This window comes from Ruminococcus sp., assembly GCF_016287535.1.
In the GTDB taxonomy this organism is placed as follows: domain Bacteria; phylum Bacillota; class Clostridia; order Oscillospirales; family Ruminococcaceae; genus Ruminococcus.
Window position 1 is genome coordinate 1 of record NZ_JAEFAJ010000011.1, and the last position, 57469, is coordinate 57469.

Consider the following 57469-nt stretch of genomic DNA (forward strand, 5'->3'; position numbering starts at 1 on the left):
GTAATGATGTTGCCGACAGCAATTGCAAGCATTGCGCCTAATATGCCGCTTGTTGCATTAAATCCGTCATTAGCTCTTCCGAATGCTGCAAGCAGAATTATTCCTGCAACCATGATAACCGCAAGAAGAATGAAAAAATAAATTCTCTTCTTTATTGTAATTCTGAAATTCTCCATAATTTTCCTCCTTATAAATTCTCCTCGCCCTCGAATATGAACAGATCCTCGATAGCAACACCGAAGAACTGCGCCGCCTTGTGGGCAAGTGTGAGGGATGCATTGTATTTTCCGTTTTCCAGTGATATTATAGTCTGCCGCGTGACGCTTAGAGCGTCCGCAAGCTCCTGCTGCGTGACCTTTCGGGCTTTTCGCAGCTCCTGTATCTTATTCTTCAAATAATCACCTTCCTTTGCAAAAGTAAAGCTAACTTTACAATATTAGTATAGCACGCTTTACATTTTTTGTCAAGTCGGCTTTACATATTTTTATATTTTAACATAAAAAAGCTCCCCGGCATATATCGGGGAGTTTTTTCTATTAGTCGGCAGTTGTTTTCTTCCTGACAAATCTGATAGTTCTGCAAAGTACAAACACTGCAAGATCAAAGACGAAAACGAATGCTGCTCCATAAATTGAACCTGCAAATATATAAAGGCCTTTCCATGTTCTGCTAAGTGCAAAAGGAAGCAATACAGCCAGTGCGATCGTACTCATCTTCAAACGGATACCCGAATGGGTATGTTCTTTTTCCGAAAGGATATCGAGCAGTACGCCTGTCGCCTTTATACCGCAGAAGATACCGATGTTGTGCAATAAAAGGACAGAATCTATATCATCTCTGAACATACATTTAAAAACAAAGCAGATTAAAGCCATTGCCGTAAAGGCAAAAACTTCGGTGACCATTAGTTTTTTCATACACTCACATCCTTGATATAATTTCACTGAGCCGTAAATCAGTTGCTTTCCTTCATAAGCTTTCTGTATCTTCTCCTCTTGATGAGATAAAGTATCTGCCAGAATATACACAGCGGGAATATGGGGATAATTACTCCGAAAGCATACACTCCCATAATAACTATATTGCTCCAGAACGCATCAAAGCCGTAGCTGGTGGAACCTAAAAACGTAAAACCGCCCACAGCAGATATCAGCGAGCTGATAAAAAGTAACAGAAACGGTATGAATGACGCAAAGAAGCTTGCTCTGTAAAGCTTTGACACAGGCTTTAATCCCGTATCAGTACGCTTTCTCAGTCTGCAGGATATCAGTATCGCAATCGTACCTAATACCGAAACTATAAATATCCATGCCAGAACAGAAGTTACCGTGTCAAACATATAATAATCGAAAGGGATTTCAAGAAAGAAGTGCCTGTAAAGAATTTCAACAGCGAAAATACCTGTGCCGATCGCGAATATACACATTAAAACCTTTTCCCATTTTTTCATAATAACATCTCCTTTTTGATCCGTGCAGGGGATTATGTTGTATCCCTGCCACCTTTACTGTACTTATGATACAGCATATGCGGACTTTTTCAAAGATGTCAGATGTCACTTCCTCAGTTACATTTGTCATAAAAAACGTCCGCACCTGTGAGATAATCACAAATGCGGACGTATTGTCTGTATAAAGCGCTATTTCCTGAAAGCCGAGGCTAATGGCTATATCCTCCATATATTCTCAGCATAGTCTGCGATAGTCCTGTCGGAGCTGAACTTGCCGGCATTGCACATATTCAGCCACTGCTTCCGTGCAAAGGCGAGCCTGTCATTGCTGTAGTCGTAAATGCAGCGCAGCTTTGTCTCAACGTAGTCCCTCATATCTCCGAGGAGATAATAATGATCGGGAGCGTGCCAGCTCGCGCCGTCAAGGAGAGCCATATAAAGCTCGCGGAAATCACCGCTGCCGCCGTCGGAAACAGTTCCGTCGATAAGCGATGACACTACTTTTCGTATCATATCGTCGCCTGCGAATATGCTTCTGCTGTCGTATTCGGGAACTATCTTTTCAAGCTCTTCAACACGGGCTCCGAAGATGTAATTGTTCTCCTCTCCTGCCTCCTGCACTATCTCAATATTAGCGCCGTCGTAGGTGCCGAGAGTTACCGCTCCGTTGAGCATGAGCTTCATATTTCCCGTACCGCTTGCCTCAGTGCCTGCGGTGGATATCTGTTCCGAGATATCCGCAGCTGCCACAAGCTTTTCCGCATAGGATACGTTGTAGTTCTGCACGAACACAACCTTAATAAGATCACGGGTATCGGGGTCCTCAGAGACTATCCTACCGACTTCATTGATATACTTGATTATAGCCTTTGCGCGGCGGTATCCGGGAGCTGATTTAGCTCCGAAGATATAGGTGGTCGGCGGGAAGTTCTGTATACTGCCGTCCTTTATGCCGTAGTATATCCACAGGATAGAAAAGGCGTTGAGGAGCTGCCTCTTGTACTCGTGAAGGCGCTTTATCTGTATGTCGAATACAGAATCCGGAGAGATATCCACGCCGTCGCGCAGCCTTATAAACTCCGCAAGCTGACGCTTTTTCCCCTGCTTGATATCAATGAAGCTGCGGAGTATATTCTCATAGTCCGCATATTTTGCAAGCTCCTTCAGCTTATCAAGGTCATTTATCCAGTCATCGCTTCCGAGGAGCTTAGTGATAAGAGCCGACAACTCCCTGTTGCAGAGGGCTATCCAGCGCCTCTGGGTTATTCCGTTTGTCTCGTTGCGGAAGCGCTCCGGATAAAGACTGAACCAGTCCGAAAGGACGGTATCCTTGAGTATCTGTGTGTGTATCTCCGCAACGCCGTTGATATGGCTTGAAGCATAGCATGCCATGTCCGCCATGTGGATAAGGTCACCCTTTATTATCTTTATGCGGTCTGTCTTTTTCCTTTCAACTCCCCCATTGTACATATCCGCGATAAGAGCCTCGTTTATCTGTATGATTATAGCATAGATACGTGGCAGCAGCTCTTCCACAAGGTCTGTGCGCCACTTTTCAAGAGCCTCCTGCATTACGGTATGGTTGGTGTAGTTGAATATTTTCTTAGCCATTTCAAGAGCTCTCTCAAAGGTGAAGCCCTCATTGTCCACAAGCTGCCTTATGAGCTCCGGGATAGATATAACAGGGTGGGTATCATTGAGCTGAACGGAGATATAATCCGCCAAGTTATCGAGAGTACCGAAACGAGCCTTGTGCTTCCTTATTATATCAGTAAGGGAAGCGCAGCTGAAGAAATACTGCTGTTTGAGCCTGAGCTTCTTTCCCTCGTCGGTGTCGTCGTTGGGATACAGCACACGGGATATGTCCTCGGCGTATATCTTCTCCTTTGACGCTTCAAGGTAGTCCTGCTTGTTGAATATATCGAAGTCGAACTCCTTCACAGGCTCAGCCTGCCAAAGTCTCAGAGTACCCACATTCTCCGTGCGGAAGCCGAATACCGGCATATCGTATGGCACAGCCCTTACAGTCTGACCGCTGTACTCGATAAGGACAGTATCCTCCTCGCAGCGCACCGACCACGGGTCGCCGTACCTTGTCCAGTCGTCTATCTCCTCACGCTGAAAGCCGTCAACTATTGACTGCCTGAACAGTCCGTACTTATAACGTATACCGTAGCCGTCAAGAGGAAGTCCGAGGCTTGCGGCACTGTCAAGGAAGCAGGCAGCAAGTCTGCCGAGACCGCCGTTTCCGAGAGCTGCGTCCTCTATTTCCTCAAGGTCTGCAAGGTCGAGCCCCAGCTCTTTGAATACCTCGCCCACCTCATCGTAGATACCGAGCACCAGCAGATTATTGTATACCGCTCTTCCCACAAGGAACTCCATGGAAAGGTAAGCCGCACGGCGCTTTGAGAGGTGCTTTTGACGGGCACTGCTCCACCGGTCTGCAAACATCTCCATGACCGTCTTACCGAGAGCGTCGTGAAGCTGCTGCGGAGTTGCGGCCTTTATATCCTTGGGAAGTCTTCCGGTGAATTTTTCCATAAATTGATTCTTGTCCATATTCCCTTACTCCTTTTCAAGAACTAAGATCTCAGATCTAAGAACTTAGATATGTCCTTACAGCTTTTATTCTTAGCTCTAAGCTCTGTTGTACATCTTGTTCAGCTTTTTGATCTTCTTCGCAAGCTCCGGCGTAAAATCCGAGGCGTGAGTACGGAACTCCCAGTTGCCGCCGAGAGTTGAGGGCGTATTCATCCTTCCCTCCTTAGGGCTGTCAAGGAAGTCCTGTATCTGCGCCGCAGCCACCTCCGCAACACTTCCCCATGCGGCACGTACAACAGCCGCAGGGATATCCTTTTTACGCTTTACGCTGAGGTATTTCAGAGCGAATTTAAGTGACTTCTTATCAAGGGTCTCCACCCAGCCTATAAGAGTCTCATTATCGTGAGTGCCTGTGTATGCGTAGTAATTTGTACTGCTGTAATTGTGGGGCAGGTACTCGTTCCTGCCGTCGCTGAATCCAAACTGCAGCACCTTCATTCCCGGATAGCCGCATTTGTCCAGCATTTTTCTCACCTCTGGAGTAATGAAGCCCAGGTCCTCCGCAATGATATCAAGCTTTCCAAGCTTCTTCTCAGCAAGCTTGAACAGCTCATAGTTCGGCCCCTTCTTCCACTCTCCCACGGTTGCGTCCTCGTTGCCGTAGGGTATGGTATAATAGCTCTCAAAGCCGCGGAAATGGTCTATACGCACTATGTCGTAGAGCTTTGACGCGGCGCCGATACGGTCTATCCACCACTCATAGCCGGTCTTTTTATGGTAGTCCCAGTCGTACAGTGGATTTCCCCAGAGCTGTCCCAGTGGCGAGAAGTCATCAGGCGGACAGCCTGCCACCGCAACAGGCTTGCGCTCCTTGTCAAACCAGAACAGCTTGGGCGAAGCCCATGCCTCAACGCTGTCAAGGGCGCAGTATATGGGTATATCTCCTATTATCTCAATGCCGCTGTCGTTGGCATACTTTTTAAGCACCTTCCACTGGCGGCTGAACTCGAACTGTATGAACTTATGGAAGCCTATATCCTTTTTAAGTTCCTTCTTCGCCTGAGCAACGGCTTTAGCCCTGTGCATGGAGATATCCTCCTCCCAGGAGTACCATGGCTTTCCATCATAGCGGAATTTCAGCGCCATGAAAAGCGCATACTCATCCAGCCATTTTTTATTCTCGGTGCAGAACTTCCTGTAATCCGGGAACTTAGCAGGCTTGAAGCGCTCGTAGGCAATGTGGAGCACGTCGTAGCAGTTGTCGTAAAGGAGACTGTAATCCACCTTGTCAGGCTCATTTTCCCAGTCGAACATATCGTACTCGTGGCGTTCAAGAAGACCGTCTCCTTCAAGGACCTCAAAGTCTATGAAGTAAGGATTTCCCGCGTGTACAGAGAATGACTGATAAGGCGAATCACCATAGCTCGTAGGAGAAAGGGGCAGTATCTGCCAGCATTTTACTCCTGCCGACTTCAGGAAGTCAACAAAGTCAAATGCAGCCTTTCCCATTTTTCCTATGCCGTAGTTTGACGGCAGGCTCGATATGTGCATAAGTATGCAGCTCTTTCTCATATATTCCAACTCCCCTTCTGTATATTCATTGTAAAAAATGGTGATAATGATTTCTGAGGTGATACTATGAAGCTCTCACAGCTGTTATATTCTTTTCTTATGGGATTTTTCTGTTACAGTCTTATCGAGATAGCCATGCGCGGTTACACTCACTGGACCATGTCTCTCACCGGAGGCGCGGTGCTTGCGGCGCTTTACGCACTGAACAGCCGCAGCAAGATGACTCTTATACGCAGCTGTGTTGCGGGTACTCTTATCATAACCGCCACAGAGTTTGCCGTCGGCATTTTTGACAATATTATTATGCACTGGAACGTATGGGATTACTCTGATATGCCCTTTAATTTTCTCGGACAGATATGTATCCCCTTTTCCTGCTTCTGGTTCGTACTGTGTATCCCCGCAAGGATACTGTGCAGACGTATAAGCAGGCGCTTCCGCAATGCCCCTGAGTATAAAAAGGCTGTTCCGATAGTCTCAGAACAGCCCTTATGATCAATAGTTCTTGTTTGGATCAGCATTGAAGAAGTTATTGCTGCTTTCCGTGTAATAATCATTAGGCTCAAGCGACATAAAGTCCTCGTCCTCGATATCAGGAAGTCTCGCGCCGCAGCGTCCGCAGAACTGGAAGCGTTCATTGACCTCAGCGTCGCACTTGGGACAAACCTTGTAGCCTCTTATGCCGTTGAGCTCATATCTCATCTTCTTTATTCTTCTGCGTCTTGTATCTATATCGTCACAGAGAGCCTTGAGACCTTCAATGTCCTCACCGTGATCCTTATAGTACTTCTTTCCGATATCTGTAAAGATCTCTACGATCCTTTCCTCCTCATAGAGTATCTTTCTTTTAAGATTATTAGCCTCCGAAATGCTTTTAGCCTTCTCCGAAACGCCTCTGCTTGCATCATTGAACTTATCGAGAATACTCATAACACATCACTCCCGTCGGGGTTTCCCGCTGATTCTTACATAAATATTATACATCATTCCTGGGAATCATGTCAAGTGTTTTCAAAATAATTTTACAAGCAGTTATTCTTTTTGTGCAATCCTTACATTTCAGCGATATCATTTTCGGTAAGCTGAATAATACCCCCGTCAGTAAGAGCTTCGGAAGCGTTTTCGTTATCGTCCACTCTTATCACAAATGATACTGATTTGTCCGACTTACCGAGAAAAGTATAGAGATACTCGATATTTACGTTCCTGCTTCCGAGGATATCAAGTACGCGGCTGAGCTGTCCGGGCGAATCAGGAATGGATATGGCAACTATCTCTGTTACTGCAACAGCAAAGGAAGCTGCCTTGAGCTTCTCCACCGCCTTATCGGTATCGTTGACTATCATACGAAGAATACCGAAATCCTTTGTGTCGGCAACAGTGAGAGCGCGGGCATTTATCCTGCTCTCCTTCATCATTCTCATGACGCCTGCCAGCTGATTGGGTTTATTGTCTATAAAAACTGAGATCTGTCTTACATTTGACATATGATCTTCCTCCTTCAAGTCAGGATATTTTCAACGCCGTGAAGGATCACTTTTTCTTTGCAGCTGTCTTAGGAAGGTCCTCATACATTACGAGAACAGAATGCTCGTCAACGTACTCGTTTACGTGTGTCTGCGCGTCGTGGCAGAGACCTGCCGATGTACTGTACTTGATGTCGATAACCTTTACCCCCTGGATGAACTGATTAAGTTCATTCTCAAATGCAGCGAACCTCTGATATTTCTCCTGCTCCGGCATATAATTTGTGGAAAACAATCTGATTTTCATAAATGAAACCTCCTTATAATAAGTAGAAAATATTTGAACAGCCGCGCGTTGAGCGCTTCTGTTTAAACCTTAATCATGAAGCTTTCGTCTGTCGACAACTCGTACAGCCTTACCCTCGCTTCGTGTGATCGATTTAGGCGATACAAGATGAACCTTAGGATTTATACCCAGCATTGTCTTGATAGCAACGGCAAGATCACGCTCCTGCTTCTGCATATCCTTAACCTTGTCCGAGAACTGCTCTGGGTTCATCTCTACGCTGATATCGAGAGTATCCGTATTGTTCACACGGTCGACCTCAATAAGATAATTCGGAGAATATCCCTGTTCTATGAGAACTGTTTCTATCTGTGACGGGAATACGTTTACTCCGCGGATTATCAGCATATCGTCGCTTCTGCCCATAGGCTTCGCCATTTTTATGAGTGTACGTCCGCATGAGCACTTTTTTCTGCTCAGTACGCAGAGATCGCGTGTGCGGTATCTGAGAAGCGGGAAGGCTTCCTTGGTGATGCTTGTGAACACAAGCTCTCCAACCTCGCCCTCAGGGAGAACCTCTCCCGTATCGGGATCTATTATCTCAGGGATAAAGTTGTCCTCGTTGATGTGCATACCCGACTGCTCCGAGCACTCGAAGGCGACGCCGGGACCGCTGGACTCTGTAAGTCCGTAGATATCGAAAGCCTTTATACCAAGGGATTTCTCAATAGAACGGCGCATCTCCTCAGTCCACGGCTCTGCTCCGAAGATACCGGCTTTAAGCTTGATATCGTCGGGAGAAAGTCCCATATCGTGAAGAGTCTCTCCTATGTAAGCTGCGTAGGAAGGAGTGCAGCAGAGTATCGTCGCGCCGAGATCCTGCATGAACTGTATCTGCCTTTCGGTATTTCCCGAACTCATAGGCAGTGTAAGAGAGCCTACCTTGTGGGAGCCGCCGTGCAGTCCCATACCGCCGGTAAACAGTCCGTAGCCGTAGGCTACCTGAACAACGTCCTCCTTTGTGCCGCCTGCCGCGGTTATAGCTCTCGCGCAGCAGTCGTCCCACATATCAACGTCGTTCTGCGTATAGAAAGCGACTACTCTCTTGCCTGTGGTGCCGCTTGTGGAATGTATCCTTACACATTCGCTGAGAGGCTTTGCAAGCAAGCCGTATGGATATGCGTCACGAAGATCAGCCTTGCTGAGAAACGGCAGCTTGTGAAGATCCTCTGTTCCCTTGATGTCTTCGGGCTTGACGCCCTTTTTGTCCATGAGATCACGGTAGTACTTCACATTTTCGTATACGTGCTTTACCTGTGCCACGAGACGCTCGTCCTGGAGCTTTTTCATTTTCTCCCGCGACATACATTCGATCTCTTTGTTCCAATATTTTTCCATTGGACTTCGACTCCTTATTTGTGGATTTATTATGTAAATTTAATTATGCTTTTACTGTAGAATAGGATATTATTCGCCCGAATGCGGGACGCCGAGGGCGGTGTCCCCTGCAAATGGTAATTTATTATCATTCATCATCTGCGGGCGGATAATATCAGCTCCTACTAATTACTACTTTCTACTTTCTAATTTCTTAGCTCTTAGTTCTATTTACTTAGCTGCTTTGCCAAGCTCGAAAGCCTTCTTGTTGAGTTCGAGGAACTTAGCCGGTACGCACTGCTCCAGTGCCTTCTGCCAGAGCTCGTCGGGATAGTCCATACGTGAGGCGAGAACGCCCATGAGAACTACGTTTGAAGCCTTTGCCGTACCTGCCTGCTCAGCCAGTGAGAGAGCGTCCACAGCTACTATCTCAGCACCTGCCGCCCTGAGCTTTTCCACGAGATTATCGGGATACTTTGCAGCTCCTGTGATGACCGGCATGGGGTCTATCTGCTGTGTGGAGGTTATGAGCTTTCCGCCCTTCTTCAGATAAGGAAGGCATCTTGCGGCTTCGAGGAGCTCGAAGGATATAACAGCGTCTGCCTCACCCTTTTCGATAACAGGTGAATATACCTTATCGCCGTATTTTACATAAGTGACAACGGAGCCGCCTCTCTGTGACATTCCATGTACCTCGCTGACCTTTACGTCATAGCCCTGTGCGAGAAGCACATTTCCGAGAAGTCTTGAAGCAAGCAGCGAACCCTGTCCGCCGACTCCGACTATCATTATAGATTTAGTTTCCATTATATATTACTCCTTAATATCAATGATCTTTATCAGTCTTTCTTTCCGAACTTGGAGAACAGCCATAATCCTCCCATAGCGCAGAAGAGGTAATTTTCCAGAACAGAGATCACAAATTTTCCCTTTATGTCATAGTGATCAAGTATCCTGCTGAAATGCGCCGAACAATTTGAATACGTAGGATCCGAAAAACCGAACATATAGTATAAAGCATCGTCTACAGTCGATTCTGTAATACCCTCATACTTATCGTTATTGGCTATCTCAGAATTAGCATAGCTTTTCGCGGCGATAAGAGTGTCTCTCAGCTTGTAAGTCCATGACATACGGACTGCCAGGAATACCGTTATTACCATTACGGATATGCATACGATAAACATTACCTTTGACGCAGTCTTGTCGTTTCTTGTAGCGATATAGTATCCGAAGAATACTCCGCCGGCAAGTACGGCACCGCACAATGAGGCAATAAAGCCCATTCTTGCGAGACCTGCGATCAGGAAGAAACCGGGTATCGCACCGATAATTGCGCCAAGAGCGCCCTTTAAAACCGACGTGAACTGAACAGGCTCATCGAAACCGGCATATGAAGCTCCGAAATCCGGGGTCGAACTGTAAGAAGTATCACTGTAGCCCGTGGAACGCTGTCCATAACCGTACTGCGAATCACCGTAGCCTGATGACTGCTGTCCGTAGCCGTACTGCGAATTACCGTAGCCCGTTGACTGCTGTCCATAACCGTACTGCGAATTACCGTAGCCTGATGACTGCTGTCCATAACCGTACTGCGAATTACCGTAGCCTGATGACTGCTGTCCGTAACCGCTCTGAGAATTACTGTAGCCCGTTGACTGCTGTCCGTAGCTGCTTTGCGCATTGCTGTAGCCCGTTGACTGCTGTCCGTAGCCACTCTGAGAATTACTGTAGCCCGTTGACTGCTGTCCGTAGCCGCTCTGCGCATTGCTGTAGCCTGTTGACTGCTGTCCGTAGCCACTCTGTGCGTTACTGTAGCCTGTTGACTGCATAGCTGCATTTTCAGCTTCCTCAGCTGCCTGCTGCGCAAGCTCTTTCATGCTGTTAAGATCGCCGATACCGTTGGGTCCTCCTACGCTTTGCATTAAATCGTCCATTTTTCCATACTCTCCCTATATTATTTCAAGATCGCCGTCTACAAATCCTATAGCGGCGCCTCTGCCCCCGCTTAAAATGTCCTTATATCTTCCGTTGCTGATATATTCCTCAGCCATTTCCTTTATAAGCTCCTGTGCGTGTTCACGACCTGTATCGTCCTCGTCGGAAGTATCGACAGTAAAGATATTCTCTTCACAGCTCCATACCTCCTCACACGCCCATTCGCCCTCCTTGTCATCGGGATCAAATTCGCAGGCAGCTACAAGCTGTACCGCGTAGATGTGATCTTCTTCAGACTCCTCATAGAGATTGAAACAGAACGCCTTTGTCTCCTCAGGCATATCGTTGTTTTCGAGGATATCGTCCAGCCAGTGGGCAAATTCCTCATATATGTTCATCTGTAACATGATAATTTCCTTATTTTCACGGGCGGCGGAACTCCCAACAGGAGCCGCGACCCTCTGTCCTTCGGACATCTCCCTGTACTACAGGAAGTTACCGCCCCTACTTAGTTCTTAGATCTTAGTTCTAAGTTCTACTCACTACTTACTATTCACTCGATTGCGCCGACCTTGCACTGCTCCTGGCAGATTCCGCAGCCTACGCAGAGAGTGTGGTCAACAACTGCCTTGCCGTCGCGCATCGATATAGCGGGACATCCCAGCTTCATGCACATCTTGCAGCCTACACACTTGTCTGTATTCACCTTTACAGGCGGATTGTGCTTAACGTACTTCAGAAGTGCGCATGGACGGCGTGAGATAATAACAGAAGCCTCGTCAGCTGCGAGCTCCTCCTTGATAGCTGCCTCTGTCTCGGCAAGCTTGTAGGGGTCTGTAACTCTTACGCGCTTGATGCCGATAGCCTTGCAGAGCTCTTCAAGGTTTACTGCCGCAGCAGGATCGCCCTTGAGGTTCTTGCCTGTGGTGGGGTTCTGCTGATGACCTGTCATGCCTGTGATAGAGTTATCGAGTATGATAACTGTTGAATTTGAATTATTGTAAGCGATATTCACAAGACCTGTCATGCCGCTGTGCATGAAGGTGGAATCGCCGATGACCGCAACCGTCTTGTGCTCTGACTCCGCTCCCCTTGCCTTGTTGAAGCCGTGAAGTCCGGATATGGAAGCTCCCATGCAGATAGTTGTATCTATAGCGTTGAGAGGTGCGGCAGCTCCGAGAGTGTAGCAGCCGATATCTCCGGATACCGTAACACCCAGCTTTTTCAGGCAGTAGAACAGTCCTCTGTGGGGACATCCCGCACACATAACAGGAGGACGTACAGGTATTTCATCATCAAGAGCAACAAAGTCCTTCTTCTCACCGAGAAGCTTCTCTGCGATGACAGACTGGGGAAGCTCTCCGATATAGCCGAATATCTCCTTGCCCTTCACGTTGTTCACGCCGATGTTGCGGCAGTGCTCCTCGATTATGCCGTCAAGCTCCTCGATAACGTATACCTGCTCATACTTCTTTGCAAAGTCCTGAATGAGCTTTACCGGGAGAGGATTTACCATACCCAGTTTAAGTACGGAAGCCTTGTCGCCGAGAGCTTCCTTTACGTACTGGTAAGCGGCTCCGTTGGTGATAACGCCGAACTCAGCCTTGTCTGATATCTCAACTCTGTTGAGGGGGGTAGTCTCGGAATACTCGATGAGCTTCTTTGTACGCTCCTCAACGAATACGTGTCTGCCCTTTGCGTATGCAGGCATCATAACGAACTTGCTGGGAGTCTTTTCGTAGTCTTTAAGAGGGAGGTCATTGCGCTCCTCCATTTCAACTATGCTCTGTGAGTGAGCAACTCTCGTGGACATTCTTACTATGAACGGTGCGTCAAACTTCTCCGAAAGCTCGAAGGCAAGCTTGACGAACTCCTTACATTCTGTAGAGTCTGATGGTTCAAGCATGGGCACCTTTGAAGCTATAGCGTGGTGGCGGCTGTCCTGCTCGTTCTGGGAGGAATGCATACCCTGATCGTCGGCAACTGCGATGACCATACCTGCGTTTACTCCTGTATATCCTGCTGTATACAGCGGGTCTGCGGCTACGTTGAGACCAACGTGCTTCATTCCGCAGAAGCTCCTTGCGCCTGCGATAGAAGCTCCGAGAGCTGTCTCCATAGCGACCTTCTCATTGGGAGCCCATTCTGCGTACACCTCGTCGTACTTTGCGACCTCTTCGGTTATCTCCGTGGACGGTGTACCGGGGTAGCTCGATACTACGCGGCAGCCCGCTTCATACAAGCCTCTTGCGAAGGCTTCGTTTCCCAGCATTAATTTCTTCATTTTATGTATTTTCCTTTCATGTTAAAGATTATCATATCTATGTCAGTTGAGAGTGGAGAGTGGAGAGTTGACAGTTATTGCGTTCACTGTGCTCATATCATTTAAAATTCGCCGCAGGCGACACCGCAGCTCTAAACTCTCAACTCTCAATTCTCAACTTTTAATTCATCAGCCAGCCACTTTGCAACTCCGTCCTCGGAGTTGGTACCGATGACATAGTCGGCAGCAGCCTTTACCTCGTCTCTTGCGTTGCCTACCGCAACTTTTATATCCGCCTCCGCGAACAGGGGCAGGTCATTGAGGTTGTCACCAAATGCGATTATCTCATCAAAGCCGTATTTCTCCCGGAGGAAACGCAGTCCGTTGGACTTTGAGGCTTTATGTGAAAAGAACTCCAGATACCACGAATCATCGTATACGTCAAGGTAAAAAGCATGGTCTATGCCTGATATCTTCTCGGCTTCCAGCTTCACCGGCAGAAGCTCCTCATAGCGTCCTCTTGTGGTGAAATATACCGTATATCCGTCGGCATAGTCCTCAAGGCGGCACTGCACAAAAGGCTTTTTGTACTCATGCTTCCTGACCTCGGCAAAGCTCCTCATTACCCTGCTGGTGAGCTTCTCATAATAGCAGGTGAGCGCACCGTCGTCTATGCGGTACATAAAGCATTCCACACCGTGGCGCTTATATATGCGAAGCAACTCCGCGGAGACCGCCGGATCAATGAATTCGCTCTTTATGTAGCTCTTGTTTTTTATGTCGTAAATACTCACGCCGTTCATAAGTATGCACGGAACATTTATATCCAGCGCCGAGGTTATTGGTATGGCAGAATATATCGATCTTGCAGTAGCAAAGGTAAAGTACATTCCCCCTGCCGTCAGAGCATTGACGACCTCCGCTGTATGCGCTGTTATTTCAGGCTTAGGGTCCAGCAGTGTACCGTCAAGATCACTTATACAGAGCCTTTTCAATTTTTCGGTCACCTCCGTGAGCTTGCGTGTATATTTATACATAATAATATTATATCATATCCGGTCAGAAAAGTGAAGAAATATTTTTTAACAGGAAAGCGATTTGTACATTCCGACGGATTTTGCCCGCTCAGAATGTTAATCCTGCATAAACGAGCCGAGCAGCCGCTCCCTTGCCTCGCACGGCGTTTAGTGAGTAGAGCTAAGCACTAAAAAAGAGCCACGAAGAGATATTGTCTCTTCATGGCTCAATACAGGGTGTGTTATTTTTAATGGCAGGCAGCCATTACTTTATTTCAAGGCGCTTGGCAACCGGCGCTTCCGGAGCCTTTTTCGGCAGCTCAATGGTGAGGATACCGTTCTTGTACTCCGCGCTGATAGCGTCCGTATTTATATCCCCGATATCGAAGCTCCGCTTATACGAACCGAAGGTCCTCTCACGGCGGATATAATTGCCCTTGTCGTCCTTTTCGTCATTGTTAGTGCTGTGCTCAGCCGCGATAGTCAGCTGTGAGCCGTTGATGTCGAGCTTGATGTCCTCCTTCTCGAAGCCCGGAAGCTCGGATTCCATCACGTACTTGTCTCCGTCGTCGCGGATATCGGTACGGCAGTTGTTCAGCGGCATATTACCGCCGAAGAAGTTTTTGTCAAAGTCATTGAATGCGTTCCACAGATCAAAACCTGTGCCGCCGAAAGGTGTAAGTCCATACATAATTCATACCTCCAATAAATTTTTCATATTTATCCTATGCAGTTTTCCTCATAATATGCACTTTCCATCGGTATCGCTCCCTTTCCTTTCATTGTCTATATATTACTGCCCTTTTTTGAAAGGAATATCAAGGTTTTGTGACAGTATAATGAAAATTAGCACTCTCAGTGTAAGAGTGCTAATCATAAAAATATCTTATTGTAAAGCTGGCTTACTGTTCAGCCTGCGGAAGTATTATATCCTCGAATTTTCCGCGTATCGCCTTTACAAGAGCCTGCGGCGACAGATGTATCTGCACGCCTATGCGTCCGCCGCTTATGTAGAAATGCTGCATGGTCTCGGCACTGTTGTGTACCACTGTCATGAACTGCTTTTTCATGCCTATAGGCGTACAGCCCCCGCGTACATAGCCTGTTACCGCCGTTATGTCCTTTACGTGGAGAAGCTCCACTGACTTCTCGTCAACGCTCTTTGCAGCTTTTTTCAAGTCAAGCTCCAGAGCAACAGGAAGCAGGAAGCAGTAATAGCTGCCGCTCTTTCCCTTTGCCACAAGGGTCTTGAAGGTCTCTTCAAGGGGCTGCCCCAGCTTTTCGGCTGTGTGGATACCGTCGATGAACTCCTCGCATTCGTAGGTCTGCACGGTATAATCTATCTTGCTTTTATCAAGAAAACGCATAGCGTTTGTTTTCAGTTCTTTGCCCATTAGCACCACTCCTAAAACTATATTAATCCGGTCCGCCCCATTTTACCAGTTCAATACCCAGCCACACAAACAAAGAATGTATTATAAGCCATGAAACGATAAAACTAATCCTCAAGCCTTTCAGATCGGGAACTTCATTATTCTTCTCCGCTTTTCTGATATGTGATTTAGCACAAAGGAAGTATATCCCAAACCATATTATTACATCACCAATCCCGCACAGAATAAGCTGAAAAGTAAATTTATCAATCATTTTATTCACCTCTTATACGGGCGGATAATATCCGCCTCTACAGATCAGCGTTTTATCTCCTCTTTGCTTTTTATAACAAATCCGTTCTGTGTATAGAGCTTCACTGCACGCTGATTCCATTCAGCCACACGGAGCGTTATCGGCTCACCGGTATATTCCCTGATATGTTCTGTCGCCCAAAGCAACAGCTGCTTTCCGAACCCTCTGCCCCGATACTTCTTAGCAACTATCAGGTCGTCTATTTCCGTACCGTAACAACCCACGCTGCCTATGACAGTTTCACCGTCCATGAGCAGGAAGATATTTTCCTTTTTATCCTTTATCTGCCGAATATCCGAAAGGAAGCTGTAGGGCTCAATATCCAGAGCTTTCCGCATATCAAAGAAGCACTCGTTGTATATTCGCTCATACTGGCTGTAATACCTGTCATGAAAAGGTATCATTTCAATTCTGGTTTTTTCAGGCACTGCGCCTGTGTATTCCATTTCGTATACGATAAAGCTTTTCATAATTACATTTGATATTCGGGCGCACACTGTGCGCCCCTACATAGCTAATGGCTAACGGCTGACGGCTTTTTTGCTGTAGACGCAGCCGCAGTAGTTCTGTCTGTACAGATTGTACTGCCTTGACAGCTCTATGGAATGCTTGTAGCCGTCGTGCTTCTTGAAATCGGAGAAAAGATAGGCAACTCCGCATTCATCCTGCACCTGTTCTCCGCACTCATTTATGAATGTACAGTCCTTATGGGGACTTATTGTGAGCGTAGTCGTGAAATAGTCACAGCCCAGCTCCCTCGCCTTGTTTCCTGCCATTCGCAAACGATATGCTATGCATTTCCGGCAGCGCTCTCCCCTTTCGGGCAGGTCTTCAAGTCCCTTTGCCAGCTCATAAAAGGGCGCAGGGTCGTAGGGTTCCTCTATAACGGGAATGTCAAGTCCCATTTCTTCCACAAGACGTTTAAGCTCCTGAAAGCGGAAATCGAATTCCTCTTCCGGAGCTATATTGGGATTGCAGAAATACAGCGTTATGCGAAAGTATTTATCAAGCACGGTAAGTGTATGGCTGCTGCACGGCGCACAGCAGGCATGAAGCAGCAGCACCGGTCTTTCGCCGCTCTTTTCAAGTTCAACGAGCTTGCTGTCAAGCAGCAGACCGTAATTCACCTTTGGTCTGTTTTCCATTACTGATCCTCAAGGCTCTTGAGCGCCTTGAGTTCCTCTTTGTTCACTCTTATCTCAGCGTCTTTAAGAAGCTTTACCTCGCTCCTGTCAAGAGTTACGGGGACTTCTGATTTATCTGTCTTTACACGGAGCTTGCCGGTGATGAGGTTTACGTCCTCAACCTTGCCCCTGTCGCCGTCCGGAGTAACTACTATAGCTCCAACCTTGGGAGTGATCTTCAGAAGGGCTTCGTATGCGTTCTGTTCGTTTTTAAGGCAGCACATCAGTCTGCCGCAGGTACCTGATATCTTGGTGGGATTCAGTGAAAGCCCCTGCTCCTTTGCCATTTTTATGGACACGGGCTGGAAATCTCCCATATATCCCTTACAGCAGAATTCCCTGCCGCATATACCCAGTCCGCCAAGTATCTTTGCCTCGTCCCGGACTCCTATCTGACGCAACTCTATCCTTGTTCTGAATACAGCCGCAAGGTCCTTGACCAGCTCGCGGAAGTCCACGCGGTTCTCGGCTGTGAAATAGAAAAGCAGCTTGTTGTTGTCAAAGGTACACTCAACGTCCACCAGCTTCATACTGAGCTTGCGGAAGGCTATCTTTTCCTCGCATATCCTGAATGCGTCCTTCTCTCGCTGTTTGTTCTTCTCAACGGTCTTCATGTCGTTCTCGTCCGCGAGTCTGATTATAGGCTTCAGCGGAGATGTTACCATCTCGTCGTCTATCTGGCGGTTTGCGATCACTACCTCTCCGCACTCCACGCCGCGTACAGTCTCAACTATGGCGTGGTCGCCCACCTCAGCCTTTATATCTCCCGGTGAGAAGTAATATATTTTTCCTACGCTCTTGAAGCGTACTCCGACTATTTCTTTCATAGAAGCTCCTATCTGAAAGTCTATCCGACTATCTCCATTATCTCAGCGCCCAGCGCCGTAAGCGCCAGCGGTATGCTCACATTGTTCTCAACAGCTCTCCATGCGTTTTCTATACACGAATGAATACGCGCAGACTGAAAAGCGGTCACGGACTGTGACAGCGCCGCGGCTCCCTCACGGAAGCAGCCTATTGTCTGTGCTTTGCTGTCCTTTGCCAGTACAGCCGCGTCACGCACAAGCTTGTCGAGCATCACAAGCTGCTCTCTGACTTCACCGCGCTCGCGGCCAAGTGAGAAAAGTCCCACAGAGAGAGCATACTCATCTTTTCTTATTATACTATCGGCGAGCGATTTTGTCAAATCCACGCTCTTCCGTACTTTCTCATCGTTTATATATTCCTCGCACATACCGATATTGCCGTGGAAGCAGCTGACGGCAGCTCTTATCTCCTGCTGACCGTATCCGCTCCCGGCAAGGGCTTCGGCGGCTTCCTCCTCAGTGCACAGAGACGTGCTGAAGCACACGCAGCGGGATATTATAGTCGCAAGGAACTCATTCTTTGAACCGCAGGTAAATATGAAATACGCATACTCCGGCGGTTCCTCGATAAGCTTCAGCAGAGTGTTCTGCGTTCTTGCGTCAACATTGCGGCAGTCGGCGAAAATATACACCTTGCAGCCGCTTCTGTTGTTTGGTCTGACATATGCGTCAGCTATAACGTCACGTGCGGTCGCCACGCTGTAATTGCCGAGCTTTCCTGTCTTTTCGGGATATATCACATCAGGGTGGATATCATTTTCCACATTGCGGCAGGCATTGCACACACCGCAGGGCTTTCCGTTATCGGGTGACTCGCACATAAGCGCCATAGTATAATACTTTGCGACAAGCTTTCTGCCGCTGCCCTTTTCGCCGCTTATTATTACCGAATGAGCGGTCCTGCCGCTTGCAGCCATACCCGACAGTACGTCAAGGAGCTGCTTATTTCCGTATATCTTTTTCATTGCTGATTCACTTCTAATGGGAGCTCTTCCTTTCCGCACACTATAAAAGGCACCGCTCTCCTGTAGCAGTATAAGCGGTTCTCTTTTTCCATGCCGCCGTACTCTCCGTCCCTCGTCCACGTGAAGGGCTCTTCGGAAAGGTTTGTGACCGTAACTTCATTGGTGCGGAAGAAAATTATATTTTTGTCGGAGATATCATTTTTCAGGAGAGCAAGGGCAGTCATTCCGAGGTCGGCAGGATTTTTCGGCTTTCTTACGAGAGTGACTTCAAACAATCCGTCGTCAAGCAGAAAATCTGTCAGATTTATCATACCCGCCACAGAAGATGTATTCGTGATCATGCCGTATATGAATTCGTCCTCTATCACATTGCCTTCATATTCTATACGCAGAGGCTTTGCCTTTATGCTGCCGATGTGAGCGGCGCAGTCCGCGATATAGGCTGCGTGTCCGAAAATATTCTTGATCTTCTGGGGCGTTTCGTAGGTGATATTCGTAAAAGCTCCGAAGGCTGCGACATAGGAGAAATAGCTGTCGTTGAAGCTGCCCACATCGCAGAGAACAGGTTCTCCGTGCGCTATGGCAGCCGCAGCTTTCAGCTGGTCAGAGGGTATACCGAGACTCTTTGCAAAATCATTCGTAGAGCCCGAAGGCACATATCCGATGGGTATCCTGTTTTCGCATCTCATGACTCCCTGAAGGCACTGGCTCAGCGTACCGTCACCGCCTGCCGCAACAAGCAGGTCATAGCCGTGCCTGCAGGCATATGCAGCCTGCTCCGCAGCGTCATCTGCGCTCTGAGTGATGTGTACCGTTACGTTGAAGTCGTCCTTGATGAATTCATCAATAACTGCACCGAGCTTTTTGTTCATGACAGCTTTTCCTGCAAGAAGATTAACCACGAAATACATTTTTTTCATTGTCCGTTCTCCTTAATGTATGAAGCAGCGGACAGTAGTCAACTGTCCGCTGAACAATTATAACGTCCTTATCATAATGTCTTTATAAATTCTTCTATTGGCTTGACTGAACCGGTACTGGAAGAAAGATATGCATAGTATGCAAGTATCTTTGAAGCGTCAACGGAATCAACGATACCGTTGACGTCAACGTCAGCAAGCTTTGCCTGTGCGTCCGTGAAGCTGCCTTCGCCTGTGGAACGCTTTGCATACTCTGCAAGAACGCTGGAAGCGTCTACCGCGTCAACGAAGCCGTCGGAATTTACATCGCCTGACTTTGCGGAAGGCTGCTGTTCACCTGCTACCTTTTTATAAGTCGCAAGCGCGTGCTCCGGATAGCTGCTCTTGTCGCTGAGGCTCTCAAAGGTACTGCTGAGAAGTCCTGTATCGTCGTGGAGCTTGCCTATCTTTTCAAGAATGGCAGCCGCGATAGCAACGTGTCCGCTCTGATTCGGGTGAACGTCGATATCAGAGAGCTTTTCTGCCTGTATGTCCACAAAGTAATGTGTATTGCCTGGATTGTTCGTACTGAGCATATCATAAGCGGTCTTTCCGCTGCCTATCTCTCCGTTGTATGATGTGAACTGATCCCATACGTCCACTACTTCTATACCGCTTACGTCTGCAAGCTGGTCGGAATAGGACTTCATGATGTTCTCAAGCTCAAGTCTGACAACGCTGAGCATCAATGAGGCATTTGAGCCCTTTCCGTATTTTGTGCTGACATATGACGGCTCAAGCTGTACAGGCTGGAATATAGTCTGAACATATACCTTTGCGTTCGGATTTGTCTTCTTTATGCTGTCAACTGCCTTCTGTACATTGGTTATCACATGGTCTCCGATATATCCGCCGCTGTACGTCTTTGCTTTTTTGTCATAACTTCCGCATATATCACTGCTCAGATTTCCTATCTCGGTGCTGAAGCTCATGGCTTCGGTATATGAGCCCTGCATACGCTCCTTGACAGCGTTTACATCTATCATTCTTGTCATATCCGCAACATTCGGATGTTCGGGAACATCCTTTGCGGAATAGCCCTCGTTGAAGAAATCCTTGCGCTCCGCATAATCGAGCATATACTTTGCGATATAGCCCATTATATCGTTGCCGCCTACGGAAATGACAACATACTCCGCATCTGAAAGGTTCTTGTTCTGTTCAGCGCTGAATCCTGCGAGCTTTTCGAGCATATCATCGGTCGTATCGCCGACCTTTGCGTAGTTGAATACGTCGCAGCCGAGATAGTCGCCGCATATCTCGCCGTAATTATGCTCTACGTCGCCCTTCCTCGTATATCCTGCAGCTATGCTGTCTCCGAGCAGTACCATGCTGTCTTTGTCTGCCGCCACTGCTGTGACTGATGAGAGAGCTGTAACTCCAAGAACTGTTGAAATGAATGCTGAGATTATTTTTTTCATGTTTTTGACCTCCTCAGATAAAATCTTATACGCTGATTATATAATATTTTTTGTGCAATGTCAAGCGGAAAGATTTGTTTTCAGCCCGGAACAGCTATTTCACGTAAAAAAATGCGGAGCAAAGCTCCGCATTTTATGAAGTATTATTTTGCACCTTCCATAATAGCGCTGAGGACATTTCCCACCCATGAAAGGGCTCCGCGGTTGAATATGCCGAAGCTTGACTCGCCGCTCATCTTGCCGTTGTCCCATACAAAGCACTTTATGCCCTTGGACTTGGCTGCGCTTATGTAATATGTATAATAGCTGCTTCTTGTAGCCGCGTCGGCAGCGTTTACACAGCCGAACTCGTCAATGATAACAGGTATGCCCTTGTCAATGAACTTCTGCTTCAGCTCCGAGAACTTGGCTTCAAGCTCGCCCTTGCCGCTCTCGGTGAATACCGTTTCATTTCCCTCGGCAAAGTTCCACGGAGCGTAATAATGAACGCTGAATATGACGTTTTTTACGCCCGGTACTGACATATCGTTTATAGCCACACTGTCGGCAGAAGCCGCGTATGAAGTAACAATGAGGGATCTGTCGGCGTTCTTTCCGCCGCTTGCCCGGACTGTGCTCACAAAATCCCTGGCATACTTGTTGACTATCCTGCGTTCTTCCTTGGTTCCGCCCATCCACTCCATTGATGAACCGACGGTCCTTGGCTCGTTCATTCCCTCAAAGAGAAGGCGGTCGTCATAGTCTGCGAAGCGCTCTGCTATCTGCTCCCATATCTTTTTGAGACGTGCGCTGTCCTCCTCATATGAAGCCGCCTGCGGATCGAACCATATATAGTCGTCGTGATGCATATTCAGTATCACGAAAAGGTCCTCGCTGTAGGCGTAGTCAACTACCTCCTGCACACGGTCGAGCCATTCCTTCCGTATCAAATCTCCGTCCATATGCTCTGCCCACGTTACAGGTATCCTTACAGCATTGAAGCCCGCGCTTTTTACGGACTGTATCATTTCCTTCGTAGTTTTCATATTGCCCCAGCCCACTTCGGTGCTGAGACCTTTTTTGCCGGTATTGTAGCTGTCAAGGGTATTTCCGAGGTTCCAGCCGACCTTTATATCTGATACTATCTCAGCTGCGCTGCGGAATCCGTTCAGACTGTGGGCTGCTGTCTCAGTAGCCACTTCCAGCACAGGTTTGGTCTCCGGAGCAGGATAATCGCCTGTTCCGGTGCTGTACTTCACGTTTATGCTCTTTAATGTAACAGACGGCTGTTCGCTCCACCAATATTTGAACAGCAGTTCATTGCCGTCGGCTATATAGCCCTTTGCCTTGTCCGGTACGAACCACACGAGGTCGAGCGCGGAATCGTCGGTAAACACGGCTGTATCACCGTCAGTATATTCGCCTGCCGATGAGTTTATACCGAAAGCGCCGGTGAATTTTCCGAGCCTGCCGTCTGATTCTATACTGAATGTTACGACCTCCGGCACCATGCCTGAGGGGATAAAGTCAAGGGGGACGCGCACTGTCCTGTCGCCTTCAGAATAATTCACGCTCTCGCCTGATTTTGCTATGCCGGCACCGTCAACAGGCACTTCCCTTGTTCTTTCAAGAGTACATATCACATTTTCTATCCTCAGGCTCTCACAGTTTCCCCACCAGTAGCCGAACATTACTTCTCCGCTCTCGTGGATATAATCCTTAAGTTCATCCGGTACGTTCCATGTTATCTCGCCGTATGTGCCCTGTGTGGGCGCTGTGAACTCCTCTGACTGATACCAGCCCTTATGTGTAGCCGCCGCGCACTTATCGTCAACCGATATTCCGCAGCCGCCCTTGAACTCGCCTATACTGCTTGCTCCGTCGCCTGAATAAACAACGAATGTAAAGGAAATGATCCTGTCCCCTTCGTCTATCAGGTCTGCAAGCGGGAATTTTGCCGTATTACTTCCCTGAGCTCTTCCGATGGTCCTCCTGTCGGTCATCTGAGAGCCGATAATCGCTGAAACGGTCTCAACTGGGCTTATATGCTCGGTCGCCATCTCTATAGTTTCCTCCTCGGTAGCGGCAGTCGTTGCCTCCTGCGTTACTGTCTCTTTTTCTTTTTCTGACAGCGCAGACGATCCGCCTTTCTTTGCGCATGACACGCCAGGCAGCAGCATCGCTGCGGCTGTGAAGAGCGCCATTGCCTTTTTTCCCATTGTCAAATGTCCTTTCCCTCAATGCCCCCGATATAACACCGAAAGCAAACTAAAAACACTTACTATAATTATATCACGCTCCGGCGTTCTTTGCAATACGGCATTTCGACTAATATACGTTGAAAACCCACGTTTTTATATATTAATCTGCCAATAAACTGACCTGTTTCCATATTTTTTATTTTCATAATTAACGTCTGCCCGGCAAATAAAAATGACAAAACAGTGAAACAAAAGTGGTGAAACTGTGTCTCTTTGTCAAATAATTGATTACAATTCCGGCTTCGGCTTGACAAACAATTGCAGCGTGTGTATAATTAATATAAGATGAGCGGTGCATATTTCTCCGCAAAAAAATTCATCCCTTATGAAAGGATAGAAAACTATGTTTGATTCAAGAAAAAAAGCGATCGCACTGGCAGCTGTTCTCTGCGTTGCTCTTACTTCATTTACATCATGTCTCGCTTCAAAGGAGCAGGGCTCAAACAACGGCAGCTCTGACAAGACTACCACTACCGCTGCTTCCGATCAGCAGTCCGCAACTCCCGATATCGAGATCGACCAGATAAAGGATGATAAAGGAAATGTTGTCGTTACTCCTTTCCAGTCCGGTTCTCTCGAAGATTTCGCTGCGACCGGAATGCCCGCAGGCAACGACGGTCTCTCCGGCGAGGATCCCACATCTGCACAGCCCGCTACCGAAATAGTTGAGGTAACTGAGGCAAACGGAGAGAAGGCTACAGACGCTCAGGGTCAGGTAGTTACAGAGATCATCACAAAGGCTACAGAAGCTTCCGATGAATATGTAAGCAAGATCGACAAGAGATACTGTCTCTGGATCGATATCTCCGTAGATCCTGACAAGGATACCGAAAAGAACGGCGTAAAGATTACTCAGGACGGTTATGCATTCAACGACCAGTTCATCAAGGTGACCTTCAAGCTCAAGGACAATATCCCTGAAAAGGATTACGCTGTAAGATTCACCCCTGACTTCTCAAGCCTCCGCGGCGTTTCACAGAAGCCCAAGGTTATCCAGGGCGACATCAGAGTCGGCGGCTCCATCGACCCTCAGAATGTTTCAGGTGAGTCCGGATTCGTTGCATACGGCGACAATGTCTCCGCAAAGGCAGGAGATACAGTTGATTACTACATCAACCTCAAGAACAATCCCGGTCTCGCAGGTATGCTCGTATGGGTATACTATGACTCAAACGCTATGGATATCGTAAGCCTCAGCGCTGCAGGCGATTACGCCAAGATCGCCAAGGGTACACAGACAGGCTCCAACTGATAGCAGAATAAAAAAATACAGCCCGGAAGCAGTTCAGCGCGGATTGCTTCCGGGCTTTTTGCTTTGCAGTGAAAAAATCAAAAAAAGGGTTGACAAATGTAAATTCAGCTGTTATAATATAATCATATCAAACATATAGGTGATATCAATATTGTTTGGAGGTGTGCTGCATGAAACGCTGTTCAATGCGATGTTGCCGCTTAAAGCACATATATAAAGACTGATGAATAAAATAATCATATAAAGGAGATATTATTATGAAAATCTATAAAAAGATCACAGACCTGATCGGCGGCACTCCGCTTCTTGAACTCACAAACACAGAAAAAATAAACGAGCTCAGTTCTACTGTACTTGCTAAGCTCGAATACTTCAACCCGGCAGGAAGCGTCAAGGACAGAGTTGCAAAAGCTATGATAGACGACGCCGAGGCAAAGGGCATACTCAAAGAAGGCAGCGTTATCATCGAGCCTACCAGCGGTAACACCGGTATCGGTCTTGCTGCCGTAGCCGCTTCAAGAGGCTACCGCCTTATCATCACTATGCCGGAGACCATGAGCATAGAGCGCCGCAACCTCATGAAAGCTTACGGTGCAGAGCTGGTGCTCACGGACGGTTCAAAGGGCATGAAGGGCGCTATCGCCAAGGCTGAGGAGCTCGCTCAGGAAATAAAGGGCAGCTTTATCCCTTCACAGTTCACTAATCCCGCAAATCCGGCTATACACGAAAAGACAACAGGCGTTGAGATATGGGACGATACCGACGGAAAAGTCGATATCTTCGTTTCAGGCGTAGGCACAGGCGGTACTGTCAGCGGTACAGGCGCTTACCTCAAATCAAAGAATCCAGATGTCAAGATCGTTGCTGTTGAGCCCAAAAGCTCTCCTGTGCTCTCCGAGGGCAAGGCAGGTCCCCACAAGATACAGGGTATCGGCGCAGGCTTTGTGCCGGAAACTCTCAATACAAAGATATACGACGAGGTGATCACGGTTTCAAATGAGGACGCATTTGAGACAGGCAAGGCTATCGTAAGAAATGAGGGCGTACTGGTGGGTATCTCATCGGGTGCGGCAGTATGGGCTGCTATACAGCTTGCAAAGCGTCCCGAAAACAAGGGCAAGACCATAGTTGCTCTGCTTCCCGATACAGGTGAGCGTTATCTCTCAACTCCTATGTTTGAATAATATCAAGAAATAATATATGCCGAAAGGGAGTGATAAAAACATTATCACTCCCTTTTTTCATGCGTATTTAACTGTTATGCTGTCTCCCGAATTGAGTTCAAGGAGCATAGTCTCTCTGCCGCCCTCCGACGTAAGCTCCGATGAGACTATATAGCTGCCCTTGCCCCACGGCTCGTCATGTGTGATGTTAAGCTCCGAAAACGGACAGACAACAAGCTCGGCATCGCCGCCCTTTAAGTCTTTCAGCATAATAACAAGCTTTGAAGCCGTATAATCAATACTTATCAAGTCTATTTTATAGTCATGCAAGCCCGAATCGGCTATCATGCCCTTTGTGACCGCATCTGCCATGGCTTTATATGCAGTAATCGCCTGAAATGCTTACGCCGCGGTCGATTATATCCCTGAGTGTCACGCTGTCAAGATATTCGTTCACTGCCTTGTACAGCCCTTCCCATACGTACAGGGTCGCGCACTCGCTCACTCTCGGACATTCATTCGGTTCAAATTCAAGGCAGGCTACAGGTGCGAGACTTCCCTCTGTAGCTCTGAGGATATCGCCGACAGTCACTTCTTCCGCTTTGCCTGCCAGCATATATCCGCCCTTGTTTCCTCGGTTGGTCCTGAGGAGACCCGTCTTGTTGAGCAGCGGAACTATCTGTTCAAGGTACTTCTTGGATATTCCCTGTCTGTCAGCTATATCTTTAAGGGAAACATAACCCTCTTCACAGTGCAGAGCAAGGTCATAAAGCATTCTCAGTGCATATCTTCCTTTGGTAGATATCTTCATAAAGTGTTACACGTCCTTTCCGGGAATCTGTATTCTATTATACCATAGGTTTACTATGTTTTCAAGTAGGCATTCAAATTTTTTCGGTTTTCAGCAATAAATAATCATCACTTGACATTCAATGCACAGTTGTGATATACTATATGTGCCAAAAATAAATATATACCGTTATACGGTCCATGATACAACGGAGGAGAAAACAATGAAAATAAAAAAAGCTGCCGCGCTCATTCTTGCAGCCTTCATCACAGCTGCTGTTTCAGCAGGATGTATGGATAACAGCAAAAACAATACAACAGATTCTTTAGAGGATATCATACCCACAAAAAACACAACTCCGGTTGACCCCATCGGTTCACATGAGATAAAGGGCGTCATCGGAAGCGAGATAACAGAGAATGATACATCCTTCACTCTTAAATCCGTAATAGTTCCCGATTCTGATGACAGCGAAAAATTCGTTTACTTTGATATCGACCTCAGGAACAATACTGATACCGCTTATACTCTCAGTACACTCAACAACTTCTATATACAGCTTGCAGACGGCACCGACGTATATTCTGACGTGCGCAGCCAGCTCTACGCAGGAGAGATCTTCAAAAAGGACAAATACTTCCTCGATCCCTTCGATATCCCGTCAAACGGTCAGTTCAGCGGTATCGTGGGCGGATTCGTTCTCCGGAAGGACGTGAACGATTTCACCGTCTGCTTCTTCCCGACAGGAAGCAACCCCAACGACAAGGGCACGGTCATCAAGTTTGCCGTGACGGCTGAAAATATCAGCGCTCCCGATCCGTCGGTAATCAAATAAGCATCAAGAAAGCCCGCTTGCGCGGGCTTTCTTTTTATCTGTCTATGGCTTGTCACAGAAGAAATCATAATACAGCGAACTCATCAAAGCTGAGTTCTCCTCCTGCTGACACATATGCATAGTACGCAAGAACTATAGAAGCGTCCACTGCGTCTATCATGCCGTCCTTATTAACGTCGCAGGTATACATTTCCTCTTCCGTCGGTTCATAGCCGACAGTTGAGATCTTTGCATAATTCGCCATCATATATGAAGCGTCTACCGCGTCTATGATCCCGTCACCTGTAGGATCTCCGTTCTTCAGGTTTATTTCAGGCTCAGGAACAGTTGTAGGCTCTTCAGCGGTTATTTTTATATAACCCTGCTCGATTCCGCGGGTAAATACCCATGCGTCCATGAGTCTGCCCTGCTTGTCCTGCGAAAGATTCGTGAACATATCGCTGGAATTCTTGGCCTTCTGATAGTATATCTCTATGGGATATACATCGCCTTCCTTTACATCTTCAGGCAGGCATACATTGAATATCCACATGACGCCGTCCTTGCCCTTGTTTGAAGAAGCGCCTGTCATTACGAACACGCCGTGGGGCACGTCGTTCTCATCTATCCAGTCGGCTGAATTCTCTATCATGCCTATCCTTGACAGCGCAGGACCGCTCTCGGCATAATCGCCGTCGTCGTCCAGTATTATCAGTCTGTCATCAAACTTGACGTGTATACCCGTGGAAGAATACTTACCCTCTGCACCGTTAACTGTCATTTCTATCTTCTGTTCGGGCTCTTCCTTCGCCTTGTTCAGCGGGAGCTCTATCTGACTCAATGACAGTGTAGGTCTGATCTTTGAATTATCCGGATCAATTCCTTCATCAAACTGGTACGGATCTCCGGCTGCAGGTCCTGCATACACCCTTGACACTGAGGGCGCAAGTATCAGTGATAATGCCGCTGCGGCTGCTATAACTCTTATTATTGTTCCTTTCATTTTACTAACCTCCCCTGTCCCCTTAACAGGTTCTTTTCATATTATTATTGTAGCACTTTTCACACATTTTTGCAATATACTCACTGTATTTTCAGAGATTATAACAATCAGCATACAGTTTTTTGACGCTTTTAAACATAAAAAAGCATATATTACAGCTACGTCAACAAAATTCCACTAACCGCGTCCGGAACAGCTTTCCGGAAGCACGGAAAGCACTCTCAGAAGCACTATATACACGGTCCCGCCGACAGCCGCAGACGCTCCTATAACCGCAAATACGGGTGCTCCAAAGCGTTCAGCCGCACAGGCCGCAAGGTATGCCGAACCGCCGCACATAGCTCCCGAATACATCACTCTTCCGAAGGGTGAAAACCTCAGCCTTACTCCCGAAGCCCTGATATATGTCCACAGCGAAGCTGCAAGAATGAGCACATAGCATACAGAAGTGGAGAGCGCCGCTCCGTCAACGCCCATAAAGGGTATGAAAAGAAGATTGCAGATAAGCTTCACCGCAGTCCCGGCAAGCATTATTTTCAGCGGCGCAGCAGGCTTCCCCACTGCCTGAAGCATACTGAAAAGCGGATAGGACACGCACAGACATACCATACCTGCCATGAGATACCTGAGGGGAGACGTACACAGTGCGGCTTCGTCAGACTGGCGTGGATAGAGAAAAGCCAGTATCTGAGGCGCAAGCACGAATATCCCTGCCGCAGCGGGAACAGATATGACCGAAGAAGTCAGAAGCGCCTGCATTGTGCCTTGCTCAAGAGCTCCTTTGTCACCGCTGCCGCGGGCGGAGGCTATGCAGGTAAGAGCTCCCTTGCCGAGCATATTCGTCACCGACGGCACAAGACTGAATACAGTAAGCGCTATGCCCGCAAACGAACCGTATATAAACTGCGGCAGCTCTCCTTCGGATATTCCTGTCGGAGCTGCCGCAGGGCTGCCGAAACGGGATATGCACCATATCACAGTCCACATATCAACAAGAGCTGTGAGATTGGTCACAAGTGCGCTTACTCCGATGGGAAGAGCCGTCGAGAAAAGCTCACCTGCGATAGCTTTTCTGCTCATGGTAAAGGTCTCGCCGCCCTGCGGAGCATGAATAAAAAGCCGCATCACAGCAAAAAAAAGCACCGCTCCTGCCGTGGAAAGCGTGACGCCGAGTATTCCTGCCGCCGCGGCTGCCCCGCGTATATCCGTGACTCCCGGAAAAAAACTCATTACCATGACCGGATGTGCGGTAACGTAGCTGCACAGGAACAGTCCCGCAGCCGCCTTTACAACGCTCTCCGCCGCCTGTGACAGAGCAGTGGGGTACATATTGCTCATGCCCTCATAGTAGCCGCGCTCCACCGCGGTTATACATCCGAAAAATACAGCCGGAGCTATCATGGCTACCGCCGCCGACGCCTCAGTGCTGCCGGTAAAATAAAGACTGAACGGCTTGGCAAGAAGAAGTATCAGCAGGCTCCCTGCGAGTCCTGCAGCCGAAAAGATCATAAGAGCTTCACGGCGTACCTTACGGGCGTTGGCGTACATACCGAGGGCTGTGCTCTGAGCCGTCATACGCGCCACTGCTGAACTCAGTCCGGTAACGGTCAGAGCATACACCGGCATGAACAGACTGTACGCGCAGCTGAAATAGCTCATTCCTATACCGCCAAGTATATTGGTGAGCGGTATCCTGAACACCGCACCGAGTATTTTCGCTGCCGCTGCCGATATCATCAGTATTATCGAGCCCTTGATGAAATTCTGCTTTTTCAGTCCGAAACGCCTCCCTTTTGACTTTTTGCATACCAAAAATCCCTTTTTCACAAAAATATATGTTGCAGAATTCTGAATTATGTGATATAATATAAAATGGACTGATTTTATATACTGTATCGTTCCACATACAATGATAACTATTTCAACTATATATCATTCAGAAATATGAAAGGCTGGTTTTTATCATGGAATATAAATTCTCAGACAAGGTAAGCAAGCTTCAGGCTTCAGCCATCAGAGAAATACTGAAATTCACGTCAGATCCGGAAGTAATATCCTTCGCGGCAGGAAATCCTGCTCCAGAGGCTTTCCCCAAGGAGCGCATCGCTGAGATCTCCGCAGAGCTTCTCAGAGACGACCCTATACTCGCTCTCCAGTACAGCGTGACCGAGGGCTATACTCCTCTCCGTGACCTTCTCAAGAGCTGGATGACCGAAAAAGGCTGCTTCCATAAGGAATTCGACGATCTCATCATAACATCGGGCGGTCAGCAGGCTAACGAGCTTGCCTGCAAGGTGCTCCTCAACGAAGGCGACACTCTGCTCGTTGAGTCTCCGAGCTTCATCGGCTCCCTCAACGCTTTCCGCTCATATAACGTCCACCTCAAAGGCATTGAGATGGAGGACGACGGCATCGATCTCGGAAAGCTGGAAAACGCTCTCAAAACAGAGAAGAACGTCAAGCTCCTCTACGTTATACCCAACTTCCAGAATCCTACTGGCAAAACCATGTCACTTGCAAAGAGAAAGGCTGTATACGACCTTGCCTGCAAGTACGACTTCATCATACTTGAGGACGACCCCTACGGCGAGCTCCGCTTCGCAGGCGAGAATGTTCCATGCATAAAGAGCTTCGACACCGAGGGTAGAGTAATATACTCCAGCACATTCTCAAAGATCATATCCTCAGGCTTCAGAACAGGCTACTGCTCCGCTCCGGCACCGGTAATACAGAAAATGGTAGTCTGCAAGCAGGTCGCTGACGTACACTCGAATATGTGGGCTCAGGTAGTATCCTACAGGTTCATGTCCACAGTTGACAGAGAAGCTCATTTCAAAAAGCTCCGCGCTATCTACAAGGAAAAGTGCGACCTCATGTGCGGCTACATAGACAATGAGTTCTCAAAGAAGATAAACTATATCAAGCCTCAGGGCGGTCTCTTCGTATGGTGCGACCTCCCGGAGAACTGCGATATGAACGAATTCTGCAAAAAGGCTGTTCAGGAATACAAGATAGCAGTCGTTCCCGGAAATTCGTTCAGCATAGAGCAGGACGAGGTAAGCCACTCGTTCAGACTCAATTATTCCACACCTACAAACGAGCAGATAAAGAAGGGCATGGAAATACTCGCCCGGATGACAAAGGAAATGCTCGATTGAAAAAAAAGAAATGGGTAAATAACTTTTTGGGTGGTCGGAGACTGCCGGGCGTTTGCGTAATTGTCCGGAACCACAAATACAAATCCTGTCAGGGCCGCCATTCATGGCGCTTGTCTTGATCTTGACCGAATTTGGATTTGTGGTATAATAAGCAATTGCGAACGCCGTATACACAGTAAACCGCCAAAATATTTATATACCCCAAGAAATTACACTGAAAGGATAATCCACTATGCCAAACAGAATGACAGACAGATATAATGTCACACAGAAATATCTCATGACAAGAGGTCAGGCGATAAATTTCCCTGCCGAGTATTTCAATGATATCATCAAGCTGAAGAGGGACGATGTTTTCGGAGTCGTTATCGATATCCCCATGTCCTCAGAGGTGCTTACCACTATGGTATGTTTCATCAACGGAGCCGCTAATATCTACTTCAACAACGGCGGCGAGTACACCGGAGCTTCACAGAGATACAGAAATCTCGTTCAGGCTGCTCACGCCCTCGTTGCAAACGCAGGTCAGCTCATGCCAAAGGCTGAAAAGACAAAGGCTTACGACCTTCCCAAAGGCAAGACAAACAATATATTCCTCCTCACAAAAGGCGGAGTATACAAGACTCAGATAGCTGAAGGCCTTATCCCCGAAGAGGAGAAGGAGCTTCGCTCATTCTACGTTCTCTATCAGCGCGTTCTCAATGAGATCAGAAACTGTCAGCTCAAGGACGACGCTCTCAGAAGAGAAGAAGCAAATCAGTAAGGAGAACCTCTAATGGACGATAAAAAGCTGATATTCAGCGGTATCCAGCCTACAGGCACCTTCACTCTCGGCAACTATATCGGCGCCGTAAGAAACTGGGGCGCTCTGCAGGAACAGTACAACTGCATATACTGCGTTGTTGATATGCACGCTATAACCGTAAGACAGGAGCCTGCAAAGCTCCGTCAGAATACTCTCAATTCATATGCTCTGCTCATGGCCTGCGGCGTTGACCCGCAGAGGTCGATACTCTTTATACAGAGCCACGCTCCCACTCACGCAGAGCTCAACTGGATACTCGGATGCAATACACAGTTCGGCGAGCTCTCACGTATGACACAGTTCAAGGACAAGAGCCAGAAACACCCGGACGATATAAACGCAGGTCTGTTCACATACCCTACCCTCATGGCTGCGGATATCCTCGCCTACAACGCGGATCTCGTACCGGTAGGCGTTGACCAGAAACAGCATCTTGAGCTGGCAAGAAATATCGCTCAGCGCTTCAACCAGCGCTACGGCGACTTCTTTACCCTCCCGGAGCCTTATATCCCGGAGGTAGGCGCAAAGATAATGTCACTGCAGGAGCCCACAAAGAAGATGTCAAAATCCGACGAGAACCCCAATGCCTGCATACTTATCCTCGACGATAAGGACACTATCGTGCGCAAATTCAAGAGAGCCGTCACCGACAGCGAGGCTGAGATATGCTACCGTGAGGGCAAGGACGGCATAAATAACCTTATGACTATATACTCCTGCGTTACCGGCAAGGACTTCAAGGCTATAGAGTCTGAATTCGCAGGAAAGGGCTACGGCGACTTCAAGCTCGCCGTTGGCGAAGCTGTTGCAGACCACCTTGAACCTGTCCGTACTGAGTTCGCAAAGCTCAGCGCCGATAAGGCTTACCTGAAGGAGTGTTATTCAGAGGGTGCGCAGAAGGCTCTGAGGTACTCCGGAAGGATAGTTTCAAAAGCTTTCCATAAGGTCGGATTTGTAGACAGGTAGGAAAATAATCAGGTTTTTATATTTACTTATATATAACCGAGAGTAATTATATGGCAAAAATATACAAACCACAACTAAGTAAAACCTTTTATTCTACAAAATTGACGAAATTGTAAAAAATAGGTTGCAATTTGACAAATTTTAGGGTATTATATTACATAGCCCGTCATTAAGGAAGTGTTTTCCTATGGTTGATTATCAGCAGAAAGATCATTACTCGATCAGCGATCTGCTCGATATAGTCAGGCTTTTGAGAGGCGAGGGCGGCTGCCCCTGGGACAGAGAGCAGACCCACAAGTCTATCAAAAGTGACTTCATAGAAGAGACCTGCGAGGTCATAGAAGCTATCGACCTTGACGACAAGGCGCTTCTTCGTGAAGAGCTGGGCGACGTTCTGCTTCAGGTAGTTTTCCATTGCAGGATCGAGGAAGAAACAAGTACGTTTACTTTCGACGATGTGTGCGACGAAGTCTGCAAGAAGCTAATCATCCGCCACCCCCACGTTTTCGGTGACGTTACGGCAAATACCACCGACCAGGTGCTGAAGAACTGGGACGCCATAAAAATGGAAACAAAGGGACAGGAACGATATACTGATACGCTAACAAGCGTTGCCAAGTCACTTCCGGCTCTTATGAGAGCTCAGAAGGTAGGCAAAAGAGCAATGCGCGCAGGTATGGATTTTCGCTGCGCTGAGGATGCAGTAGCTTGTATCGGAAATGAAAAGGCAGAACTGGACGCTGCTATCGCCAACGGCGATAAGGCTAATATCGAAGAAGAGATCGGCGATCTGCTTTTCTCGTGCGTAAATGCAGCTCGTCACCTCGGTGTTGACGCCGAGTTAGCACTTAAATCCGCTACGGAAAAGTTTATCAAGCGCTTTTCCGTCACAGAAGATCTTACTTCTGCGGAAAAACTCGATATGAAGGATCTTCCTATTGAAGAGCTTGACGTTTTTTGGGACAAGGCAAAATCAATTATCAGTAAAATGGAGGAACGTAAAAATGACAAAGACTGAACTCATCAACTCTATCGCAGAGAAGGCAAGCTGCACAAAGAAGGACGCTGCAGCAGCACTTGAGGCTACACTTTCATCTATCCAGGAAGCTCTCGTAAAGGGCGACAAGGTTTCCATCACAGGCTTCGGTACTTTCGAGGTTCGTGAGAGAGGCGAAAAGACCTGCATCAACCCCAAGACAAAGGCTAAGATGGTTTGCCCTCCTTGCAAGGCTCCCGCTTTCAAGGCTGGCAGAGGTCTCAAGGAAGCTGTTAACACTGTAAAGAACAGCAAGAAGAAGAAAAAGTAATGAATATAACGGGGACAGTCTTCTGTCCCCGTTTGTTTTCCATATTCTGTATAAGGAAGGAATATATGAGACTGGATAAATACCTCAAGGTCACCCGCCTTATCAAGCGCCGCACAGTTGCAAACGAAGCCTGCGACGCTGAAAAGGTAGTCGTGAACGGCAAAGCCGCAAGGGCTTCCTACGACGTAAAGGTGGGCGATATCATCGAGATAAATATGGGTACACGCCCGCTTAAAGTAAAGGTCCTGAGCGTTGCTGAACACGCTACAAAGGAGAACGCTGCTGACAATTACACGATAATAGAATAAATAAGCATAAAAAGCCCCTTGTGTCTTTTGACACAAGGGGCTTGCATATTTTACTTGGTGTTATGTATATCCCACCTGAACGTAACGAACTTTGACGCACGTGTGCAGTCGAGCATATTGTTGTTTTCATGCTTGCTCAGATCAAGATAGCGGTAATTCTGCTTCTCCTCCTTGCTCGCTCCGAATATGCCTTTTATCTTCGATGATACCGCTCCGGAAGAGGATTTCTGCATTACAGCTCCGAGGCGGTGATGCTCACGCATGAAAGTAATGATATCGGCAGCGGTAGTGAGGAGCTTGTCGCTCACGTTATATACTCCCGAATATCTTGTTGAATCGGCATTCTTGATAAAGCAGAGAATGAAATCAACAAGGTTATGTACGCAACAGAACTGGAAGCCGTACTGTCCCTCGCCATACACGAAAAGAGAGCCGTCCTTAGGGTCTGTTAACTTCACCATGAGGTTATCGGTGAAGTTTAAGGTATACACCGGTGCATACCTTATGATACAGCCGATGATATCCTCACCCTTATGATGCTGCATTTCGGAAGACATTGCCTTCTCGGAAGCATACTTCATACTCGCATAATTGGTAACAGGCTTCAGGTCGCTGTCCTCGCGTATAGGTTCACGTGTTTTCGGGAACTGGTAAACCTGAGAGGTGCTGAGCATAACGACCTTCTTAACAGTTGACGTAGTGGCATAATGATAAATGAACTTATCCGCTGTGGCAGATTCCTTCATCTCCTTATCGGTCACCAAAGGTCCGTAGTCGTTGTCAACTGTAAATGCAGCGTGTACAACAGCATAGAAATTGTATTTTTCAAATAATTCTGCAATGGTATTCTTGTCAGTAGGATCGCATTCAACAAAGGTATAGTTGTCCTTTCCCTCGTTGTATCCGGTCTCCGCTCTGTCAATAGCTATGACCTCATATCCCTTTTTAAGCAGTCCTGAACAAATATGCTGACCTATTAGTCCGCATCCCCCTGTAACAAGCACTTTCTCCATGATCACAGCCTCCTTTCCAAGATTTTTATAACAAGATCATACCCATTCACGATCTATTACAGAATTTATTGTGTATTGTCTAAAAGCTGAATATATACCGATGTACTTAATAATGGTCTATGAGATTCATTCGGTATCCGCAGATCAGATCTCTGCGTTTACCTTTTCAAGATACTTATCGACAGTTGAATATATTGCTTCATAAGTTTCGTTCCACGGTGTACCTCTTGCTGACTTTCTGAGGCTGTCGTCAAGAAGTTCGCCGCAGTCGTCCGAGATTCCTCTTGAGATGTCGATAACCGGGTTTGCTTCGGCAAGCTCCTGCATACTATTCTTCATGTCGAGCATATCCTGGGACCAGCCGTAGTCTTCGGTGAACTGTTTATCGGCGAGAGCTTTTGTATCCTCGTCAAGATGAGTGAATCTCTTGCAGTCGAGATATTTTGCCACGCCCTCCGGATTTGAACCGCCGCTGACGAACATATAGGCTTCAAAGCCTGTGGGGATATAATATTCATCTGCCTTCGGGTCCTTAGGCATAGGAACGAAGAACGCGTCATTTCCGAAGGTAGCGCTCCACTGTGACTTCTCCTTGTAGAACTCATACAAGCCCGCAGGATAGAACAGCGTCTTGCCCTCTCCGATGTATGCGGGTCTGGCTTCCCAGCCGAGATCCTCGCTTCCTATGGCAATATACCCCTTCTGACTGAGCTCATACATCCAGTTCTGGACGCGCTCCATTGAGGGATCGCCGATATTGCTTATGAGTCTGCCTTCTTCAAGGCTTACAGGCGGGATACCGATAGTATTCATAAGACCAAACTCGAACCACCAGCCGTCGATACCGTATCTCTGCTTGGAGGGGTCAACGTACTGTTCGAGCATATTCTCGAATGCGTCCCAGTCCCACTTTCCCTTTGCATAGAGGTCTGCGGGATCCTCGAGACCTGCTTCTGCAACGGTTTTCTTATTGTAGATAACTCCGACCTTATCGCCTGTTGCCTGGACACCAGCCATATAATGCTTTCCATTCAGGATAAAGCTGTCGTTCAGGTCCTTAACGTCCTCCCAGAGAGGTGAATCGAAGTCGATATAGTCATCGACCGGGGCAAATATCTTCTTAATCGCTCCGTTTGGAAAGGCGTCAAGATTTCCTCCATAGAAAAAGTCTATGCCTTCGTCAGAGTTTATATACTCCGCCAGCTTATCGTAGCGGTTTTCATATGTACATTTATAATATTTTACAGTGCCGCCGTAGCGTTCCTGAAATACTGCAAGATCCGTAGGCACGTTCTTACCTGTAGAGTCCGGGTTGATATCCCAGTCTGACAGCCACTTTATCTCGCCGTTTTCCAGCTTGTCACCTGTAAGAAGATCAGATTCAGCGGCATTCTTATGTATCTCTTCTCTTACAGAGGTATCGAGCTGCTTGCTGTACTTAGGCTGCTCGTCCTTTTTACTGCATGAAAGAAGAGATGCGGGCATTGCAGCTATCAGCAATGCAGAAATGAAATACCTTGCTTTTCTCATCATCTAACTCCTTTTTTAGTTAGCACTTTCCAAATTTGAACATATCTTTAATTGCGCATTTATCAATTATTGCGTTTTTCTTAATTATATCACTTTGTTACTATTTATGTCAATATCTATTTTTCATATATTTTGAAGCGTTTTATAGTGATAATATCACATATTCCTGATTAAATCAGTATTAAAAAGTGCCTGTATTACGTACTAATTTTTACAAATTCTGCCTGAAAGCCGGTATGCGCAGCTGTCCTTCATCGTGCATACTGCACAACCCTTACCGCCTTTCTCAACAGGTCGTTCTGAAATGCCTATGAGTGCTGTTACAGATTTGGAAGGTATCAGCAGTGAACTGTCAGTAACTGTCAGTCCTATCCGTCTCTGCGCGTTCAGTGCCAGCAGGAAACTGCGCTGCAGCGTTATCGGCAGGTCGCCGTATCCCGGACTGAATCGCCATGTTCTGTAAGCAGCGGGGTGCTCTGAGAATATTTCTTCCTCGGCGCGGTCACAGACCTGCTCTATAGCTGCGCTGCATATACAGTCCAGAGCGAGGGAATACGCCATATCCGTCACAGCCGCCTGACGTATGAGCTTATCGGCTTCCTGAGAGAGCGTAGCGGCAAGAAGTACGGCTTTGCTGCAGCCCTTCAGGTGCCGTGTTATATCTTTACCTGTAAGCGGCTCAGTCATAGCACCGAGGATAACTCCCCTGTCTGTAAAGCTTACATCGGTCTCAAGATAAACATACTTTGGACGTACCTTCTCACGCACCTGCTTTTCGGCACGGTCAAGCAGCCCGGAAACAGCGCTGTCCGGCTCTCCCTTTACTCCCATATACCGTGCGGCTTCCGCCTTTGATACCGGCAGCAGCTCCATCACGCACCTATTATGCCCGATACCGCCTCGCTTATCTTGCGGGCAACATAGGGCTTGTTCATAGTATAAAGGTGTATTCCGTCAACACCGCTCGCCACAAGGTCAACTATCTGGTCTACCGCATAGGCTATGCCGGCGTCCTGAAGAGCCTCTGGACTGTGCTCGTATTTTGTCATTATACGCACGAACTTCTTTGGCAGACTTGCGCCGCAGGTAGTTACCATGCGCTCTATCTGGTTTTTATTTACAACAGGCATGATACCTGCCTCGATGGGCACGTTTATTCCTGCTATGGCAGCCTTTTCTCGGAATTCGTAAAAGCTGTCGTTATCGAAGAAAAGCTGTGTGATAAGGTGATCTGCGCCTGCGTCCACCTTTTTGCGGAGATTGGTTATATCCTCTATCAGATTCTCGGCGTCGGGGTGGCACTCAGGGTAACAGGCTCCCGCTATATCAAAGCTGCCCTTGTTCTTTATGTAGTTTATAAGGTCGCTGGCATAGCTGAACTCATTTACAGGCGGGATATCAGGGTTTATATCGCCTCTGAGGGCAAGTATGTTCTCTATGCCACGTTCCTGTGCTTCTTCAAGCGCTGCGTCTATCTCTGCCCTTGTGAAGTTTATACATGGCAGGTGGAGCATCGGCGTAATACCGCTCTCCTTTATCCTTGAAGCGATCTCAAGAGCGTACCTGCTGTTTCCGCTTCCGCCCGCACCGAAGGTAACGCTTATGAAGTCGGGTCTGAGTCCGTTGAGCTCGTCAAGAGTATCGTATATCACCTCTACGGGACTTGTTTTCTTCGGTGGAAAGACCTCGAATGAAAAAACGGTCTTTTTGCCGAAAAGCTCTTTTATATGCATACCTTTCCTCCGTTTAGTCTATCGACCAGTCTATCTCTCCCAGCCCCTTTGCACGGAGAAATGCGTTTGCCTTTGAAAAATGCCTGCAGCCGAAAAATCCGTTGTACGCTGAAAGCGGGCTCGGATGTGCGGCTCTGAGTATAAGATGGGCAGGATTGGTTATGAACTGCTGCTTCGCCTTTGCGTCGCCGCCCCACAGCATGAACACCATCGGCTTCTCACGCTTGTTGAGGAGCTGTATAACGTCTGTGGTGAAGTTCTCCCAGCCTATACCACGGTGGCTCCTTGCCTGATCCGCACGTACTGTAAGGACGGAATTCAGCAGCAGCACTCCCTGCTGCGCCCATTTTGTAAGCTCACCGTGCTTGCCGAGATTGTCTATACCCACATCGTCACGTATCTCCTTGAATATATTTATCAGTGACGGCGGAGGCGCTACGCCCTTCCTTACGGAAAAGCTCAGCCCGTGAGCCTGTCCCTCGCCGTGATAGGGATCCTGACCTATTATGACGCACCTCACGTCGTTATATGAGGTGTATTTCATCGCGTTGAAGATGTCATACATACCCGGATATATTCGCTGCGTTCTGTATTCTGTTATCAACGTCTGTCTGAGCTTCAGATAGTAGTCCTTGTCGAACTCACCCTTCAGCAGCTCGTCCCATTCGTTATTGAAATTGACCATTTTTCCACGTCCGTTTCTGTATACAAATAAGGGACGACTAAAGCCGCCCCCTCTTTATCAGTTGTAAACCGTATCCTCATAATACTTGAACTTTACAAGCATATTCCTTCTGTATGTAAGCGAACCGGGCTGATTGAAGGGGACCTTGTCATATGCCTCCGCAGAACACTCTATCTTCAGCTTCTGTCCCTTCCTCGTAACAAATATCAGCTCGTAATACTCATCGACCATTCTCACCTGTCCCGAACTTTCTATTATTCTCAGGCGGTCGTCGCTCTTTCTTACAAGTGTAGCCATTTCAACTATCGGCTCTGAGGTACGTTTCTGATTTGCGAATTCCTCCTCAGGCTGCTGCCTTTTCTGAACGGGAGCACGTTCAGCAGGCTCGCTCCTGCGAGGTATTTCGCCGCCCATTTCCGGCTGCTCTTCAAGGAAAAGCGAAAGCAGTCGTCTGAATTTGCTTTTGCCGCTGAAAAGAAGAATTATCAGTATTAATATTACTATAATCGCCGCCAGCAAAATGAGCAGATTTTTCAGTTGCTGTGTTATAAGTGCAAGCATGATAGGCTTAAATAATATCATTGCAGTATCCGCGCTATATGCGCAGCTCCTTTCTGTTTCCAAATGAATATAGTATCATACAATATATTATAATATATTTTTTTCGCTATTGCAAGTTTAAATTGCAAATTTTTTGAAAATATACATCAAAATATTGCTTAGCAGGGGCATAAAGCGGTTGCTTTTTACTCATTAATATGATATAAGCGCGAAGCTCGCGCCGCCTTTTTCGCGTCAGAGAAATGAAAAACGGTAATTTATCGCCGCGAGTGTTGCAATTTCAGCTGAACTGTGTTATAATCAGGGGAAATCACTTTTTTGGAGGTCATCATGCAGAAGATACTCGGTTATATGCGGAAGGCGATTCAGGAGTACGGACTCATCAGCGACGGCGACCGTATCCTCGTAGGCGTATCGGGCGGAAAGGACAGTCTTGTGCTCCTGCAGGGGCTGATACTTCTCAGACGCTTTATAGGCATTGAATACGACGTTGTGGGAGCTACTCTCGATATGGGATTCAAGGACTCGCAAAGCGACTTTACAGCCGTTTCTGAGCTCTGTGAGAGGTATTGCACGGAATACCACGTTATCCCTACCCAGATAGGCGAGATAGTTTTCGATGTGCGCAAGGAGCCAAGTCCCTGCAGTCTCTGTGCGCGAATGAGGCGGGGCGCTCTCCACGACGCCGCAAATGACCTCGGCTGTAACAAGGTCGCTCTCGGTCACAACTACGACGACGCTGTGGAGACCTTTGTTATGAATCTTTTCACTGAGGGGCGCATCGGCTGTTTTTCGCCAAGCACCTACCTCACTCACAAGAAGGTCACTGTTATACGTCCTCTTGTACTTGCTCCGGAAAAGGAGATACGCAGGGCAGCAAAAAGGAATGAGCTCCCAATTGTGAAATCTGTATGTCCGGCAGACGGTCACACCAACCGGCAGAAAACAAAGGATTTCCTTGCCGAAATGGAAAGAAACGACCACGGCTTCAAGGACAGGCTCTTCGGAGCCATGAAACGTGCTAATGTTGACGGCTGGGGCGGTATAAACTGGGCTCCGCCGGTAAAAAAGGATTAAAAAAAGGCTCTCCATCCGGAGAGCCTTTTGATTATACATTAAGATGACTAATTAATTAGTCTTCCTTCTTTCTGAGAACAAATGCTGTACCTACAGCTACTGCGAGGCCTGCTACTGCGAGACCTACGCCCTTTTCGCCTGTCTTAGTTGCGTTGTTCTTATTTGTAGTAGTTGTTGTAACCTTCTTAGTTGTTGTAGTTACCTTCTTAGTTGTTGTAGTTGTAGGAGGTGTTGTTGTAGTTGTTGTAGGAGGTGTTGTTGTAGTTGATGTAGGAGGTGTTGTTGTAGTTGTTGAAGTTGTTGTTGTTGTAGGAGGTGTTGTAGTTGTTGTTGTAGGAGGTGTTGTAGTTGTTGTTGTAGGTCCAACTACCTCGATGTAGCCCTGCTCGATACCGTTTGTGAATACCCAAGCCTGCATGAGCTGACCTTCGTCGTTCTGTGCTACGTTTGTGAAGAGGTCCTTAGCTGTCTCTGTGCTCTTGTACATGATATTTACTTCATACTTGTCGCCAACCTTAGCGTCTGAAGGAAGCTTTAAATCAAATTCCCAGAGAACGCCGTCTCTACCTGTGTTCTCAGGTGAGCCAGTTGTTACAAAGAAACCGTGATCGCCGTTCTTTGTCATATCCTTGCTCTTGAGCTTCTTACCAGCATCGCCGAGCTCAGCGATATCGCCGTCTCTCTCAACGAGAGTGAGCTTTGAGTCATAATCTACATGGAAACCTGTAGGAGCGTATTTGCCCTCAGCATCCTTAACGGTAAGCTGCATAGTAACAGGTGTAGCGATGTCGCTAATGTTAACCTGCTTCTGTGAAAGTGATACTGTAGGCTTGATCTCTGACTTAGTTGGGTCATACTTTGATGTATCATACTTATCGCCTGTTGCTGAACCAGCAAAAGCAGTCATAGCTGAGCCTGTAAGAGCTACAGCAGATACAGCGAGTGCTGCGATAGCACTCTTAAATGCATTCTTCTTCATTGTCATTATTTCCTTTCAGATATAATATATTATATATGTTCTCTGCCGCCGCAAATCGGCGGCAGATTAAACATTCTCAGTGTTGACCGATATTATCAGTCATTAGTTCTTGGCTGTTGCAGTAGCCCAGAGCTCCTTGTTTGACTTGGAAGCGTTATCCTCTGAAGATCTTAATGTGTAGAATCTCATGATCTGTGATGAATCAACTGCGTCAATAACTCTTGCATTCTTTCTTGCAAGTCTTGTTACAGGAGGATCAGCATCAGGATTTACATCGCAGAGGAATGCAGCGAACTCTTCATACTCGCTTGTTGTACTTGTTACGAGCGGGCTTGATGAGAGATTAACTTCGCTTGACTTCTTGCCGCCTGAAAGCTCTGTGTAGTATCTGAGTACCTGTGAAGCGTCAACTGCGTCTGCATAACCGTCGAGGTTTGCGTCGCCCTTAACACCGATGAGTACATCGATAGATGCGCTGAGACCAACATTGTCCTTAGCAGGCTTGCCGTCTACATAGATCTGTACGCTGTACTTGAACTTGTCATTGCCAGCCTTGTATGTATTGGCGGGTGTAGCTGTACCGAAGCTGATTCTGTCAGCTGAGACATCCTCTACCTTATCAGTCTCTGCCTTGTTTACCTTATTGCCTTCAGCGTCTGTGTAGCCTTCAACATAGATTGTGTGGAGCTTAGCGTTCTGAACCTGCTCCTTATCGAAGCTCTCTTCGATATTGCTGTAGTAAGCTGTATCTGTATCGTAATCGAGATACTGCTTAACAACAGAAGTTGTAACAGTTGTTGTTACGGGTGTAGTTGTAACTGATGTAGTTGTTGTATTTGTTACAAGAACTCTTTCGATCTGAAGGTCAACGTCGCCGATCTCCTTGGTCTTGAGACCTGAAAGATCTGCAGCAGCTGTGATCTTCTTGTAAGAATTAACAAGAACGTAGCCCTGCTTAGCAAGGTATTCTGTTAACTCCTTGATCTCCTTGTCGCTTTCGGGAACTGTAAATGTAACTGTGCCCTTAGCGCCTTCTGTTTCAGCCTTGATGTTCATGAGGCTGTCTGCAAACTTACCTGCATCAGCAGCGGAGATATTGATTCTGTTGCCTGTAGCCTCCATAGCCTTTGCATAGATCTTGAGAACATTCTCATCAGCAGCGATATCAGTTGCTTTTACGGGGATCTGCTGAGCAACTCCCCTAGCAGCCAGATACTGATTTACTCTTGCGATCATCTCAGAAACATTTGCGAAAGTCTTAACGCGCTTATGAGAGTTGAGGAAGTATGTAACCATTCTGTCTCCCTCACCTGCAGCCTTGATGAACTTATCGATCTTCTCATCGTACTTCTTCTGAAGCGTATCAGCAAGTGACTTCTGGAACTTCTTCTGGATGCCCTTGTCGCCTGCTGCCTTGATAGCCTTTAAGCTGTCCTGGAAGAACTTGGGAAGCTGACCAAGGTAATATGTCTTGCCGTCGTTGCACTTGTACTCGAACTCAGCAGAAACTGTTGTACCCTTGTTTATGTCAGAACCGTTGATTGTAAGTGTGAAAGTACCGCCAACCTTTGTAGGCTCTTCCTCTTCCTCTGTCTCAGTGAAGTCGATATCTGAAAGCTCGATAGCAACATAGTCCTGAGCGATATTCTTGATGGTCTCGTTGTCAAGCTCTTTTTCCTTGAGGCTTGTGAGATCACTGATTGTCTTTACGTCGTCGCTTGCAAGTTCGGGAATATCGTACTTGTCAGCGAGATCCTGACGAACCTCTTTATCGATAGTTGAAAGGTCGATATTCTTGAGTTCCTCAATATCTATGCCTTCGGGAATGATAGACATATCAAATCCCTCAGGAATTTCATACTTTGGAGCCATTGCGCGTCCAGGAGCCTTCTTGGGAGCCTTTGACGCATTATTCATTTCATTCCTGATTACTTCATTGAAATCAGGCTCAGCGATCTTACCTGTGATAACAACGTCAAGGTTTGACTTTACGTTGTACTCGATATCGCTTACGAGACTTAATGCATACTCTGCAACGTCCTTGTAATCGCCTGCCTTGCTGATAATGTCAGCAGCATAGTCATTGATGTCGATTTTACCGCTCTTACCCTCAAATGAAGCAAAATGATGAGCCAGATTCTTGTTCCACCTGGATACTGTCTGGTCAGCGGGGATATAAAGCAGATCCTCTATAGTTACTCCGCTCTTCTCCTCTGCCTGAACTTTTACGGTACCTGCAACATCGTTTGTTGATACAGCGTTTGCGTAAGTAAGACACTGTGTGAGAGCCAGCGGAACAGCTGCTGCTGCTGCGATTGCCCTCTTGAATAATGAATTCTTCATCGTTCTATACCTCTCTAACATGTTTATTCCCCTTTTGCCCGAGACACGTCTTGGTCACAAGTGGCCCCGTGCATTAGGCTAAATTTCGGGGGGGTGCAATCTGCGTAAGAGTACAATTCGCCCCAAAATTCATAACTACATTTTATCACACAAACAACAATAAGTCAAGCAGAAGTACGCATTTTTTTCAAAAATAATTGACGATTAATATTCCGCATTTTTGTGCTTATTTCACAATATGCACCATAATTGAGCGTAATATTTTCGGTTAAATGAACTTTTAGTATTATTTATCGCGTTTTCGGTTCATTATTTTAGCTTCAGCATACCTATTATAGCACTTATTCTCATATTATGTCAATCGGTAATAATTGTAAAAAAAAGCAGGCCTTTCGGCCTGCTTTTTATTCAGATTATGAACCTTCTTCCTCGGTTTCTGTGCTCTTGACCAAATCCTTCCATATCTGACCATTTGAATACTCAGAATATGCAGATGATGATCTTCTTGCGTAGAATCCAAGGATCTGTGAAGAGTCAACTGAGCTTATCTCTCTGTTATTCTTCTTTGTTGACCAGTTGCCTGCATCCCATTCATTCTCGGTTACATCGCCGAGGAATGCTGCAAAGTCTTCAAATAACGAAGCGCTGCTCTCCGGAACTTTAAGTCCGTTAGCGTTTGCATCACAAATACTGAAGCCTGAAGGAACATTTCCGTTAACTGACAAGAACGCATAGTAAGAAAGCGCAATTGAGCAGTCTGTTGCATCTACCATGTTGCTGAGAGTGATATCACCCTTAACACCGATAAGTGCAGTGATGCTGAGTGCAGCACCGGTTGAATCTACCAGCGGCAGATCACCGTAGTATGCCTGAACATCGTACTTGAATTCCTCCATTGTTACATCCTTGTCTGTGTGATGCTCAACAGAATTGTATACGCTCTCAGGTGTTGCGCCGTGGAAGTTGATCAATGAATAATCAAGATTCTTTCTAACGACTGACTGACCGTTATCGTAAACGTCTACGATACTGATAGCCTTTACCTGACCAGCCTGGAATCCACCGTTTTCACCATTGTCATGGCTGAAGTAGAAACCAACTTCGGTATCAATTGTTGCATAAGCTCTTACCCAGCCTGCAGAAGTTGAGGTTGTAGGATAAAGAGTTGATGTAACTGTGCTTGTTGTAGTATTTGTTGATGTGCTCGAAGTTGAAGAAGTGGTCGATGTTGTCGGACCGCTTGTCGAACTTGTTGTCGAGCTTGTTGACGATGTTGTCGTCTTGCTTGAAGTCGAAGAAGTGGTCGATGTTGTCGGACCGCTTGTTGAACTTGTTGTCGAGCTTGTTGACGATGTTGTCGTCTTGCTTGAAGTCGAAGAAGTGGTCGATGTTGTCGGACCGCTTGTCGAACTTGTTGTCGAGCTTGTTGACGATGTTGTCGTCTTGCTCGTTGTTGTAGTTGTGGTTGTTGACGTTGTAGTTGTAGTAGGTGTAAGAACCTTTATCTCGCCGCCTACAACAAAGATCTTGTCTGCAATATTTACAGCCTTATCGCCTGAAGCTGAAAGATTCTTGATATCCACAGGGATAGAACCAGCCTTAGCGTCGTCATTGATCTTGTAAGTAAGCTCAACTACTGTCGAACCGTTAGCAGCAGAGTGTCTTTCACCCTTGCCGTCAAAGAACATAAGTCTTATCTGGTCTTCGCTCTTTAAAATATCAGCGCCGTAAGCGGACTTGTCGCTTACACCTGTGAGCTTGACACCGTCGCCTGCTACCATATCAAACATAGCGCCGCTGATAGCGAGTGCATTGTTTGAAGGATCGTAAACCTTAACCTTGATCTTGACCTCATCACCGGGGTAGCCTTCTGCGCTGCCTACCAGCCAAGCAATATCCTTATCCTGAGGAATGGTTATTGTTGTTGATGTGCTTGTAGAAGGATCTACGCTGCTGATTGTGGTTGTAGTAGGCTTAGTTTCTCCGGACGATGTTGTAACTGTAGTTACGGTAGAAGTTGTAACTTTTCCGATTGTGATGGAACCGTCCTCAAACTTCACCTTTGAAGTTACGTTAACGCCCTTTTCAGCGCTTACAGTTGTATCCTTCCACTGTACTGCATAAGTACCAGCAGCAGTATCTTCAGGAATAGCAAAAGTAAGTGTCATGATAACTGTACCGTCAGCCTCAGCCTTACCTGTTCTCTTAGCGAAGAGGTAAACATTCTGCTCAGCGTTCTTTGAGAGCTCTGCGCCGTAAGGAGTACCCTTGATCTCACTCAGAGTGATAGGAGTCTTAGCTGAGATACCGAACTGACCGCCTGCGATAGCGAGGTCAGAAGTTCCCTTAACGGTAACCTTGAGGTCAACGCTCTTTGTGCCGGGCTCAACAGTAACATCATCGATGTCCCATGTGATACCGTCAGTAGTAACGTCTGAACCTACCTTGATAGTACCGTCAACGAACTGTACCTTTGAAGTGATATTCTGTGATAATGCGTTGCTGACGCTCTGATCAGCCCACTTTATCTTGTATGTGCCTTCTTTACACTTTTCGTCAACCTTGAATGAGAGCTTGACAACAGTCTTGCCGTCTGCTGCTGCTACAGCTGCTGAACCCGGCTTGCCGAACATAAGGATGCCCTTGTCGATGTTAGCGCTTATAGCTGCATCATAAGCCTCTGATTTCTCAGAAGATGCTGTGAGCTTGATATCGTCAGTCTCTGAAACGATTGCGAACTGTGCGCCTGCGATAGCAACTGCTGCGTCTGCTGAATCAACAACAGCGCTGAGCTGTACTGTATCGCCGGGCTTAGCGTTCTCTGTACCGAGAACCCACTTGATCTTGCCATCAGCTGATGGCTTCTTAACTGTAATGGAACCGTCCTTGAATGTTACCTTTGAAGTAATATTCTGAGCCTTTCCGTTACTTACAGTCTGATCTGACCACTTGATGTTATATTTGCCCTCAGCGCAATCTGTAGGAACAACATAAGTAAGTGTCATGATCTCAGCCTTATCGGCTGCAACTACGCCGTCCTTAGCGAACTTTGAGAAGAGGAACGCAGGATTGGCACCTGTGTTGTTGACCTCGATCGTAGCGTCGTAAGCTCCGCCGTCCTTTACGGAATCGAACTTGACAGGTGAATCAGCGCTTATAACGAACTGACCGCCTGCAACTCCTATTGCGGAACCTTCTGTATTGTTGACATAAGCCTTGAGAGTAACCTTCTCGCCTGGCTCAGCTGTAACATTGTCAAGTACCCACTCAACAGAACCGTCCTCAGCGTCTTTCTTGACATTGATTGCACCATCTGTGAATTTTACCTTGTCTGTTACATTTACGCCCTGGGGAGCACTTACTGTACCCTCAGACCACTTTATGTCATATTTGCCCTCCGCACAATCTGCGGGGATAGTGAATTTAAGAGTACCAACTACAGAATTCTCTGCAGCTACCTTACCCTTTACACCACTAAAAAGAAATGTATTTTCGTCTGCATTGGAAGCAATATTGTAACCGTATGCATTACCTGTTACGATTGAATCGAACTTAATCGGCGAGCCAGCTTTGATTGTAAACTGTCCGCCTGAAACCTCAAGGCTTGAACCCAGTGCAACAATTGGCATTGTGACCGTCTGGCCGGGTGCTGCTGTTACTGTCGGGATCTTCCATTCAACTGTTCCGTCTGCAGCGAATGTCTTAGCAGAAACATCCAGTACTTCGCCCATACTAATGTTAGGCTGCTCGGCAGTTAAACTACCGGCAGCACTAACTGACGAAGCAAATGCACCTGCCATGAGCGATACGCTCATGGCAACGGATGTAACTGCAGAAAGCAGTTTCTTCATCAGTGCATTTCCTTTCCGAGCATTACGCTCTTATTAAATTAGTACGTTCTTATACTGTTCTCAAACGGGAAGCTTGTCGATGTACTTGAGGCAGAACTTTGTGAGTGTCTCCTGGTCGTCAGCATCGATCTTAACGCCCTTAGGATCTACTGCACCTTCCTTAGCCTGAGGAGCGTTAACGTCAGCGTTAACCTTACCCTGAGCTGTGAAGTAATCGATTGTGTTGTCGTTGAGGTATGTGAGTACGAGAACAACGTCACAAACGTCTACAGCGCCGTCGCAGTTAGCATCGCCCCATACAGGAGTGAGCTTGTCGCCAGGTGTTGTAGTTGTTGTAGTTGTACCTGTAGGAGGTGTAGTTGTTGTAGTTGTAGTAGTAGTTGTTGTTGTCTTGTCAGATGTAACTGTAGTAGTTGTAGTTGTTGTTGTTGTAGTTGTTGTGATTTCCTTTTCACCAACTGTGATCTCGAAAGGAACAAATGATGTCTCGTAATTGAACTTTGTGCTGTCCTTGAATACCTTGCACTGGCTGTCGAAACCTACTGTGTAAGTTCCGTCTGCTGTACCTGCAGGGATTGAAACAACGAGTGTGAATGCAGCCTTGCCGTCTGTAGGAACGAGAGGCTCACCGTCTGTACCTGTTGATGTGAAGTTTGCACGGTACTCGTCGAGGTTTGTAGAAACCTTCTTGTTGCCGAGAGCAGCTGTCTTGCCGCCGATAGCAGTGATCTTGATCTGCTCGGAAGCCTTGAACTGAACGTCCATAGCTGATACAGGCTTGCCGCCAGCTGTTACGTTAGCGAATACTGTGATCTCGTCGCCAGCCTTAGCTGAAACTGTAGATTTACCGTTCTCATCAACGAAAGCGAAGCTGATGTCAGCGTTTGTTGTCTGACCGCCGCCTGTTGTAACTGTTGTAGATGTTGTTGTAGGCTGAGTAGCAGTTGTTGTTGTAGTTGTAGGTGTTTCGCCGCCGTCCTCAACAACCTTGATTGTCATTGTCTCAAGCTTGAGGTTCTTGCCCTCTGTGGTGAATCTTGTCTTTTCGCCTTCAACCATAGGTGAGGGGTTGTTGTTCTTGCCTGAAGCATCTGTGTTGTACTCACAGTACTTGAGTGTGTAAGTACCAGCTGCGATGTTCTGGGGAATAACTGTATCGAATACATAGAAAGGATATGAATCGGACTTATCGCCAGCCCAAGCATAATCCTCACCGTTACTCATCCATGAGCATCCAATGTAGTAATTGTCGGTACCAGCTGCGGTCTGGGATGAATCTACACCGAATACATAGAGACCAGCTGCTGAATAACCGTCAAGCTTATTGTAATTACCTGCAAATGAGATATAGTTATCGCACTTGAAAGTTGAACCCTTGATTGAATATTCCTTCTCATCGTCTGTATAGGACTCTGTAGGATCGTGAAGCTGGAACTTGATATCCTTTGAGTCTGTTGTTATAGAAACGAGAAGTGAATCAGTTGAATTATCAACGCCTTCTGAATAGTAAACTGCCGAAGGAAGAACATAACCGCCAGCAGGGATATCCTTCTTATTGATTGTTACGGAGGACTGAGCATCAGCTGAAGCTGGCTTGCTGATGTCATATGTTTTAATAGCAAAGCCCTTGGAAGCATCAGCAGCGCCTACTGTTGCAGGTACTACTGCACTTACCAGTGATGCAGCCATACACAGTGATGTGACTGCAGAAATTAACTTTTTCATTTGTAATAATTCCTTTCTTTAGGTTTTTACGCCTATTAATAAAACATAAATTGGGTTTGTATTCCTTTGTAAGGGGGACAAATCAGATAATCTCGGATCAGAGCTCAGTTATGAGCTTGAGCAGGAACTTCTGGATCTTGAGAGCATCATTTGATGTAAGACCCGCAACGTCTTCATCAACATCGCCGTTGAGCTGACCCTGTGAAGTGATATGCTTGGAGTCTGTACCATCCAAACCATACTTATTCGGGTTAGCGAGGCTCTGCATGATGAGAACCGCATCTCCCATATCGATCGTACCGTCACAGTTTGCGTCACCGCGAACGATCTTGCTCGTAGGCGGCTGAGTTGTTGTAGTTGTAACGATTGAGCCTACTGTTACGCTGCCGTTAGAAACCGCTGTTGCGATCTTGACAGGCTTTCCGTCCTTCTCATAGCCACAGCCGATGTCTCCGTTTGAGGAGCCTGAACCCGCGTATGTCTCACGACTGATAGGAACAATCTTGAGAGCTGATTCTGTACCGTTTGCTGCACCGCTTACGACAGTACCCTTGATAGTACAGAACACGCCGTCGCCCTTGAGCCAGTACGAAGCGTCATCAGTAGAAGTGGACCAGATCATGCTCACATAACCCTCTGATTTGTTGATTGAGCTTTCAAAGAGAGGTGAGAGTGATGCTGACTTATCAGCTGTCTCTGCGCTCTTGTTTATGAGAGCTCCCTGTTCAACGGATTCGATTGTGAGCACCTTGCTGTCATAAGTTACAGCAAAGTCGAGTGCCTGGATACCGGAAGATGGGATATCAGCCAGTGATACATCCACCGAGAAAGCTGCACCTGCCTCTGCGCTTGTTTTGCCAACGGATATCTGCACTGTTTCGCCAGCAGCTGCAACAGGTGCAAGTGAGCAGACTGAAAGTGAAAGCATCGCAGCCAATGCTCCGACGACTACCTTTTTTGTCTTCATTATTTTTTCCTCCTTCTTCAATAATGTTATATAACAAAGGAACGGGTATGCCCCTTTTATTATATCTTGTCTTTTAGCAGCGGATCTGTCTTTCCGCCCTCTCTGCAAAACCATGTTCACTAATATACGAATGAAATGTTCACCGATATACGAATGAAATCGTGCCAAGCGGACGGCTGAAAGCCGCTGCCAGTCATACAGACGAGACTAAAGCTTTCAAGGCTGCGGTTACGGCGGACCCTGTACAGATCCGGCGTTTGTCCACGCCGCTCTGAAGCTCCCCTCTGCCGTCAGTCCGTGACTGAAACATGCTCTGCACGCAGTGATTTTGTCATAAGACGCACCACACTGCCGTGATGAGATACTTAATCCCAAATCTATATTTATTCATGATTTCATTATATATCAGGTCTAAAAAAAAGTAAATAGGTTCATATCGTTTTTGGTATTTTACATAAACAGTAAAAGTAATTTTTGCACGGTTTGCACAATGAGTTTTTTTCTCAAAAAAGCCATTTTAAAGCTGCTTTTGAACGAGAAATGAATTTATCAAATTATTTGTTCAGCTTGCGGAATTCCGGCGGAATCGCCTCATCTATTATGCGGTTTATGACGTCCCAGCCGAAGTCCGTATAAGTGCCCTGAGGCACCGCATAAGGCAGACCGTGACGCTCTGCAAGCTCCGGTGAATATTTGCTGTATGGATAGACCTTCATATTGGAGAAACCACCCTCGTAATGGACGACCGTCGGAATGCATCCAACGTCCTCAAGACTCAGTTTGCCGGTCTCTCCGTCAATAACTATATCAAAGTCTGCAAGCTCTCCGACAACATTGAAGTTATCCGTCTGAGCGCAGATGAAATTTCCCATTGAGTAGTAAACGAAGCCTTTTGTGCCGTCCTCACGCTCGATCCATTCCATTGTCTGAGCTGTGTGGGTATGGCAGCCGAGTATAACATCGGCGCCCCAGTTCACCATTTTATTTGCAAGCTCGATCCTGTCCTCGCTGACCACGTTCGTATCTTCAGCGCCCCAGTGAGCAGAGACTATTACCACGTCAGCCAGCTCTCTTGCTTCCTTGATCTGTCTTTCGATGACGTCCTCCTCTTCGTTCTTTATCACACGGAGAGGCACATCGTCGAGCAGCGCATCGAAGCCGTTTATATGGGCTGCATAGGCAAGAAAAGCAATCTTTACGCCGTTCACCTCGCGTATGCGTATACGGTTCGCGTCATCTTCATTTAAGTAGGCTCCGAGGACTGTGAGGTCATTTGTCGCCGCCTTCCTGTTCCAGAAGTTTATGGACTCCTCAAGACCGTCGGTCCCCATATCGAGCAGATGATTGTTTGCCATTGTGAAAACGTCAAAGCCGAGGTCGATAACTGCGTCAGCGACCTCCGGCGGCGAATTGAATATAAGGACTCCGCCTTCAGCGCCTCTTACCTCGTTGCTTTCGGAAATTACCGTTTCCTGATTAAGAATAGCAAGATCAGCGTCCTGAATGAGATACTTGACCTCGGAATACAGGGGCTTGAAGTCGTAACCGCTGCCGCCTGCCAGCTCACGGGCATTTACCATGACTGAATGATGTATAAGATTGTCGCCTGCAGCCGTTACGTGAACGACCTTATCCGGCGGAAGCGTTGTAGGCTCCTCGGTAGTTTCCTCCGGAACCGTAGTAGTTGTTGTTGTTTCGGATACAGACTGCTTATTTCCGTCAAGTTTTCCGACTATATTTCCACAGCCTATACCGCCTGCGACCAGTGCGATAAGAACCACCAATGCACCGGCAGCACGTCCTTTTCTAAGTTTCATAAAGGTCTCCTTTGCAAAAGCAGTATAAAAACGCCACAAATATACCACTTTTCAAATCATATTATATCACATATTTTTCGATTTGGCAATTACAAATTGTATCAAACTTAAATGAGTTTACAAGCTGTTTTATTCAGCAAAAGATTAAATCTTATTTGAGAACGTCGATTCTACGCCAAATTTCAGCTTCCAGCTTTATTATCGACTAAAATTTGTTCATTCATACGAAATTTTTGTTCACAATTTGTGCACACCGACAAAAAGCACTATTTTTGTCCTTTATGTATATGAAATATTTACACTTTGTTGATTTCTCTGTTTCTCTGAAGCTCAGTAAATTCAGCTGCAAGCTCTTCCGCTTCCTTGTATGATGAAAGCTGATAGCAGCGTCCGCGGAACTTCGCTGAGCCGTAGTACCCGTTCATGTACCATGCAGCGTGCTTTCTCGCCTCGTGCATAGCCAGCTCCTCACACTTTTCGCTAAGTTCAAGAATAAGTCTTATATGCTCAAGCATGACCCGCATTTTTTCTTCAAGGCACGGCGGCTCGTAAGTCTCTCCGTGCAGCTTTGCCGCTATTTCGCGGAATATGAAAGGGTTGCCGTAGCTTCCCCGTCCTATCATAACAAGGTCGCAGCCAGTGCGGTCATACATTTCCGAACAGGAGCGGAAGTCCGTGATGTCACCGTTCCCGATGACCGGGATATTTACCGCTTCCTTAACGGCTTTTACCACGTTCATATCCGATTCGCCGCTGTAAAACATATCCCTTGTACGCCCGTGTACCGCTATTGCCGCAACGCCTGCCGCTTCAAGAGCTTTTGCCATTTCGGGAGCGTTGATACTGTCCTTGCTCCATCCGCTGCGTATCTTCACGGTAACAGGAGTTTCGCCTGCAGCTTTTACAGCGGCTTCCGCGACAGCTGCCGCCAGCTTTGTGTCCTTCATAAGCGCGGAACCGGCTCCCGTACCGACCACCTTCGGCACAGGGCAGCCCATATTTATATCTATTATATCAGGCTTGTAGTCAAGGACTATCTTTACTGCCTCAGCCATAAAATCGGGTTCATTGCCGAAGAGCTGCACCGCCATCGGGCGCTCTCCGTCCGTGACCGTACACAGCTCCGCCGTCTTGCGGTCGCTGTAGCATATGCCCTTTGCGGACACCATTTCGCTCACAACATAGGCGGCTCCGTACTTCTTGCACATAAGCCTGTAGGCGCGGTCGGCAACTCCCGCCATTGGTGCAAGGGCGGCAGTCCGCTCTATGGCGACATTCCCTATTTTCAGAGTATCAGTCATTGTTCTGCTCCACAGAAGCTTTTTCCTTGTTTTTGAACACAAAGATCTTGCTGAGGATATAATTCGCAATGAAAATAATGACCTGACTCGCCAAAGTGATGAATGTCTTGTTTACGCCGAGCCAGTCGCAGAATATGAGGAATATGACCTCCTCCATAGCGAGGGTGGCAAATCTTGCACCGTAAAACGAAGCGAAGACCTTCCAGAACTCCTTTGCGTTCTTGGTCTCATTCCTGAAAACATACTTCTTATTCGTGAAGAAAGCAAAGGTCACCGAGCATATCCACGAAAATACCACTCCTGCTGTGCTTTCCCACTTGGGGTTACCGGGTACGAGCCAGAAAAGCAGTAATTTGGTCACAATAGAGACTACGGTGGTAAGTCCTCCAAAAACGAGGTAAAGCCATTTTTCTTCATATTTATAGTATATTTTTTGCAGCCGCTCCGGAAGTTTCGAAACGAACCACTTGATGAACTTCTCCATTTTCTCTTTCCTTTCAAAAAACAATGCTTTATAATAATAGCAGTTTACGGAAGGAAATGCAAGCCCTTTTCTGTGATTTCCTGTTATTTGTCCACTTTTTCGTGAAATTTGTCTTAATCACCTCCTCATGTAACAAACGGATCACCGTTGATAACTCAGACGCTTCATAGCGAATAATATTCCGTAAGGTATATTATCACATTTATATTACAATTCGTCAAGTGGTGCCTTTGTTGAAATTGTATATCTACAGGTTGGCTTTTATTTCCAACCTGTGCAGTCTTACAATATTTAAAGTAATACTTTAAAAACTTATTGACTTGCTTTAATTTACGTGCTATAATGCATACATCAGCTGATAAAAACTTTAAAAGCTTAAAGTGATACTTTAAAAAGGAGATGTTGTTATGAACAAAATGATATCCGAAAAACTGAAAAAACGTACCTTTATCGACACCGTGCTGAGCTGTATTCTCTGCTTTGCAGCTCTCGGAGCAGCTGTATGGCAGTTCATTCGCTTTGCAGGCAATACGCTCCTCAAGGAGTACCTGACCAACAGCCTGTACTCTCTCATAATATTCGCCGAGCTGGGACTTCTTGCGCTGATACTCCTTGAAATACGCAAAACAGGCAAGCCGTTCTCAAAGAAGATAATAACAAAGCTCCGCATTATGGCAGTTGTCCTGTTTGCAGGCGGCCTTATACCGTCCTGTTCGACTATACCTTTAGACGACAGCCATTTCGCAGTGTCCTTATCCTTTGATATGCAGAATATCCTTCTGATCGCATTAGGCGTCATAATCGGCATTATATCCGAGGTTTTCGTATACGGTCTCAGTCTTCAGGAAGACAACGACCTGATAGCGTAAAGGCGGTGCGGCATGGCAATAATAATCAGACTTGACAAGATGATGGCTGACCGAAAAATGTCGCTGAACGAGCTCGCCGAAAGGGTGGGTATGACCAACGTCAACCTTTCCAACCTGAAAACCGGCAAGATGAAGGGCATACGCTTCGAGACCATGAACGCTATATGCGAGGCTCTCGACTGTCAGCCCGGCGACCTTTTTGAACATACCAAGGACTGAAAAAGCTCCCCGAATGGGGAGCTTTTCATGCCCTTACTTCTTTATCAGCATTTCGATTATATCCCATATCAGATCAAATCCGGTTTTGCCTATAATTAATATAAATGCTCCCAGTTCTTTCCTTGCTGATATGCCGTTCTCACGCTTCTTTTTATATTCCTTTGTTCGAGAATAAACGATGAGTCCTATTATAGCAAACAAAAAGAAAAATATGTGCATGACAAAATTGAATCGTTCTTTCTGCGTTCTCGAAAATCCAAGTGTTAACGGCATGGTCATTACAAGAACTATCACACATAACGCAAAGAGTATTACAGAGACGATCATATAATTCCGCCAAACAAGCTGAGGCTCTTTATCGCCTTTAACATATGAATGTCGCGGCTTGTTTTTATCGTACATAACAGTCACCGACTGTCCTTCCTGATAGCTTCCCCCTTCTTCGATTGTGCGCATAGAAGTTTTATATTGCCTGCCGCCAACAGAATAAACAACTTTCAGAGTATAAACAGTCTTTTTCTCTTCGCTGTCAGGCTCTTTATAATCCTGCTTCGTGACTTTTACTATCTCCCCGTCCGCCTCAGATGTAAGTGACGATATATCCTTTTTCTGTATATACCAGTGTATCATATACAACATAAAAAGTGCAGAAACTATAGTTATACACAAGTATAAAATAAACACAAAATCCCCCCTATATTCCCTGTTTGTACGATAAAAGGCTGCCGCAAAGCGACAGCCCTTATATTTGCAAGTTGCTTATATCAAAAATTACTTGTTAAGATTTGCTTCGATCATGTCGAGCTCATCATAGAGTGCCTGCGGGATATTGCCGCCCTTCGCCTTGATGTCCTCGTCATAGTATCTTCTCATCTCAGCGATCTCCTTCTTCCACTCGTCCTTATTGACTGTGAGGAGCTGCTTGAGAGCAGAAGGTGTTACCTCGTCCTCGATGCCCTTGAGGTTGATATCCTCAGGCTTGGGGAGGTATCCGATAGGAGTCTCAACAGCGTCAACTTCGCCGTCAACTCTCTTGATGATCCAGTCAAGAACTCTCATGTTCTCGCCGTAGCCGGGCCAGAGGAAGTTGCCCTGGTCGTCAGTTCTGAACCAGTTTACATTGAAGATCTTAGGAGCCTTGCTGCCGAGTCTTGCGCCCATTTCGAGCCAGTGTGCCCAGTAGTCGCCTACATTGTAGCCGATGAAGGGCTTCATAGCCATAGGATCGTGACGGAGCACGCCTACTGCGCCTGTTGCAGCAGCTGTTGTCTCTGAAGATACAGCTGATCCGATGTATGTACCGTGTGTCCAGTCGAATGACTGATATACGAGAGGAGCTGTCGATGCACGTCTGCCGCCGAAGATGATAGCAGATACAGGAACACCCTCAGGATTGTTGAACTCAGGAGAGATGCAGGGGCAGTTCTGAGCGGGAGCTGTGAATCTTGAGTTGGGGTGAGCAAGCTTCTTGCCCTCAGCTACCCAGGCCTCACCGTCGCACTTGATACCTGTCCACTCT

57 protein-coding genes (1 of these 57 cut by a window edge) are annotated in these 57469 nt (G+C 46.9%); 13 read left to right on the forward strand and 44 right to left on the reverse strand.

Features of this window, described 5'->3' with window-relative positions; translation table 11 throughout:
• Positions 1 to 187: 187 nt before the first annotated feature.
• The 5 genes from QZZ36_RS06095 to malQ all read right to left on the reverse strand — a co-directional run bounded on the left by QZZ36_RS06095 (position 188) and on the right by malQ (position 5563).
• On the reverse strand, positions 188 to 394 hold the full coding sequence (locus tag QZZ36_RS06095; protein ID WP_295078438.1) for a helix-turn-helix transcriptional regulator: 207 nt from the start codon (positions 392 to 394) through the stop codon (positions 188 to 190).
• Between the two features lie 142 nt (positions 395 to 536).
• Entirely contained in the window at positions 537 to 917 is a 381-nt protein-coding gene (locus tag QZZ36_RS06100) for a hypothetical protein (protein ID WP_295078441.1), read from the reverse strand.
• Positions 918 to 955: 38 nt separating this feature from the next.
• Positions 956 to 1450, reverse strand: coding sequence for a hypothetical protein (locus tag QZZ36_RS06105; protein WP_295078444.1), 495 nt, complete (start codon positions 1448 to 1450; stop codon positions 956 to 958).
• A gap of 216 nt (positions 1451 to 1666) precedes the next feature.
• Entirely contained in the window at positions 1667 to 4009 is a 2343-nt protein-coding gene (locus QZZ36_RS06110) for a glycogen/starch/alpha-glucan phosphorylase (RefSeq protein WP_295078447.1), read from the reverse strand.
• Between the two features lie 78 nt (positions 4010 to 4087).
• On the reverse strand, positions 4088 to 5563 hold the full coding sequence (gene malQ, locus QZZ36_RS06115) for a 4-alpha-glucanotransferase (protein ID WP_295078450.1): 1476 nt from the start codon (positions 5561 to 5563) through the stop codon (positions 4088 to 4090).
• A 66-nt stretch (positions 5564 to 5629) separates the two neighbouring features.
• Between malQ and QZZ36_RS06120 the strand changes: the two genes are divergently transcribed.
• Positions 5630 to 6058, forward strand: a complete 429-nt coding sequence (locus QZZ36_RS06120) for a hypothetical protein (RefSeq protein WP_295078453.1) — start codon at positions 5630 to 5632, stop codon at positions 6056 to 6058.
• On the opposite strand, the gene QZZ36_RS06125 is transcribed toward QZZ36_RS06120, so the two are convergent.
• From QZZ36_RS06125 to QZZ36_RS06215, 19 genes are all read right to left on the reverse strand, one after another.
• Positions 6059 to 6493, reverse strand: coding sequence for a zinc ribbon domain-containing protein (locus QZZ36_RS06125; RefSeq protein ID WP_295078456.1), 435 nt, complete (start codon positions 6491 to 6493; stop codon positions 6059 to 6061).
• A 122-nt stretch (positions 6494 to 6615) separates the two neighbouring features.
• Positions 6616 to 7050 carry an amino acid-binding protein gene (locus QZZ36_RS06130; protein ID WP_295078459.1) on the reverse strand — a complete coding sequence of 145 codons (435 nt, stop codon included), beginning with the start codon at positions 7048 to 7050 and terminating at the stop codon, positions 6616 to 6618.
• Between the two features lie 46 nt (positions 7051 to 7096).
• Positions 7097 to 7336: a hypothetical protein gene (locus QZZ36_RS06135; protein WP_294753325.1), complete on the reverse strand. Its 240-nt coding sequence runs from the start codon at positions 7334 to 7336 to the stop codon at positions 7097 to 7099.
• 69 nt (positions 7337 to 7405) lie between these two features.
• Positions 7406 to 8713 carry a phenylacetate--CoA ligase gene (locus tag QZZ36_RS06140; RefSeq protein ID WP_295078462.1) on the reverse strand — a complete coding sequence of 436 codons (1308 nt, stop codon included), beginning with the start codon at positions 8711 to 8713 and terminating at the stop codon, positions 7406 to 7408.
• Between the two features lie 210 nt (positions 8714 to 8923).
• Positions 8924 to 9499 (reverse strand): indolepyruvate oxidoreductase subunit beta, encoded by a 576-nt coding sequence (locus QZZ36_RS06145; RefSeq protein ID WP_295078465.1) that lies wholly within the window; start codon positions 9497 to 9499, stop codon positions 8924 to 8926.
• A 32-nt stretch (positions 9500 to 9531) separates the two neighbouring features.
• A complete protein-coding gene (locus QZZ36_RS06150; protein WP_295078468.1) occupies positions 9532 to 10629 on the reverse strand; it encodes a hypothetical protein in 1098 nt (365 codons plus the stop codon).
• Positions 10630 to 10644: 15 nt separating this feature from the next.
• Positions 10645 to 11037 carry a hypothetical protein gene (locus tag QZZ36_RS06155; protein ID WP_295078471.1) on the reverse strand — a complete coding sequence of 131 codons (393 nt, stop codon included), beginning with the start codon at positions 11035 to 11037 and terminating at the stop codon, positions 10645 to 10647.
• Positions 11038 to 11183: 146 nt separating this feature from the next.
• Positions 11184 to 12914 carry an indolepyruvate ferredoxin oxidoreductase subunit alpha gene (gene iorA, locus QZZ36_RS06160; protein ID WP_295078474.1) on the reverse strand — a complete coding sequence of 577 codons (1731 nt, stop codon included), beginning with the start codon at positions 12912 to 12914 and terminating at the stop codon, positions 11184 to 11186.
• Between the two features lie 146 nt (positions 12915 to 13060).
• The gene (locus tag QZZ36_RS06165; RefSeq protein ID WP_295078477.1) at positions 13061 to 13888 is read right to left on the reverse strand and encodes an HAD family hydrolase; all 828 of its coding nucleotides are present in this window, start codon (positions 13886 to 13888) and stop codon (positions 13061 to 13063) included.
• A gap of 286 nt (positions 13889 to 14174) precedes the next feature.
• On the reverse strand, positions 14175 to 14600 hold the full coding sequence (locus QZZ36_RS06170) for an Hsp20/alpha crystallin family protein (protein ID WP_295078480.1): 426 nt from the start codon (positions 14598 to 14600) through the stop codon (positions 14175 to 14177).
• Positions 14601 to 14811: 211 nt separating this feature from the next.
• Positions 14812 to 15303, reverse strand: coding sequence for a Cys-tRNA(Pro) deacylase (gene ybaK / locus QZZ36_RS06175; protein ID WP_295078483.1), 492 nt, complete (start codon positions 15301 to 15303; stop codon positions 14812 to 14814).
• Between the two features lie 22 nt (positions 15304 to 15325).
• Positions 15326 to 15556, reverse strand: a complete 231-nt coding sequence (locus QZZ36_RS06180) for a hypothetical protein (protein ID WP_295078486.1) — start codon at positions 15554 to 15556, stop codon at positions 15326 to 15328.
• A gap of 44 nt (positions 15557 to 15600) precedes the next feature.
• The gene (locus QZZ36_RS06185; RefSeq protein ID WP_295078489.1) at positions 15601 to 16065 is read right to left on the reverse strand and encodes a GNAT family N-acetyltransferase; all 465 of its coding nucleotides are present in this window, start codon (positions 16063 to 16065) and stop codon (positions 15601 to 15603) included.
• A gap of 51 nt (positions 16066 to 16116) precedes the next feature.
• Positions 16117 to 16740 carry an epoxyqueuosine reductase QueH gene (locus tag QZZ36_RS06190; protein WP_295078493.1) on the reverse strand — a complete coding sequence of 208 codons (624 nt, stop codon included), beginning with the start codon at positions 16738 to 16740 and terminating at the stop codon, positions 16117 to 16119.
• On the reverse strand, positions 16740 to 17606 hold the full coding sequence (locus QZZ36_RS06195; RefSeq protein WP_295078495.1) for a stage 0 sporulation family protein: 867 nt from the start codon (positions 17604 to 17606) through the stop codon (positions 16740 to 16742). Before QZZ36_RS06195 ends, QZZ36_RS06190 begins: the two co-directional genes overlap by 1 nt.
• Positions 17607 to 17626: 20 nt before the next feature.
• Entirely contained in the window at positions 17627 to 18610 is a 984-nt protein-coding gene (locus tag QZZ36_RS06200) for a DNA polymerase III subunit delta' (protein ID WP_295078498.1), read from the reverse strand.
• On the reverse strand, positions 18607 to 19530 hold the full coding sequence (locus QZZ36_RS06205) for a YegS/Rv2252/BmrU family lipid kinase (RefSeq protein WP_295078504.1): 924 nt from the start codon (positions 19528 to 19530) through the stop codon (positions 18607 to 18609). Before QZZ36_RS06205 ends, QZZ36_RS06200 begins: the two co-directional genes overlap by 4 nt.
• 71 nt (positions 19531 to 19601) lie before the next feature.
• Positions 19602 to 20990: a GDSL-type esterase/lipase family protein gene (locus tag QZZ36_RS06210; protein ID WP_295078508.1), complete on the reverse strand. Its 1389-nt coding sequence runs from the start codon at positions 20988 to 20990 to the stop codon at positions 19602 to 19604.
• A gap of 143 nt (positions 20991 to 21133) precedes the next feature.
• Positions 21134 to 23188, reverse strand: coding sequence for a cellulase family glycosylhydrolase (locus QZZ36_RS06215; protein ID WP_295078511.1), 2055 nt, complete (start codon positions 23186 to 23188; stop codon positions 21134 to 21136).
• Between the two features lie 385 nt (positions 23189 to 23573).
• Here QZZ36_RS06215 and QZZ36_RS06220 point away from each other — a divergent pair, with 385 nt between their 5' ends.
• Both QZZ36_RS06220 and cysK read left to right on the forward strand, forming a co-directional pair.
• A complete protein-coding gene (locus QZZ36_RS06220; protein ID WP_295078514.1) occupies positions 23574 to 24482 on the forward strand; it encodes a hypothetical protein in 909 nt (302 codons plus the stop codon).
• A gap of 257 nt (positions 24483 to 24739) precedes the next feature.
• Positions 24740 to 25666 carry a cysteine synthase A gene (gene cysK, locus QZZ36_RS06225; RefSeq protein WP_295078516.1) on the forward strand — a complete coding sequence of 309 codons (927 nt, stop codon included), beginning with the start codon at positions 24740 to 24742 and terminating at the stop codon, positions 25664 to 25666.
• 57 nt (positions 25667 to 25723) lie between these two features.
• Here cysK and QZZ36_RS06230 read toward each other — a convergent pair whose 3' ends face one another.
• Both QZZ36_RS06230 and QZZ36_RS06235 read right to left on the reverse strand, forming a co-directional pair.
• Entirely contained in the window at positions 25724 to 26017 is a 294-nt protein-coding gene (locus QZZ36_RS06230; RefSeq protein WP_295078518.1) for a hypothetical protein, read from the reverse strand.
• Positions 26018 to 26021: 4 nt separating this feature from the next.
• Entirely contained in the window at positions 26022 to 26456 is a 435-nt protein-coding gene (locus tag QZZ36_RS06235; protein ID WP_295078520.1) for an Rrf2 family transcriptional regulator, read from the reverse strand.
• Between the two features lie 202 nt (positions 26457 to 26658).
• Between QZZ36_RS06235 and QZZ36_RS06240 the strand changes: the two genes are divergently transcribed.
• Positions 26659 to 27270 carry a hypothetical protein gene (locus QZZ36_RS06240; RefSeq protein ID WP_295078522.1) on the forward strand — a complete coding sequence of 204 codons (612 nt, stop codon included), beginning with the start codon at positions 26659 to 26661 and terminating at the stop codon, positions 27268 to 27270.
• A gap of 64 nt (positions 27271 to 27334) precedes the next feature.
• Here QZZ36_RS06240 and QZZ36_RS06245 read toward each other — a convergent pair whose 3' ends face one another.
• A complete protein-coding gene (locus tag QZZ36_RS06245) occupies positions 27335 to 28252 on the reverse strand; it encodes a dockerin type I domain-containing protein (RefSeq protein ID WP_295078524.1) in 918 nt (305 codons plus the stop codon).
• A 177-nt stretch (positions 28253 to 28429) separates the two neighbouring features.
• Complete coding sequence (locus tag QZZ36_RS06250; protein ID WP_295078526.1) at positions 28430 to 30064, reverse strand: polysaccharide biosynthesis C-terminal domain-containing protein; 1635 nt, start codon at positions 30062 to 30064, stop codon at positions 28430 to 28432.
• A 152-nt stretch (positions 30065 to 30216) separates the two neighbouring features.
• On the opposite strand from QZZ36_RS06250, the gene QZZ36_RS06255 reads away from it, so the two are divergent.
• From QZZ36_RS06255 to QZZ36_RS06280, 6 genes are all read left to right on the forward strand, one after another.
• Positions 30217 to 31410 (forward strand): PLP-dependent aminotransferase family protein, encoded by a 1194-nt coding sequence (locus QZZ36_RS06255; RefSeq protein WP_295078529.1) that lies wholly within the window; start codon positions 30217 to 30219, stop codon positions 31408 to 31410.
• A gap of 232 nt (positions 31411 to 31642) precedes the next feature.
• Positions 31643 to 32173: a hypothetical protein gene (locus QZZ36_RS06260; protein ID WP_295078532.1), complete on the forward strand. Its 531-nt coding sequence runs from the start codon at positions 31643 to 31645 to the stop codon at positions 32171 to 32173.
• A gap of 12 nt (positions 32174 to 32185) precedes the next feature.
• Positions 32186 to 33181, forward strand: a complete 996-nt coding sequence (gene trpS / locus QZZ36_RS06265; protein WP_295078535.1) for a tryptophan--tRNA ligase — start codon at positions 32186 to 32188, stop codon at positions 33179 to 33181.
• 187 nt (positions 33182 to 33368) lie between these two features.
• On the forward strand, positions 33369 to 34199 hold the full coding sequence (gene mazG / locus QZZ36_RS06270; RefSeq protein WP_295078537.1) for a nucleoside triphosphate pyrophosphohydrolase: 831 nt from the start codon (positions 33369 to 33371) through the stop codon (positions 34197 to 34199).
• A complete protein-coding gene (locus QZZ36_RS06275; RefSeq protein WP_295078540.1) occupies positions 34186 to 34488 on the forward strand; it encodes an HU family DNA-binding protein in 303 nt (100 codons plus the stop codon). Before mazG ends, QZZ36_RS06275 begins: the two co-directional genes overlap by 14 nt.
• A 65-nt stretch (positions 34489 to 34553) precedes the next feature.
• Positions 34554 to 34796 carry an RNA-binding S4 domain-containing protein gene (locus tag QZZ36_RS06280; RefSeq protein ID WP_295078543.1) on the forward strand — a complete coding sequence of 81 codons (243 nt, stop codon included), beginning with the start codon at positions 34554 to 34556 and terminating at the stop codon, positions 34794 to 34796.
• 50 nt (positions 34797 to 34846) lie between these two features.
• Here QZZ36_RS06280 and QZZ36_RS06285 read toward each other — a convergent pair whose 3' ends face one another.
• The 6 genes from QZZ36_RS06285 to QZZ36_RS06310 form a co-directional block, all read right to left on the reverse strand.
• Entirely contained in the window at positions 34847 to 35809 is a 963-nt protein-coding gene (locus QZZ36_RS06285) for an NAD(P)-dependent oxidoreductase (protein ID WP_295078546.1), read from the reverse strand.
• Between the two features lie 144 nt (positions 35810 to 35953).
• Positions 35954 to 37339: an ABC transporter substrate-binding protein gene (locus QZZ36_RS06290; protein ID WP_295078549.1), complete on the reverse strand. Its 1386-nt coding sequence runs from the start codon at positions 37337 to 37339 to the stop codon at positions 35954 to 35956.
• A gap of 204 nt (positions 37340 to 37543) precedes the next feature.
• Positions 37544 to 38170, reverse strand: coding sequence for a vitamin B12 dependent-methionine synthase activation domain-containing protein (locus tag QZZ36_RS06295; protein ID WP_295078552.1), 627 nt, complete (start codon positions 38168 to 38170; stop codon positions 37544 to 37546).
• Positions 38171 to 38211: 41 nt separating this feature from the next.
• Entirely contained in the window at positions 38212 to 39072 is an 861-nt protein-coding gene (metF, locus tag QZZ36_RS06300; protein ID WP_295078555.1) for a methylenetetrahydrofolate reductase [NAD(P)H], read from the reverse strand.
• Positions 39073 to 39085: 13 nt separating this feature from the next.
• Positions 39086 to 39757 (reverse strand): uracil-DNA glycosylase, encoded by a 672-nt coding sequence (locus QZZ36_RS06305; protein WP_295078558.1) that lies wholly within the window; start codon positions 39755 to 39757, stop codon positions 39086 to 39088.
• 57 nt (positions 39758 to 39814) lie between these two features.
• The gene (locus QZZ36_RS06310; RefSeq protein ID WP_295078561.1) at positions 39815 to 40339 is read right to left on the reverse strand and encodes a hypothetical protein; all 525 of its coding nucleotides are present in this window, start codon (positions 40337 to 40339) and stop codon (positions 39815 to 39817) included.
• 309 nt (positions 40340 to 40648) lie between these two features.
• Here QZZ36_RS06310 and QZZ36_RS06315 point away from each other — a divergent pair, with 309 nt between their 5' ends.
• A complete protein-coding gene (locus QZZ36_RS06315) occupies positions 40649 to 41395 on the forward strand; it encodes a tRNA 2-thiocytidine biosynthesis TtcA family protein (RefSeq protein ID WP_295078564.1) in 747 nt (248 codons plus the stop codon).
• Positions 41396 to 41450: 55 nt separating this feature from the next.
• On the opposite strand, the gene QZZ36_RS06320 is transcribed toward QZZ36_RS06315, so the two are convergent.
• The 8 genes from QZZ36_RS06320 to QZZ36_RS06355 form a co-directional block, all read right to left on the reverse strand.
• Entirely contained in the window at positions 41451 to 42374 is a 924-nt protein-coding gene (locus QZZ36_RS06320) for a hypothetical protein (protein WP_295078567.1), read from the reverse strand.
• A 102-nt stretch (positions 42375 to 42476) separates the two neighbouring features.
• Positions 42477 to 44717, reverse strand: coding sequence for a hypothetical protein (locus QZZ36_RS06325; protein ID WP_295078569.1), 2241 nt, complete (start codon positions 44715 to 44717; stop codon positions 42477 to 42479).
• A 413-nt stretch (positions 44718 to 45130) separates the two neighbouring features.
• The gene (locus QZZ36_RS06330; protein ID WP_295078572.1) at positions 45131 to 48568 is read right to left on the reverse strand and encodes a cohesin domain-containing protein; all 3438 of its coding nucleotides are present in this window, start codon (positions 48566 to 48568) and stop codon (positions 45131 to 45133) included.
• A gap of 60 nt (positions 48569 to 48628) precedes the next feature.
• The gene (locus QZZ36_RS06335; RefSeq protein ID WP_295078575.1) at positions 48629 to 50293 is read right to left on the reverse strand and encodes a hypothetical protein; all 1665 of its coding nucleotides are present in this window, start codon (positions 50291 to 50293) and stop codon (positions 48629 to 48631) included.
• A 97-nt stretch (positions 50294 to 50390) separates the two neighbouring features.
• Complete coding sequence (locus QZZ36_RS06340; RefSeq protein ID WP_295078578.1) at positions 50391 to 51260, reverse strand: cohesin domain-containing protein; 870 nt, start codon at positions 51258 to 51260, stop codon at positions 50391 to 50393.
• A gap of 554 nt (positions 51261 to 51814) precedes the next feature.
• Complete coding sequence (locus QZZ36_RS06345; protein WP_295078581.1) at positions 51815 to 53077, reverse strand: CapA family protein; 1263 nt, start codon at positions 53075 to 53077, stop codon at positions 51815 to 51817.
• Positions 53078 to 53373: 296 nt separating this feature from the next.
• Entirely contained in the window at positions 53374 to 54378 is a 1005-nt protein-coding gene (dusB, locus tag QZZ36_RS06350) for a tRNA dihydrouridine synthase DusB (RefSeq protein WP_295078584.1), read from the reverse strand.
• Positions 54371 to 54862: a GtrA family protein gene (locus QZZ36_RS06355; protein ID WP_295078587.1), complete on the reverse strand. Its 492-nt coding sequence runs from the start codon at positions 54860 to 54862 to the stop codon at positions 54371 to 54373. Before QZZ36_RS06355 ends, dusB begins: the two co-directional genes overlap by 8 nt.
• Before the next feature lie 407 nt (positions 54863 to 55269).
• Here QZZ36_RS06355 and QZZ36_RS06360 point away from each other — a divergent pair, with 407 nt between their 5' ends.
• Both QZZ36_RS06360 and QZZ36_RS06365 read left to right on the forward strand, forming a co-directional pair.
• Complete coding sequence (locus tag QZZ36_RS06360) at positions 55270 to 55731, forward strand: hypothetical protein (RefSeq protein ID WP_295078590.1); 462 nt, start codon at positions 55270 to 55272, stop codon at positions 55729 to 55731.
• A gap of 12 nt (positions 55732 to 55743) precedes the next feature.
• Positions 55744 to 55950: a helix-turn-helix transcriptional regulator gene (locus tag QZZ36_RS06365; protein WP_295078593.1), complete on the forward strand. Its 207-nt coding sequence runs from the start codon at positions 55744 to 55746 to the stop codon at positions 55948 to 55950.
• Between the two features lie 33 nt (positions 55951 to 55983).
• On the opposite strand, the gene QZZ36_RS06370 is transcribed toward QZZ36_RS06365, so the two are convergent.
• Positions 55984 to 56634, reverse strand: coding sequence for a DUF3592 domain-containing protein (locus QZZ36_RS06370; protein WP_295078596.1), 651 nt, complete (start codon positions 56632 to 56634; stop codon positions 55984 to 55986).
• Positions 56635 to 56721: 87 nt separating this feature from the next.
• Positions 56722 to 57469 carry the final stretch of a phosphoenolpyruvate carboxykinase (GTP) gene (locus QZZ36_RS06375; RefSeq protein WP_295078599.1) on the reverse strand. It continues 1070 nt past the right edge of the window, so 748 of the gene's 1818 nt are visible here — the last part of the coding sequence; its start codon lies beyond the right edge, outside the window — the gene reads right to left on this strand; its stop codon occupies positions 56722 to 56724.

Excerpts from the sequence above, each read along its gene's own strand:
- QZZ36_RS06100 (WP_295078441.1), bottom strand. The coding sequence starts at position 917 with ATGAAAAAACTAATGGTCACCGAAGTTTTTGCCTTTACGGCAATGGCT.
- QZZ36_RS06105 (WP_295078444.1), bottom strand. The coding sequence starts at position 1,450 with ATGAAAAAATGGGAAAAGGTTTTAATGTGTATATTCGCGATCGGCACA.
- QZZ36_RS06110 (WP_295078447.1), bottom strand. The coding sequence starts at position 4,009 with ATGGACAAGAATCAATTTATGGAAAAATTCACCGGAAGACTTCCCAAG.
- malQ (WP_295078450.1), bottom strand. The coding sequence starts at position 5,563 with ATGAGAAAGAGCTGCATACTTATGCACATATCGAGCCTGCCGTCAAAC.
- QZZ36_RS06120 (WP_295078453.1), top strand. The coding sequence starts at position 5,630 with ATGAAGCTCTCACAGCTGTTATATTCTTTTCTTATGGGATTTTTCTGT.
- QZZ36_RS06125 (WP_295078456.1), bottom strand. The coding sequence starts at position 6,493 with ATGAGTATTCTCGATAAGTTCAATGATGCAAGCAGAGGCGTTTCGGAG.
- QZZ36_RS06130 (WP_295078459.1), bottom strand. The coding sequence starts at position 7,050 with ATGTCAAATGTAAGACAGATCTCAGTTTTTATAGACAATAAACCCAAT.
- QZZ36_RS06135 (WP_294753325.1), bottom strand. The coding sequence starts at position 7,336 with ATGAAAATCAGATTGTTTTCCACAAATTATATGCCGGAGCAGGAGAAA.
- QZZ36_RS06140 (WP_295078462.1), bottom strand. The coding sequence starts at position 8,713 with ATGGAAAAATATTGGAACAAAGAGATCGAATGTATGTCGCGGGAGAAA.
- QZZ36_RS06145 (WP_295078465.1), bottom strand. The coding sequence starts at position 9,499 with ATGGAAACTAAATCTATAATGATAGTCGGAGTCGGCGGACAGGGTTCG.
- QZZ36_RS06150 (WP_295078468.1), bottom strand. The coding sequence starts at position 10,629 with ATGGACGATTTAATGCAAAGCGTAGGAGGACCCAACGGTATCGGCGAT.
- QZZ36_RS06155 (WP_295078471.1), bottom strand. The coding sequence starts at position 11,037 with ATGTTACAGATGAACATATATGAGGAATTTGCCCACTGGCTGGACGAT.
- iorA (WP_295078474.1), bottom strand. The coding sequence starts at position 12,914 with ATGAAGAAATTAATGCTGGGAAACGAAGCCTTCGCAAGAGGCTTGTAT.
- QZZ36_RS06170 (WP_295078480.1), bottom strand. The coding sequence starts at position 14,600 with ATGTATGGACTTACACCTTTCGGCGGCACAGGTTTTGATCTGTGGAAC.
- ybaK (WP_295078483.1), bottom strand. The coding sequence starts at position 15,303 with ATGGGCAAAGAACTGAAAACAAACGCTATGCGTTTTCTTGATAAAAGC.
- QZZ36_RS06180 (WP_295078486.1), bottom strand. The coding sequence starts at position 15,556 with ATGATTGATAAATTTACTTTTCAGCTTATTCTGTGCGGGATTGGTGAT.
- QZZ36_RS06185 (WP_295078489.1), bottom strand. The coding sequence starts at position 16,065 with ATGAAAAGCTTTATCGTATACGAAATGGAATACACAGGCGCAGTGCCT.
- QZZ36_RS06190 (WP_295078493.1), bottom strand. The coding sequence starts at position 16,740 with ATGGAAAACAGACCAAAGGTGAATTACGGTCTGCTGCTTGACAGCAAG.
- QZZ36_RS06195 (WP_295078495.1), bottom strand. The coding sequence starts at position 17,606 with ATGAAAGAAATAGTCGGAGTACGCTTCAAGAGCGTAGGAAAAATATAT.
- QZZ36_RS06200 (WP_295078498.1), bottom strand. The coding sequence starts at position 18,610 with ATGAAAAAGATATACGGAAATAAGCAGCTCCTTGACGTACTGTCGGGT.
- QZZ36_RS06205 (WP_295078504.1), bottom strand. The coding sequence starts at position 19,530 with ATGAAAAAAATGTATTTCGTGGTTAATCTTCTTGCAGGAAAAGCTGTC.
- QZZ36_RS06210 (WP_295078508.1), bottom strand. The coding sequence starts at position 20,990 with ATGAAAAAAATAATCTCAGCATTCATTTCAACAGTTCTTGGAGTTACA.
- QZZ36_RS06215 (WP_295078511.1), bottom strand. The coding sequence starts at position 23,188 with ATGGGAAAAAAGGCAATGGCGCTCTTCACAGCCGCAGCGATGCTGCTG.
- QZZ36_RS06220 (WP_295078514.1), top strand. The coding sequence starts at position 23,574 with ATGTTTGATTCAAGAAAAAAAGCGATCGCACTGGCAGCTGTTCTCTGC.
- cysK (WP_295078516.1), top strand. The coding sequence starts at position 24,740 with ATGAAAATCTATAAAAAGATCACAGACCTGATCGGCGGCACTCCGCTT.
- QZZ36_RS06230 (WP_295078518.1), bottom strand. The coding sequence starts at position 26,017 with ATGGCAGATGCGGTCACAAAGGGCATGATAGCCGATTCGGGCTTGCAT.
- QZZ36_RS06235 (WP_295078520.1), bottom strand. The coding sequence starts at position 26,456 with ATGAAGATATCTACCAAAGGAAGATATGCACTGAGAATGCTTTATGAC.
- QZZ36_RS06240 (WP_295078522.1), top strand. The coding sequence starts at position 26,659 with ATGAAAATAAAAAAAGCTGCCGCGCTCATTCTTGCAGCCTTCATCACA.
- QZZ36_RS06245 (WP_295078524.1), bottom strand. The coding sequence starts at position 28,252 with ATGAAAGGAACAATAATAAGAGTTATAGCAGCCGCAGCGGCATTATCA.
- QZZ36_RS06255 (WP_295078529.1), top strand. The coding sequence starts at position 30,217 with ATGGAATATAAATTCTCAGACAAGGTAAGCAAGCTTCAGGCTTCAGCC.
- QZZ36_RS06260 (WP_295078532.1), top strand. The coding sequence starts at position 31,643 with ATGCCAAACAGAATGACAGACAGATATAATGTCACACAGAAATATCTC.
- trpS (WP_295078535.1), top strand. The coding sequence starts at position 32,186 with ATGGACGATAAAAAGCTGATATTCAGCGGTATCCAGCCTACAGGCACC.
- mazG (WP_295078537.1), top strand. The coding sequence starts at position 33,369 with ATGGTTGATTATCAGCAGAAAGATCATTACTCGATCAGCGATCTGCTC.
- QZZ36_RS06275 (WP_295078540.1), top strand. The coding sequence starts at position 34,186 with ATGACAAAGACTGAACTCATCAACTCTATCGCAGAGAAGGCAAGCTGC.
- QZZ36_RS06280 (WP_295078543.1), top strand. The coding sequence starts at position 34,554 with ATGAGACTGGATAAATACCTCAAGGTCACCCGCCTTATCAAGCGCCGC.
- QZZ36_RS06285 (WP_295078546.1), bottom strand. The coding sequence starts at position 35,809 with ATGGAGAAAGTGCTTGTTACAGGGGGATGCGGACTAATAGGTCAGCAT.
- QZZ36_RS06290 (WP_295078549.1), bottom strand. The coding sequence starts at position 37,339 with ATGAGAAAAGCAAGGTATTTCATTTCTGCATTGCTGATAGCTGCAATG.
- QZZ36_RS06295 (WP_295078552.1), bottom strand. The coding sequence starts at position 38,170 with ATGGGAGTAAAGGGAGAGCCGGACAGCGCTGTTTCCGGGCTGCTTGAC.
- metF (WP_295078555.1), bottom strand. The coding sequence starts at position 39,072 with ATGCATATAAAAGAGCTTTTCGGCAAAAAGACCGTTTTTTCATTCGAG.
- QZZ36_RS06305 (WP_295078558.1), bottom strand. The coding sequence starts at position 39,757 with ATGGTCAATTTCAATAACGAATGGGACGAGCTGCTGAAGGGTGAGTTC.
- QZZ36_RS06310 (WP_295078561.1), bottom strand. The coding sequence starts at position 40,339 with ATGATATTATTTAAGCCTATCATGCTTGCACTTATAACACAGCAACTG.
- QZZ36_RS06315 (WP_295078564.1), top strand. The coding sequence starts at position 40,649 with ATGCAGAAGATACTCGGTTATATGCGGAAGGCGATTCAGGAGTACGGA.
- QZZ36_RS06320 (WP_295078567.1), bottom strand. The coding sequence starts at position 42,374 with ATGAAGAAGAATGCATTTAAGAGTGCTATCGCAGCACTCGCTGTATCT.
- QZZ36_RS06325 (WP_295078569.1), bottom strand. The coding sequence starts at position 44,717 with ATGAAGAATTCATTATTCAAGAGGGCAATCGCAGCAGCAGCAGCTGTT.
- QZZ36_RS06330 (WP_295078572.1), bottom strand. The coding sequence starts at position 48,568 with ATGAAGAAACTGCTTTCTGCAGTTACATCCGTTGCCATGAGCGTATCG.
- QZZ36_RS06335 (WP_295078575.1), bottom strand. The coding sequence starts at position 50,293 with ATGAAAAAGTTAATTTCTGCAGTCACATCACTGTGTATGGCTGCATCA.
- QZZ36_RS06340 (WP_295078578.1), bottom strand. The coding sequence starts at position 51,260 with ATGAAGACAAAAAAGGTAGTCGTCGGAGCATTGGCTGCGATGCTTTCA.
- QZZ36_RS06345 (WP_295078581.1), bottom strand. The coding sequence starts at position 53,077 with ATGAAACTTAGAAAAGGACGTGCTGCCGGTGCATTGGTGGTTCTTATC.
- dusB (WP_295078584.1), bottom strand. The coding sequence starts at position 54,378 with ATGACTGATACTCTGAAAATAGGGAATGTCGCCATAGAGCGGACTGCC.
- QZZ36_RS06355 (WP_295078587.1), bottom strand. The coding sequence starts at position 54,862 with ATGGAGAAGTTCATCAAGTGGTTCGTTTCGAAACTTCCGGAGCGGCTG.
- QZZ36_RS06360 (WP_295078590.1), top strand. The coding sequence starts at position 55,270 with ATGAACAAAATGATATCCGAAAAACTGAAAAAACGTACCTTTATCGAC.
- QZZ36_RS06365 (WP_295078593.1), top strand. The coding sequence starts at position 55,744 with ATGGCAATAATAATCAGACTTGACAAGATGATGGCTGACCGAAAAATG.